This window comes from Allofournierella massiliensis, from assembly GCF_004345265.1.
Taxonomy (GTDB): Bacteria; Bacillota; Clostridia; order Oscillospirales; family Ruminococcaceae; genus Allofournierella; species Allofournierella massiliensis.
Window position 1 is genome coordinate 56743 of record NZ_SLUM01000002.1, and the last position, 57671, is coordinate 114413.

Here is a 57671-nt window from a genome sequence, read left to right on the forward strand (position 1 = left end):
GTACTGATACGCCAATTCATATTTTTCAAAAGTCGTTTGATGACTGGCTGGAGAAGTTGCAGTTGTAGCGTAGGGCGTTAAATATTCAAAGAGCCGCCGTAGGCTCAAAGCTACGACGGCCTTCTCATATCGGTTACTTTCCAAACAAATCACTATGAGTCCCTGTACGGGTCAAAGTCAATACCAGAACATCGTCCTCAACTCGCTAGACCAAGAGCCAATCAGGCAAAATGTGACATTCTCGATGGCCGACCCAGTTGCCGGTAAGTGCGTGATCTTTATTCTTTTCTGGTAGAGATTGTCCTGCAGCCAAAAGAGCAACGATCTGTTCCAGCAATTCGATTTTCAAGCCACGCTTGATTGCCAGCTTGTAGTCCTTTCGGAATTGCGTGGTGAACTTGACCATATATTTTGTCTGGCTCATTTTTTCAAATCCGCAAACAACTCATCCATATCGGTGTATCCCTTTACAGACGGATCCTTTGCGATCCTTTCCGCCTCCAGCATGGCTGCAATCGTTTCCTTGTTGGGCTGATTTAAACTAATCTCAAAAGGAATCCCGCCCTCTCGAAGAGACTGCCGGACAAAGATGTTGAATGCGGTGGACAGGTTCATGCCGAGTTCAGCAAACAGCGCATCAGCCTGTGCTTTCAGTTCGGAATCCATACGAATACTAATATTGGTGGTAGAACCGGCCATAGAATCATCTCCTTCCTATTGGCACTTTTATTATATGCCATTTGCACGAAGAAAGCAATGCAATGCACGAAAATCTACAAACATTCCATACTGTTGCAGGAGATGCAGAAAAAGCCCTCACATCACACCTTGCGGCAAGGCAAGCAGACATTGCATCAGCACAAACAGCAGACCAAAACACAGCGTCTCCTGCGCAAAAGGTCAAAAGCAAGGACCGGAAAATGGCGCGGTGACAGAAACTCTGAATAAGCAGCTCTTCCTCAATCTCCCGTATGTGCTGAACAACTCAGAAAACACACCTGAACTTTCTATGAACAGCAAGGGAACGCAACGAAGTCAGGCGTTTGTGCTTCACTCAATCTTCTGCACTCCTCGACATATCTCACCTGCTGAAAGCACCGATAGGCGCATAAGATAAGGGACAGGCAATCTTGATGCCTGTCCCTTTTCTTTACTCGATACCAATATACCGATTTTGCCGGACTTTACGCAAACAGCTTCTTCTTTTCTCGAATTGTATAGACCGATGGATCTGCCAGCAGTGCATACCCATCGGATCTGCATCGAATATCTTCCTGCCACTTTTGACTCACACTCACATTATCCCCCTGGCAGCTGGTATGAGCCATGGGCTCTGTTTCAGCAACGATTAACTGCCACCGGCTGTTAGCTGGCAAAGTCAGTTCGATGGCACATGCCGGCACCTCCGTCTCGCTGAACTCTTCGCCAGCCTGATACCGCAGCGGATGTGGATCATGATACAGCGTACGGCTGACATGCTTCTGGAGACACATGTGATAGATTTCGCCGGGTGTGGCACCAATGGCCCCCGACCGCCGCATCTCCGACTTCTTCGCATGGCCCATCTGCTGATACGCCTGTTTGGTATCCATGCCGCTCTCACAATATATCCAGGTACAGAAATTACGACGCAATGCATGACATGTAAGCATACTCAGCAAATAATTATCCTGGCACACCTCATCAAAACGATAAGGTCGGCTCTTCTTCAAGGCCTCCAAAATCCGCGGATCACGCAGAAGCTCAGGAATTTGCTCCGTAATATTGTTCATCGTACCGGACACCGTTTTTGCGTCCGTACAGTACTCCCCCGCCTGCACACTTCCACACATGAGCATCAAGGGAACGTTGCCATAATCCCTTTCCAGCTCCTGCTGACGCTGCATCAGGATTTCTCCCAGTTCAACCGACAGCGGCACCACTCGATAGGACGACGTCGTTTTGGGAATTTCTGTTCGTGTGTTCGAACTGACGCCGAGCTGACCTGTAACACGCAAGTAATACATGGCGCCCTGCGAACCCTCCAGCCTGGCAATCGAACAAAACAGCAAACCTCCATATTCACTGATCCGCAGCCCCGTGTCCGCCAATATACCGACCTGTCCCGACAGGATAGTCTCATCGCACACCTGCTTCAGTAAATTTCGCGGAATACTGCGGGCACTGTCAATATAAGACAGCAGCAGATCCTGCCGGGAAGGCTTACCCGCATAGCGCGTGGGCACGAGCGGTATATTATAGCCTTCCGTCGTCTTCAAATCCCAGATCAGCAGATACAAGAGATTCAAGCGTTTTGCGCCCGATGGGGGAGCTTCTGTACCCGCCACCCAGTCAGATTTTTTGCGCGCAGTCCCCGCTGCGTTGCGGCAGATACGCTCCTGCAATGCACGATAAATTTCCGGCGTAAGAGATTCTGCCGTCGTTCCGCGCAATTCAGTGACCAAAATATCATACTGACGCCGATAGTCATCGATTGTACGTTCGGCCCACTGCTGTTGATGAATCGAGAAGAACATCTCTTTATAGGACTCCGCCGCATCTCCCAGGTCATGGGTAGGCTCATAACGATTGCCGGCCGCCAACAATCCGGCCTGATACATCGCCTGAATCAACTCATTGGCAATGGCCGGAAAATGGTGCTCCTCAATGTCTGCCGGGTTTACTCCGTAAACAGGTTTATCCACCGGGCAATCGCTCTCACTGGCAAAAAGCTGGCGCTTGGTAATCACTTCACCGGTTTCGGGGTTGATGGGGCTTATCAAGGCGCGGCACGGCGCCTTGGATGCTTTGCGACCCCTGGGGTAGGCCGTCCGTACACGGAAGCTGACCCCGCCATAATCAACTGTTTTTGTCATTTGATTTCCCTCCATTCCGCCTTTACGGCATAATCCGATATGATTTTCACCGTCTGTGGTCCTCCTGTGTCATTCTTAACCGCAAAGATATAGCGATTTGCTTTGCCGACCGCATCTTCAAAAGATGGACACCGCCGCAACCGCAGATAACGCGCCACAGCATACTCATCACTGAGGATATCCAGATAGGCTTCTTCATCTGTTTCACTTCGAGCGAGCCCGAACATGGCATGCAGCATCGGCAGGTCAGCACCACAGGTCTGGGCAAGGTACTGTGCATCCCGATAGAGCAGCTTGACACCAGCAACCTCTGCCTGCAGGTATACTGCTCCATTCTTCCGGGTACGCGGAATCGGACTTTCGGAAATTCCCGCCTTCGCCAAAAAATCACCGATCATCTCATCCAGGTCTGCGGGGCCTACAATCGCACCATCCGGCGCCGGATCAGACAACCTCATCTGAGCAATCTGATGATTGCTATAACCTTGATTCCGCAGGTAATCGATGTACTCCAGCAAAATGGTGGCCGCCCACGGATAGAGGACCACCTTGCGCAGCCGCCTCAGCGGAAAGTCATTATTTGTGGGTCCGATCTGAGAATACCGTTTATGCAATCTGCGCATAACGCTGGTGATTGTGATGACATAGCAGCTTTCGCCTCCTTCCAGAATCAGCTGCACGATGTCGCCAAAACGCTGGGCGCTGATTTCACAGGTTTCCATGCCGCAATAGATCATCGCCAGCACAAACATCAGATACTCGCGCCGCTCCACATTCTCAACTGCAAACAGTGCCGCCCTCTGATCATCGTCCAGATGTGCACTGCGTACGCTGTTTACCAATGCGCTATTTTTGCCTTTGATCTTGGCAATCATATCCGCCAACTGAATGCCAGTCGCGCAATCACCGTATCCGCTGCTCTCGATTGCAGCAAACAGCCCTTTATAGGCCCGTTTTGCATATCCGCGGTAGGATGCACTGGCCTTCTTCCGGGACAGAAGGTGGTTGACTTTGCAAATGAGCTGCGTCTGTGTGGTGCTATCCATATCACGCAAACGCATCTCCCCGATCACCGGCAGTACAAACGTACGGAGCGCCGACATCATATGATTCCGGGCATCCGCCGTTTCGCCCAAAAACAATGCGTCTCCCGCATAATGTACATACTGCTCAATTGTCACATTGCCATACTCGATGTTGGCCTTCCAATAATGTGCAAACAGCAGCGCCGCCATGCGTTCGATCCGCGGCAGCAATTCCTTCTTCGCCCGCCTGGTTGCCTCCTGTGCAGTTTTGCCGCGGCAGCGCATCTCGTACTTGGCGTCGGGGTTTTCTTTTGCTTTCCGTTCGATTGCAGCAATGTCTGCCGCAATCATCTCTGCCAGGGCCGGCTGTTCCGCCGCGCGCTCTTTAAGCGCTGCCACAATCGTCGCATTTGTGTACGGGGCTCCCGTCTTCGGGTCGATCAACTGATAGATCGCATCCTGCTGCCCCTTCTGGTCGCGTGCTGGGCGGACATAAAACCGCTTTGTCCCACCCATGCAATCCGTGTCATTTTTTGATTTGGACATCCTCTCATCCCTTCTTTCGTTTTGTCTGTTGTGTGTAATTTAAGGTAGTAGTGATTAACGTCCCTCTTCAAGGACTATGCAGACCGCACCTGCATCCGCCTGTATTCCGCAAAAACAAACAGCCATCCTGTATGCTCCTTTCCGGCATTGCACCGGTCGGATCACAGAATGACTGTTTATCTCACAATATTTATATTAATAGCGCCAAAAGATCCCACTTCGAGTGGGCAATTACGATTCGCCAAATTAGCACTCAGGTTGTGCTTTCTATGTCCCTATATTAACACACAGCATTTATTTTTGCAACACTTTTTTATCAAATTTTTTTATTTATTTTGCATTAAAAAAGTTCTTAGGTTTAAATTAAAAAACACAGAAATTTTCATTTTACAACATTCTTAGCTTCAAACAAAAAAAGAAACAATTCATTTAATAAACCTTCAAATCAATACATCACAAAGAGAAAACCGCATGCTTCGATCTATAAAATTTTATAACAGAAAATTGTGAGTTATTTCTCACATTGAACAAAAAGCCATCCCGCAACAGTCCGGCAATGCCGGCGCAATCACAGAATGGCTTTTTATCAGAAATAATCTTGTAAGCTCCAGAGGACGCACTTGGAGTGGGTAGTTTCGTTGCTCAAAATTCGCGTTGGATTCCTGTTTCCCTTTATGATATGAATTGCATCTGCAGATATCAATCAATCTTCTGAAAATTTTCAGAAGATGTCATGTGCGGCTGCATCAATCCGCTTGCGGAGAATTTCCTGAACCTCCTGCATCAGCAGCAGTCCGGTGGAAAACCCGTATTGAAATGCATCGCTGCTTTCTGTATCGCAGACAATCAGTGTCTGTTCCAGCATCTGGTCCACCAGCGCCATATCCTCCTCGCTCAGATTGTTCCGCAGGTCTTTCAGGAGCTGTTCAATCTCCTTACCCGCCTGTTTGTGCCGACCGTTTCCTTCCATGTTGTTTTCACAGGGAAGCAACTCTCCCCGGTAGATTGCATCCAATACCATGCGGATTCCCTCCTTTATCACAGAAGCTGCTTTTCTTTGTGGGTAGCAAGAGAGAAGTTGTAGGGCGCACTGGGCCGTCCGTCCGGGAAGTTGGGCGCGGGCAGGGTATTCAGAATGCGCACCATCTCCTGCAGTCTGTCAGAATAGCCGTTTGTCAGCAGGATTCCCCGGGTGGGCTGAATTCCCTCCAGAACCAGACCGTCCCAGTACATCCGCAGCTGGTACAGATCCTTCGGTTCCGCCTTTCGAGTCTTCAGCTCATAGATATCGCATTTTCCATTTTCTCCTTTGTCCACCACATCCACGCGGGTACCGGTGGGCCAAACACAAATTTCGCTGGTTACCTCATCCTCCGGGTTTGCTGCCTTGAGAATTTTCATCCACTTCTTTTTCAGTTCATCCTCGCTGAATGTGGCGGCGTTTTTCTGCGGCGGGAACTCTGCCAGCGCTTCAAAGACCTTGTCCCAGTCCGGGTCGTTGCGGTCGATACCGGTCTTGTTATTCAGGGTGGCAAGAACACCACGGGGCAGCTCCGGCAGGATCAGCTCGCCCACAAAATCGTTGTAGCTGTTGTGCCGGGAAATGGGCGTGCCGTCTTCTTTGTGCCAGATTTCCCCCAGCTGAGCGGTGGCAATCACCCGCTTGCCCAACCGGATATCGATGCCCTGCGTGGGCTGGGTTCCCTGATAGTAATACCGGGCCTTGCCGCCCAGTACCAGATGATCCCGCTTGGATTTATCGAGGGTACCGTGGACGTAAATCACCGGTACAATCTGGCCATCCAGTTCCACTTCCAGCTTTTCGGTGCGGGCCATCATCATGGGAACCTGGATAGGCGGAACCAGCATGCTGCTCTGGCCTACCGTTACCGCGATCTTGGCGCTGGGCTCCAGCGTGACCGGATCCAGTTCCAGATAGCCCCGGTACGCAACGCCCAGATGCTCGATCAGCCACAGCCGCAGAGTTGCCAGATCGCTGAGCTTCCGGTTGCCCTGCCGCTGCAGAGTGCGGGCAATGGCCATCGGCACCCGCACATAGATGACCGTGGAGGGATCGAGCCACTGAAGATTCAGGCCTTCGGGCAGCTGAAGATGGGTTTCCTCGGTTACAGTCATCTTCAGGTCAAAGGGGCCGCTTACTTTGTAATAAGGGCCGGGCTGGCTGCGGGTGTAGATGCACCAGTCACCGGTGCCGCCGGACAGACAGGCCAGTGCATTGTTGAGACCATATCCGTGCTCATTCAGGCGGCTGTTGGTCAGCGGAGCACTGCCCAGCTGAAGCGCATTGGTGAGTGCGGCAAGATCCATGCCACAGCCCCAGTCGGCCACTGCCAGATGAATATAGTTCTTGTCCGCATCAGGTGCCAGCGCCACACAGATCCGGGCCTTTTCGCCCGCCAGTGCGGCGGCAAGAGCATCATCGCACCCCTCGAGGATACCCTGATGGAAGAGCATTCCCTGACGGGCCAGCCCGACAAAAGCCTTGCGGGTGATGTTGATGGCGATTTCGTGGCTTTCGTTGGTGCAAGCGGTGATGTTGTTCATGTTCTGGTTGTTCATATTGAATCCTCTCTTTCTTATTTATAAGGAATGTGGTTGGTTTACTGCCCTTTCCCGGCTTGTTTTGTTGCGGCCGGCATGTTATGATGAGAGGGCAGATTGGATTGTTTTAACGTACGGTTCATTTTGCGTTTGCCGTGTCTGAGTTGCCGCTCAGATACGGCTTTTTTCGTGTGGGGAAAGCAATCTTTATCACGGCCAGCAGGCAGGGACAATGACCGAACTGCCTGCTTCGGTGATCCGGGATGTTGTCCGCTTCGTAGATGAAGTGGGCGCGGATGTGTTTCATATTGATACCTCCTATCCAAGATATATAGGGTGTAGTGGTTTCCCTGTGCTTATATTATAATATACTGTCGTCAGTATAGCAAGTAGCAGCTCGCCAAAAATACTGACGATAGTATAGGTCATGTATTGTGCATATTGACAGTAGAGCCGAAAACAGCTTTCCTATATAATTAAAATACTTATAATGTTAAAGAAACGGGGGTGCCTATAATGCCATATACTGATGCCCAAAAAAGAGCGACGGCCAAATATAATGCTAAGGCATATGATCGTATTGAAATCAAAGTAAAAAAAGGACAGAAAGAAATCATTCAGAAGCGGGCGGAGCAGCTGAATAAGAGTGTGAATGGCTATATTACAGATTTGATTGAAGAGGATCTGGCCGGCAGCGATTTGGCGGAATATGCAGAAGCCAATTCTGAATCAATTTAAATCCGACCTACAGGAAGATGGCGGTCCCTCCCTGAGCACAAATCGACATGTTCAACTATAGGAAAGATGATGCTTGGGAAATCCAATGCCTCAAGAGACCACCGCACCAGCCATAAACCAAGCCTGCTTACATAACTTTGTGAAATGAAGAACCTTACATAAAGCAGAGGAACCTACCCAGAGCCTTGATTGGTACCGGGTAGGTTCCTCTTTATAATTTATTAAATCAACTGCCGTATCTATCCATTGTCCTCTCGGCTCAGCTTCTTCAGACGATTATCTTCCACCAGGATTTGCAGATGCTCCCGGGACGCAAGATCATACAGATTTTTCAAGTCTCTGTGCGTATCACCTGTCATCAGAGCTCTCAGGGACGACAGTGTCCACTTCCAGCGTGAAGTCAGACGGGGAACCTAACGTTCTGTATGATCCATCCGATCAGCATCCAAAACAGACCGCACACCGAAGCCCACTGGGTGCCGATCCACATTCAGGATCATGGCGCTCTATTCCACTTCCACAAATTTTGCTGTATTGGCGTTCAATAAGTAGAAAGACCAGAGTGAATTTACGGAGAACAACGCTTTATATACTCCTGTTTTAGATTTGCTTTTGCAACTGCTTCTGGAAGAACTGCGTGTTGTATAGCTTCCGTGCAACAGGTACATTCAGCCGGCTCTTCTTGTAGCCCAACACAATCTGACAATTGTTGGCCATATCCCCGATCAACAGTTGACCAGAAACGAATCGGGCCATCGGAGAATTTAAAAACAACAAAGGTTCTGCCATCTCGACAGGGGTAGCCAAACGACCGGCTGTGCCATTTTCTTTTAGCAGCGCCTCTATGCCTTCTTTTGTTCCAGTGCAATCCCAATCAACCGATCGGTCTGATCTGCCATAAACAGTGGGACATTCAGCACATCATCATCCAACTTCAAATTACTCAGTGAAAATCGGACACGGAGCTTAACCTGGTCTGGAAATAGTTCTTTGAATTTCTTGAGACTTCTGCTGGTGGTATTGGCTTCGGACTTGACCTCCACAGGAAAAATATCGTTTTCACGCTGAATCAGGAAATCCACCTCATAAGGAGGATTTGTCTGCGTCCAGTACCGAGGAGTCACTTCAAACTGTGTAATCAAAGTCTGAAGCACAAAATTTTCAGTTAATGCGCCCTTGAACTCGGTAAATAACCGATTACCCTCACCAAAGGCAGTCGGTGCCAGTTGCGCCAGTCGGCGGAGCAGCCCCACATCCACCAGATAAATCTTGAAAGCAGCGAGGTCATCATAAGCAGACACAGGCAAACCCGGAGCCGTACTGCGGTAGACCTTATGCACCAGTCTGGCATCCACCAGCCACTGCAAGGCATCCTCGTATTCACGGGCCCGTGCCCCTTCTTTGACTACCTTGTAGATAAACTTTTTGTTTTCCCTCGCCAACTGGGACGGTATGGACTTCCAGATCATTGAAATCTTGGGAAACTCGCTGATGTTAGGGTGCTTGGCAAAGTCACGTTCATAAGCACCAATAATCCCAGACAGAGCTTCCTGCATGGCTTCCACATCCCTTGCTTCTGTCCACATCTTGACGGGTTCTGGCATACCACCGGTCACATAGTACATTTTCAGCTTTTCATACAAAGGATTAAAGAAGGCATCGGGAATTGGCTCAATGGTGTTTACTGTCTCCAGATAATTTGCAAAGTTCGCATCTCCATTGGCCAATAGAAATTCTGTAAAGGTCATGGGATCAATCTGCATAAAATTGACCTTGCCTACCGGGAAAGAAGATGGCTTTGCTAAGGCAATACCCAGGAGAGAACCAGCGCAGGCAATATGATACTGCGGCGCATTCTCACAGAAATACTTCATGGAATTGATGACCTTAGGGCAATCCTGTACTTCGTCAAAAATAATAAGGGTCTTCTCTGGCCGAATCTTCTGACCACTTGCCAGCATCAAATTCTGCAAAATTCGGTCTACATCTTTCGTGGTTTCAAAAAACTGCTTGTACTCTTCGTTTTCATCAAAGTTGAAATAAGCAGTATTTTCGTAGTAGCGTTTGCCGAATTCTTTCAGAATCCAGGTCTTGCCGACCTGGCGCACACCTTTTAAAATTAAAGGTTTGCGATAGGGAGAATTCTTCCACTTCAGCAGTTTCTTCAGAATCAATCGTTCCATATATACGCCCCATCACACTTTTATGATATATTTAGTGCCTATTAATCACACTTTTATTATATGTCAAAACGTCAAAAAATACAAGCTGAATCACAAAATTATATGTATTTTAAGGCGATACAATCACACTATTATTAAAAATCCCAATTGAATTTTCTGGAAAAGCAGAAGGCCTGGATTTTATATCACAAGTAGCATCCAGGCCTTTGGGGAGTAACTATGGAGCTATACAGGAGCCGATCAATCTGACTACCGTAGATGCAGATTACCGGTATAATCTGGCCGCCCACTTCCAGCACTTGGCATAGTATCCGTCGGTGGCAAATTCCGGTGGGTGGAGAAAAGGCTCTGCTCACTGAAGGAGCCGTTCAGCTCGGCTTCGGCAATGCTCTCATCAAAGTCATTCTGATACAGGGAGACATTTCGCCAGCACAACTGGGAATCCGCCTGTTTTACCCAAAAGATATCGTTGAGAGAAGGCGCATGGCTGACCTGCAGAAAGCCGTCCAATGTGCAGCAGCCATATTTCTCCAGAAGCTGCTCGATGTGCTTTCGGTGCTTGGGGGCACGCCGCCCTTCCAAAAAGCTCAGAAGAGATTTATCGCCAATAGGGCGCAAGGACGAGAGCTAGATTCCTTCCAAAGCCACCACATCGCAGAATTTATCCTCTTGGGTAGAGAACTCCAGAAACGGTGTGTCTTGGTTCAGCAAAATCCAGTCCATCTTGGCCCCCTCCTTCCTGTTTTTCATCATACCTTAGAACCGGTGCTATTCTTGCCTTTCTCTGTCTGTAAAAGAGAGCACTCCCCCTTTTCTGCTCCCGCTGGTGTTGAAACTATTGATTTATTGGTGTCCAACAAGTATTCTCTTCGAGAAGAAGTACGGAAAGCCTATTCTTTTTGGAAATGCAGTCCTTAATATCCCTGAATGTCAAATCTGCTCTATTCATAGGCCTTCTCATATAATCATCGGCCATCTCCCGATGCGCATTTATTGTGGCATCTTTCCAACACCCAACGTATCGAAGGGGGCATATATTCCGTTAGTCTGTACCGCTACTTTTTTTCCTTCAAAATATCAATAAGTTCTAAGGTGCGCTCGTAGGATTTGGCGGCCTCTGGCACCCCCACCAAAGCATTACGGATTTTTTCCAAAGCCTCAATATTGCCCAAACGATCTTCCTCTGTCTCGTTGCTTTCGCAGCTGATCAGCGATCCAAATATAAAATTCCGCATGATTTCTGTCTCGGAGTTGTCATCTCGAAACAAATCTATAATCTGATCTTTATAGCTTGTGGTTTTCTAGTTAAAAAAGGGCGCCAAGTCTTTACGACTTGACGCCTGAAGTACCGAATTCAGCGTATCTGCGCACGCATCATATTGATTTCTTGAATAAAAAGAGATGTGGCCGGGGAAAAGAGCTGGTTTTTCTTCCATGCCAACACGCTTCGTGTTGTTTTCTCCGGATAAATGGGGATAAATTTGAGGTTCCGACCGCCGTGTACAGCAATCGCTCCGTCCAGGCAGAACGCACACCCCAAGCCCTCTTCCACCAGCAATACAGCATTGGAAAGGAGTGTATAGCTCAACGGGATATGAAGATCCTTTTCTTCTTTTCCGATCCAGTTGATGATATCCTCCCGCACCTTTTCGCGCAGAGGCAGAATAAGCGAACAGTCCGCAATGTCCTCCGGTGTAATCACTTCATGACCGGCCAAAGGATGATCGTCCCGCAAAAGAATCCCCCAGGTCTCCTTTTGTGCCAAACGAAGATACTCGTATTTATGAACATCAATGGGTTCCAACAGCAGACCAATGTCTGCAAGCCCTTTATCCAGCCGATCCTTCACACTGTCTGCCATTTCGTTATACAAGTGAAATTGCACAAGGGGATATTTTTCAGAAAAATTCCGAATCAATCTGGCCATCATACGGCTGCCGATCGCCTCCGAAGCGCCAATATTGATGATTCCGCTCACAATATCGCTTTTTTCAGCAAAACGCTGTTCCAGAAGATCGGCCAGTTCCACAATCTCCTCTGCACGCTGCCGGAAAAACAGACCGTCATCCGTAAGGGTCAGCCCTTTTTTCCCGCGTAAAACCAGCGTGGTACCAAGTTCTTTTTCCAGATCCATCAACTGACGGCTGAGCGTAGGCTGCGTTACATGGAGAACATCTGCAGCGCGGGTAATATTCCCTTCTGCCGCTGTTGTTAAAAAGTAACGCAGTGAGCGAAGCTCCATCGCAAATCACCTCGCAGGTCTATTTGAGCTTCAGTCTATACATTCATTCCAAATTCGCAACATTCTGCTTTTCCGATACATTATTCAAATGTTTGTTCACAATTGAACGACATCTCCAGCCACAAACAGCCGACTGTTCCGTTCACCATCATCCGATAATTTATAATTTTCTGATATGCTCACATCCCTGCGCAATCATCCACCTGACATGATCGTCTTTTAAAATGTAGTAAATTGTTTTTCCTTTTCTGCGCCTGTGAACCATACCATTCATTCGTAAAATATGGAGGTGATGAGAAACCGCAGATTCCGACATATTCAATCTGCCTGCAATTTCACTGACACATGCTTCCGAGGAACCGATCTGAAATAAAATTTTCATGCGGGAAGGGTCGCCCAACGCCTTAAACAGCTGTATGAAATCTTCCAGTTCCCGCCCTTGCGGCTCCCTGGGCCAAGACCGATTCATAAAGTCCCCTCCATTTCTTGTGCGCCTTCCAAATCCTTAAATCTTTTTCACAAACAGCGCTCGAATGGCATTGAGAACGGCGATAATCATTACGCCCACATCGGCAAATACCGCGAGCCACATGTTGGCCAGGCCCAGGGCAACCAGGACAAGACAGATCAGCTTGATGCCAATGGCAAAAACGATGTTCTGGTAGACAATGCCCAGACACTTGCGGCTGATCCGAATCGCTTTGGAGATCTGCATGGGGTCATCATCCATTAGGACCACATCGGCAGCCTCAATGGCGGCGTCAGAACCCATGGCTCCCATGGCAATACCGATGTCTGCCCGGCGGAGTACCGGAGCGTCATTGATGCCATCTCCTACGAAAGCCAGCTTTTCCTTTTCCGATTTGATCTGAATTAGCTCTTCTACTTTCTCTACCTTATCAGCAGGCAGCAACTCGCTGTAGACCTCATCCAAGCCAAGAGCGGATGCTACACTGTCAGCCACCTTTTTTGCATCACCTGTGAGCATTACAGTCTTGCGAACTCCAGCCGACTTTAATGCCTGAATGGCTTCCTTGGAGTGAGGCTTCACGATGTCGGAAATAACAATGTGTCCGGCATATTTTCCGTCAATCGCCATGTGAATGATGGTGCCTACGCTGTGGCACGGAATAGATTGAACGCCCAGACGATTCATGAGCTTGTCATTACCAGCTGCCACCTGATGACCGTCCACCGTAGCGATGACACCGTTGCCGCTGAGTTCCTGGATGTCAGTCACCCGGTTACGGTCGATTTCCATACCGTAGGCTTTTTGCAAACTCTTGCTGATGGGGTGGCTAGAGGCACTTTCCGCCAGAGCAGCATATTCCACCAGCTTGCGCTCATCCATCTCGTTGTGATGAATCGCATTCACCTCAAATACACCCTGAGTCAGTGTGCCGGTCTTGTCAAAGACTACAATCTTAGCCTGTGACAGAGTCTCAAGGTAGTTGGAACCTTTGACCAGCACACCTGCCTTACTGGCTCCGCCAATCCCTGCAAAGAAGGACAGAGGGATAGAGATGACCAGTGCACAGGGACAGCTGGCAACAAGAAATGTCAGTGCCCGGTATACCCAGGTTTCCCAGCCAGCAGGAATACCCAAGGCGAACATCCGCACCAGTGGCGGCAACACAGCCAGCGCCAGCGCTGCATAGCAAACAGCCGGGGTGTAAATTTTCGCAAAACGGGAGATAAAATCTTCCGACTTCGATTTTCGAGAAGAGGCATTTTCCACCAGGTCCAAGATTTTTGAAACCGTAGACTCACCAAATTCTTTGGTCGTCTGGATATGAAGCAGTCCGGTCATGTTAATGCATCCAGAGATAATCTCATCACCGGTCTTCACCTCACGGGGCAAACTTTCGCCGGTGAGGGCGGCAGTGTTCAGAGTGGATTCACCCTGAACCACGGTACCGTCAATGGGAACTTTCTCGCCAGGCTGAACCACGATGATCGTACCGATTCCCACCTCATCCGGATCTACCTGTTCGAGCTTGCCATCCCGTTCAATATTGGCGTAGTCTGGACGGATGTCCATGAGTTCGCTAATGTTACGGCGAGATTTGCCAACAGCATAGGACTGGAACCATTCGCCTACCTGATAGAACAGCATCACTGCAATGGACTCCAGATAATCACCGTTTTCGTAGACAGCCAGAGCCAAAGCGCCAATGGTGGCAACTGCCATCAAGAAGTTCTCGTCAAAGACCTGGCCATTACAGATACCTCTATATGCTTTTCTCAGAATATCATAACCAATAATGAGATAGTCTACCAAATATAGCGCCAATCGTACCCAGCGCCCGGCTACACCCAACTGGTCAAAAACGTTGGACCCCAACGTTTGTAACGCCAGCAGTAATACCGTGGCAGTCAGGATTCTTCCCAACATGATTTTCTGTTTCTTTGTCATGCCGCTGCTGGGCCGCCGGCCAATCAAGAGAAGGATAATTGATAATACGGCTACCACGATCAGCAAGCCGCTTTCAATCATTTCTTGCATACCACTCGTTCCTTTCTATAATTTGCTTATTTGTTAAAAAAGTGCCCCTTTCGCCCGTAGCGTCTGGGGCACCTGTGTGAAATAGACCTTACAGGAAGATCTCGCAGTCAGGCTCCACCTTTTTGCAAGCCTTCTGCACAGCAGCCATCACGCTGGCCGGCTCCTGACCTTCCGCAAATTCCACAATCATCTTCTGGGTCATGAAGTTCACAGTAGCGTTCTGCACACCGCTGGTCTTGCGGGCGGCATCTTCCATCAGGTTGGCACAGTTGGCGCAGTCTACTTCGATCTTATAAGTTTTTTTCATTTTGGAAAACTCCTCTCTTAATTTGCTCCTGTTACCCGAACAATTAAACCATCGTTTAATTGTGTTTTCATCATACTTGGATAAGCCGGCCTCGTCAATGCTTTGAATGCACATCCTGCCGTTTGGGCAAAAGGTTCTTCTACTTGGGAAAATGCGACTTTATAAACACATTTCAACGTATTAACAAGGCAACAACATCACCGCGCAAAAAAGGTTCTGACACGGAAGCGCTTCCATGTCAGAACCTTTTTCTGTTTCACAAATTATTTTTTGTGGTTACGTCGCCCGGTATTTTCCGAGCCGCGCACTTCCTCATGGTAAAAGTAATCCACAATTACGGGGTGCCAGGCTCTGCTCGTTCGTAGGGCAGCTCGTTGTCCACAAAGGGACAGTTGTATTCTTTTGCCAGCCACTCCGCTTGATCCTCCAAACCACGAAAATAGCTTCTGTCGCCCTTGTTGTAGATAACGTCGTACAACGGAACTAATTCAGGATATTTTTTACGAATATAGTCTAAGATGTCTTTTTTGAATCCGCCACGCAGATTCAGATTTTCCAGCCATACCAGGTCGCACTGCTTTCTGACCCGGTGGAAGATTGCCTCAAAATCTGTGATGCCTGGAAAGACAGGGGCAATAAAGCATACTGTGCGAATGCCCGCATCATAGAGCCGCTTCATGGCATCCAGCCGTCGCTTGATGCTGACGGCATTGTCCATATCATTTTTAAAGCCTTCATCCAATGTATTAATCGACCAGGAAACCGTGACCTTTCCCAGTTCTTTCAGAAGGTCGATGTCACGGATTACCAAGTCTGACTTGGTACAGATGAGAATTTCTGCCTCGCTGCCTCGGAGCTGCTCAAGAAGCTTTCGGGTGTTCTGGAACTGAGCCTCCTGGGGCAGATAGCCATCGGTCACAGAACCGATAACTACGCGCTGCCCTTTGTACTTTTGTGGATTTTTGATTACTGACCAATGCTTCACATCCAGGAATGTGCCCCATGGTTCGGTGTGCCCGGTAAATCGCTTCATAAACGAGGCGTAGCAGTATTTACAGCCATGGGTACAGCCCACATAAGGATTGACGGAATAGCCGCCCACCGGCAGGGTGGATTTTGTCATAATATTTTTGGTTTCGACACCCTGAATCAGAATGCTACTATCGTTCATTTCTGCCATGTTTTCTGTTCCTCCAACACCCGGTAAAAGGCCGGGGGAAATTCCTGTACCATCTGTGTCTCTCCCATGATAGGAAGCAGATCTTCTTTCATGAATACCGGGATACCACGCGCATGGGCCTGATGTGTCAGATTCCACACCCATTCCGGTTTCGATACGGATTTGCCCTTCCTATGTCCGGTCTCAGTTCCAATGACGATCCACTCAATTCCGGTAAAATCCACCACGCCAATATCATCAAACATAGGTTCAAAGGTCACATGATAGTGTCCGCCATGGATATGCTCCTGCAAAGTCTGGATACGTTTTTTCTCTTTGCTGGAGGTAACAGTCACACCAAACCAAGCATTTCCCAGGGCAGTGGAAAATACAATCGTTTCCGGTTGCTTGGTCAAAAACAGATATTGGTGCTGCGGATTTTCAGTCATCTTGGCAAATATCTGTTCCCGCCAATCCGGCTCCCAGCGGGAAAAATCGCTCATCCCGGTGAGCAGGAAATTCTGTGGGCGCTTTTTCTCCATCAGCCGTAGCTTATTGGGGAAAAATACCGGCTTTTCAAAGTCGTCAATCATGTGAAACCGTCGGACATTGTTTCTGGCATAGCAGTAGCTGCAACCAATCGTACATCCGATCACCAGATTCATATTCTGAATGCAGTCTTTAATACAGACAGCCACCGCTGACGCCTCCTTACCGTTTTAGAATTCAGCCTTCTGCCGCAGGTGCGACTTTCCCGAACCCATTCCAGGCATACAGGCCTTTTCTGTCCTCATCACCCAGGAACTTGTCTACCTGGCAGATGTGCAGGATATGGTCGCCAACATCTACAGACTGCTGTAAGGTTGCTACGATAGCCAGTCGGGTGTCCACGGGAATCCGGATGTCGCTACCGTCCACCGCCTTCATTTCAATGTGGTTTTCGACAACCTTGTTGGTGGTCGCACCGGTGGAACTGCCACAGGCCATCACTGTGTCAGCCAAGCTTTTGCCGGGAACCGTGACGATAACTTTTCCAGTCTCACGCACGCGCTTACCGGTGTGGGATTGTTTTCCGGCGGCAAAGCCGATCATCGGCGGATTGAAGGAGAGATAGGAAACGAAGCAAATGGGGGCCAGATTGGTGGTCCCATTTTCATTCAGCGAGCAAATCAGGGTCAGAGGATTGGGCGAGGTATAGGCCGTTGCCTCCATAATGTTCAGTTCTTTCATAAGAATCGGACCTTTCTGATAAATTTCATGCATTGACCCTACGGCCAACTTATGATACATTTATTATACCTAATAGCAATATTTGTTCAAGTACGCAAATTATTTGTACCTGGTATCAAAAAATATACTGCAAAAGACGAGGAACGATCCAATTATGACTTATGAAGAATTCAAAGAAAAGGTTGGCAGTATCATTCTAACCGGCAAGGGCAACTGCCCGGTTACACCGGTGGTTCAAATGCTGCAGGGCAAATGGAAACTCCAAATTCTCTATGAACTATGCATCAAGTGTCCCATGCGGTTTGGCGAACTGAAAAAAGTTCTCAAGCCCATCACCAACACAGCTCTGACCAACGCCCTGAAGGAACTGGAAGCGGATGAATTGGTTCAGCGTATCCAATACAATGAAATGCCCCTGCGCGTGGAGTACTCCCTCACCGAGAAAGGGCAAGATCTGCTGCCTGTTTTTTATGCCATCTCCCAGTGGGGTATGAAGTATATACCATAATTCTGAATATAATAGTGCCTTTTTAGAAGATAGAAGCCGGGAAGTATTGGTGTTAGCCCAACTCCCCGGCTTTATTTTTTTCATTTACTAACGTGGTTCGATTGTCAAGGGTATTACGAACAATATTTTATAGCTTTGCCAAGTAAGGGAGTAAAATGTGTTTTAAAACGACAAAGTTTCACCGTCAGCAGGGATCTTCACTTTAGAAAGAAGATTCTGTGATTCCAACTTTTCACGTAAAGAGGTGCGAGAAAGAGAAGCATGTGCCACATTATCCATATGACTGATAATAATATCTGCTTCTGGAGCGTGTGCGATTACTTCCGCCACATCTGCGGCATCCATGATCAGTCTGCCAAAATCAACAAGTTCCGCAGCGCAGGCATTTAATATGATAACGCCAGGCTGAAAGCGTCTCAAGCTTTTCTCTACCTGTTCATACCAAATGGTGTCCCCAGCGAGATAAAGAGTTTTTTCCTCTCCTTCCATCATAAAGCCCATAGCTGAACCACAGGGAATCGTCACGCCATGTCGTGCCGGTACATTTGTCACGGTTACTTCTCCAATAGAGAGACCAGACTGCGGTAAAATTCTTACATCCTTAAATCCCGACCGAACAAAAATCTGCGCGTCTTCATCATTTTGTACCAGTACAGGTGTTTCCTTGTTTAATACATTCCCAACTGTTCCGTCCATCTCCATATCAATATGATCCGGATGGATATGAGTAACAATATAATAGTCCACATCAGAAAGAATTTCATCAACAGTTGTGGGCAGCGGACAGATGGGCATGGAAATAAATGTTTTCTGCGAATCTGGCGTTTTAAATGGAATAGATTCCGGAAGTCCGGCAAAACAACCAAAACCGTCCTTGGGAGCGAGCCACGGATCAACTAAAAACACCTTCCCACCATAGTGAATCTTAATGGTTGCATTTCGTATCTGTTGAATGAGCATAATGTATTCTCCTGCTTGATTTTAAATATTAAAAACTAACTATAATAATTTCTACCATCTGCAAATAGGCATCGTCGATTATGATCCCCTTAAACTTTATGCTGCTCTCTTTCCAATCTTTTGAGATCGCATTTGACAACAGTGGACCGCAATCAACTTCTTCTTGGACAAGCTTTTCATTCGTCCCAGTGTATTCTCTACTCCACCTCTAAGAGAAAAATAACCGGCCGGATGCCATCCGGACAAGCGAATACGCCAATCGTATCATTATTTAGCCAAGTACCAGAAGGCTGGACCAACTCTCCCATGGATAGCTGATGTACCATGGGAGCAATCACCTGCCAGGCAACTCCACACATCTCTTCTGGCGGATGGACACCGTCGCTGTATAGCACTTGACCTTTTTGATGAAAAGGACACATTCCTGAATTAGGAATCGCATACCGTTCTGCCAATTCCTGATCGTACTCCGTCCGCAACACGGTGATTTTAACCTTTTTATTCACTATCAACCCTCCTTTCAAATTGTTTGGTGTCGTGCGTTTTTGTGCGTCTATCAGTATCAGATGTCAAAGCCTGTACGTTCTGTTCGAGAAAATAATGCCATCACTTATGGCCATTTTGAACTTACTCTGGAACTCTCACACCTCGCATGCCGCCCGGAGAGCAGGCAGCAGCTCATCCAGCCGTCCGTCCAGTCCGAAGGACTTCTCCTGGATATTGTCCGCAATGTAGATCTCTCCCAGATTGATAGTCACATAAGTCGCGTTTGGCTCGCCAGCCACCAGGCGCATCATTGGGGCCTTAATTAGCTGATTGCGCCAACCAATGCCCAGCTCCAGAACCATCAGCTTTTCCCCGTGATAGGTATTCAGAAAGTTCTGGAACCGTACCTGGGCAGCAACATCTGAAATCATTCTCTGACCCGCCCCCATGTGGATGTCCATGGGACCCCCGCACTTGGGACAGCGCGGCACCAACTCTGTAGGCACATGGCCGCCCTGTTCCACATCTGATAATTTTTCGGCCAACTCCAGACTGGGATAGCGGGTGTCGTGGCAAGGGCGAGCACACTGCATAGTAATCCAGTTGCCCTCAATCTCATAGATTTTCGACGGATCGAAGCCACACAGTTCAAAGTGGCCTTCTCCGTTTGACGTGACGACAAAGTAATCTTTCTCTCCCACAATGGCCTTCAAATCCTTCATCACCGGCGTGGGCCGGTATTGTCCACAATAATGATGGATGAGCCGGCCCCAGAAAGCCCATTTTTCCTCCTCTCTGGGCCATCCAGCCATCATTCCCTGCAAAATGCACCCTATGCCGTATTTCCGTTTGAAATCCCCAAACAGTCTTTCAAAGGCTGCATTGTCCGCAAACAAGTTCAGTCCTTCCGTGATGGACAGGCCGTTACTGGCCCCGATCAGGATAGCGTCCGCATCTTTAAATTTTTCTGCGATTGGTTTCCAATCAATCATGCTCTTTCTCCCCTATTTTACTTTTGTTGCGCTGGATCGCTTCGGACGAAGAGCAGCCAGCGTTTCCGCCAAATCTCCTTGCAGATACAGACTGCGTCCCCTCAGATGCTCTGGCACATGCGATGCCTCTCGATTGAGACAAGCATAGAAGACGTTTTCGTTTTTGGCCGTAAGCTCCCAGAAGGGCAGTTTGATAATACTGGGTGTCATCTCACCCACCCCAAGTTCCAACAGCAGAAGTTTCTGGTCGGACTTTTCCATGATCCAGTGCCGCAGGAATCTATGGTAGCGGTTCAGATTGTCCTGCCAGAAGGGTCCCTCCAGGAAGGTATCGTCTCGCACCCAAGGAACCAGCACTCGCCCGCAATCCGGGCAACGTGGAACAGCCTCTTCCGGCAGGCGAACCCCTATCAAGCGATCGGTCAGTTCCTTCACCAGCTCGCGGTTTTCCCAAATGTCGTCCCGGCAGGGCTGACTGCACTGACAGTAGCTGAAGTCTCCCTGAAAAGCGCAAATTTGTTGCTGAGGAAATACCCGAAAAAACTGCTGATCCACATTAGTGGTCAGCACAAAGACGGGTTTATCCGCAACAAGTGCTTGCAGGTCCAGATAGGGCTGCCCTGTAGGGGCTTCCCACATGAAGCGCATATATTGGCTGTAATACCCCCACTGTTCCCCATAGCTGGAAAAGCAGTGGTAGAAACCAGCCAGTGGCGAGGTAAACGCATACTGTTCTCGAAAGGGAGCCAATGTCTCCGAAAGCTCCGGTGACCAGTGATAGTGGTTGTATCCGGCCGCGCTTGACAGGCCGGAGCCACCACCGATCACGATGGCATCTGCTTGATCGATGCGCTCGGCAAGTTCCCGAAGCGCTGCCTGGTTTCCACCGCTCATTGATTGTTATCTCCGCTTTCCATGGTGTCCCGTGCATCCCGTAGCACTTGGGCAATGTCGGCCACAATGGCCATGCCCCTGTCCTCCAACTGCTTGGGCAGGAAGTTGTACTTGTCGTTGATGGCAATATATCGAGCATGAGGAAAGCTGAGAGTCAGATTCCAGAAGGGCTCCTGGATGAACATGGGAGTCAGTCGGCCAACGCCCAGCTCCAGGAACAGAATCTTACTGTCTTTGTGTTCCAGCACATAGCGAGAAATTTTTTCGTACTGTTCTTCGTATTTCGCTCCTTGGAGAAAATTTCCATATCCTCGCACCCAAGGGAATGCCTCACCGCCGCAGTGGGGGCATCGGGGAATGAGCTCCGTGGGAATCTTCGTGCCATCCCCCATAGCGTCCATCATCTCAGCCACCGGCTTTACCGCATCCCATGTGTCATCTGTGCAGCAGGCGGCGCACTGGAAGAACCGGTGATCGCCCTGAATTTCCGCAACCTTGTTCTCCGGGTAGAGCTTGACAAACTGGGTATCCTGGTTGGTGGTAAGGACGAAGAAGTCCTTGCCTTTCAGCAAAACGTCTAAATCCAGATAGGGATCACGCAAAGGGGCAGTCTGGGTAGTGTGAAGGAAGGTGGCAAGATACCCCCAATACTCTTCCCGGGTCTCCCAGGGGTGCATCATCCCTGCAAAAGCGCCTTTGAAGTGATACTTTTCAGCAAAAGGTCGGAAATATTTCCGGTAGGAGTCGTTGTCCTCATAGTAAAAATCTCCGCCACCAGCAGCGGACAAACCGGAGGCTCCGCCCACTACCACACAGTCGGCTTCCTTTACCTCCTGTACCAATCGATCAATCTGTTCGCCATACGGCAGCGGCTTTTTGTCAGTCAGCTGATAAGGCGTACTGCCGGAAGCATAGACAGGATAGTACCTGGAGTAATTCATCTGGGTCTGCGTAACCAACTCTTCATAGAAGCTCATTTTCATCATTCCTTTTTGCTGGGTGTTATTTTTATTTTTACTTCCAACTTATCTTAGCATCCGCTTGCGCCGCTGTCAATATGTTGTTATAATAAAAATAACATCAATTTCAAAAAGGAGATCCGGCTATGAAATACCCCACCCGCCTTAGCGATGCTGTTCATATCCTGGCCTTTATCGCTCTGTACCCAGACTGCGACCTGACCAGCAATAAGCTGGCCGAGAGCGTTCAGACGAACCCTGCCTATGTGCGCCAGCTCATGTCTGCCTTGCGAAAGGGAGGGTTACTGGTCAGCGTGAAGGGACATCCTCGCCCTTCTCTTGCCCGTGAGCCGGAAAAAATCACACTGCTGGATGCCTATCGGGCAGTAGAGGGCAACAAGCCCCTGCTCCATCAGGACATCCACACCAACCCCGCTTGTGGCGTGGGCGTAAACATCCAACTGGCACTGCGTGATTTTTACCTTGACATCCAGAACACAGCGGAAAAACGAATGCAGGAAATTACACTGAAAGATGTGCTGGAACAATATCGCATGAAGTTAGAAGGGATTCACACATGAAAATCGGATTGGTTGTGGAAGGCGGCGGGATGAAATGCGCCTATAATGCAGCAATCCTGGACGCTTTTCTGGATCACAACATCACATTTGCTTACTGCATCGGTGCGTCTGGCGGATCCGGAAATCTGGCCAGCTATCTGGCCGGACAACGGGGCCGAAATTTGCGCTTTTTTACGGAGCATATTCACAGCCCCAGCTATTTTGGACTAAGGAGCTTCTTGAAAACTGGCGACTTGTTTGGGCTTCAATACATTTATGGGACCCTGACCAATTCCATGGGGAAGGACCCCTTGGATTTTCCCGCCCTGAAAAACAACCCGGCAGAGTATGAGGTAGTGGTAACAAACGCCTTAACAGGAAAGGCAGAATATTTCGGGAAAGAAGCGATGGCGCAGGACGACTATCGACTCATTATGGCATCCAGCGCCATTCCCGCCGCCTGCCGCCCGGTGGAATTAAACGACATTCCCTACTTTGACGGTGGTCTTTCGGATGCCATCCCGGTATCGCGGGCGTTGGAAAAAGGCTGCGACCGTCTGGTGGTCATTCTGTCTAAAATGAGAGATTACGTCCGTAAGCCGCAGGGGATGCGGCTCTTCTACACCATGCGCTGCCACCGATACCCGCAGATCATATCCCTGATCGATCACCGGCATACCGCCTACAACCAAAATTTGCAGGAGGTCTTTGCTCTGGAACGTGAGGGCAAAGCTTTTGTTTTTGCTCCCAGCCATCCCATCCATGCAGGGACCTATTCCATGAATGAACAGGCGGAACGGGATCTGTACGCCCTTGGCATGGAAGATTTCAACAAGCAGAAGGATGCTCTTGCCGCGTTTATGACTACATATTTGTGAACGCTGGCACAGAAAGCGGCAGCGATGATGTCTGGTCTCTTAGATTGCATCCGCAACGCCGGGCTTGCAGCATTTCGGAAGCAACATTTCTTTTTCCTCCGGCCTATGGTAAGATAGACTTCAAGGAGGAGTGCCAAATGGTTCAGAACCACTTACCCCACGACCACGGACAGACCATCGAGCAGGAACTGGAATATATGCCCAGTGCAGAAAACTTTCAGACCGCAGCTGATATGTTCAAGCAGCTGGGAGATGGCAGCCGTATCCGCATTTTCTGGTTGCTGTGTCACTGTGAGGAATGCGTCGTCAATCTTTCCGCCATGGTGGACATGAGCAGTCCAGCGGTTTCGCATCATCTCAAACAGTTAAAATCCGCAGGTCTGATTGTCAGCCGCCGGGACGGAAAAGAGGTCTACTACAAAGCTGCCGATACCGTACAGGCCCGAAATTTCCACCGTATAATTGAATGGGTTGTAAAGATCGCCTGTCCGTCGCAGGAAGAACAACAGAAAGGGACCTCATGAAAAAGGAAGAATCCACAGCTATCGCTCAAAAACTCCAAACGATTCCAAACGGCACTCTTGTTGTGAAGCGGTGCGGGGCTGGTGAAACAGGCACCACACTCTTTGGCGAACAGTTTCGGGCGGTTACCACTGGAAAAGGATATGTGGAAGCATATGAACCTTTTCCCGGAATAGCAGTATCCTTCAATCTTTTTCTTGCTTCCGAGGCCAGGTTTCGGCACCATGCTTCAGATTCTGTTTTGGAAATATACTATTGCCACAGTGGTCGAGTCGGTTGGAATATGCAAAGCGGTATTGCCGTCTATTTAGGGATTGGGGATGTGACTGCGCACAGTATGACCTGCTGCGCGGATTCGGCTATGATGTTTCCCCTGGGATATTCGGAAGGAATTTCCATTTCCGTGGATCTGAAACAGCTCTCTTCCATTTGCCCCGAAGTTTTAAAGGATACTGGTGCAGAAGCTGATCGGTTACGGGAGCGATTTTGCTCCGGAAAGCCCTCCGCAATTCCATCCTGTTCCGATTTGGAGCATATTTTCGCCCCGCTCTTTTCTGCTCCCATATCTGTTCGGAGTTCCCTCTTGAAATTGAAGGTACTGGAAATTTTGATTTATTTGAGCAACATGAAACCGGAGCAGAAAGAACTAACGCAATACTTCTCCCGGCAAACCGAATTGATAAAGGAAATACATCAACAGTTGACGGAGCACTTGGATCAACGATTTACAATTGCAGAACTTTCCAAACAGTATTTGATCAATACCTCCACCCTGAAGGAGATATTCAAGGCTGTCTACGGCCAGCCGATAGCCACCTATATGAAGGAATTCCGGGTGCGTCAGGCCATGAAATTATTACGGGAAACAGATGCCACTATCGCGGATATTGCTGCCCGGGTAGGTTATCAAACCCAGGGAAAGTTTTCAAGCGCTTTTCATGCCATAGCCAAAATGTCACCCAGAGAATACAGAAAAGTCCAGGGTATCGCTTCATCTGATTCATTCAGCAAAACACTGTAAAAAAAAATTCTGGCAGGCTACTGCCAGAAAAGACTATCATAAACATAAAAAGCAGAACATTGCTAATGTCGCAATGTTCTGCTTTTTATGTTCCCTTTTTCTTGACATTGGCTGCCCTAATGGTCTCGATTCCAGCTGTTTCCATCCGAAGGATAGCAAGCCGTGAAACAAACCATTCGTCGTTTTTAATCCAGTTGAGAGAACTGTTCACCTCATAGGAGCCGGCAAGCATATAACGAAAAAAACGCTCTGCCTCAGTTTGAGAGATACAGCAGTACTCCATAAGCTCTGGAATGACACTGGGCTTCATCATACGGAAAAGCTTATTTTTGATGTACTCCGAGAGGGTCCGGTCCTGAAAAAGAATCCGATATTTGGGCATGTCGGCAATCCGCTGACAGGTTGGCAGGTCGCTGTTATGCTCTCGGAGGGCCTCTACTGTATCGAACTGAAGTAAATAGTGCAGCCGTTGAGGCAGAGACATGGACAGGGTGGTCGATGAATACTCTGCCACCTCAAATGCCTCATCAATAAGTTCATCCAGCACCTGATTCAGCGTGTCATAATGACTATAAAATGTAGTCCGCGTAATTTGGGCTGCTTCACATACCTTGCTGATGCTCAACTTTTCAAAGTTTCTCTCTTTCATCAGCTCCAGCAGGGCATCCTTGATTGCACTCTTCGTATAAGTGACCCGGCGATCTTCCCGTCCGGCACGCATTTTCGCCATCTTCTCACCCCCGTTTATTATCCCACAAAACTATACACACTGTCAAGGAAAGTACAGTCCTGTCATTTTTGTCCAGCCTCTATACTATTTTTAAAATTCTGTTTAATATAGTACAGTTTTATCCAATTTGTTCTTATCATCGAGAGTAAAATTTATATAATTTTTCTTAGAGAAAGTCCTCAATCTTCCATATGGGACTGTCGTAAAACTGGTTAAGGAGGCATTTACATGATTACTTTTGAAATGGAAGATGTCATCAGTGTTCTGCAAAACTGCGCCCCTTACCTCATCGCTCTGGGCATTGCCCTGCTGGTGGGGATTGGCGTACTTATTGCAGTCCGTAGGCGGCCGCGACCGCAGAAGTTCTTGATCCGAGCTCAAGCCGGACTGGCTATGGTGCTGGCTCTTGTCTTGGCCGTCAACGGTGTCATGCTGGGCGGTGTATCTGCACTGCTGGACCTGTCCCTGGCTGAGCAGGCGAAAATCAGTGAAGGAACCATGGACACTGCAGAACAAACTGCCCTTCAGATTGCGGAGGAAGGGTTTGTTTTGCTGCAAAATGATGACAATACCCTGCCCCTAACTGATGTAACCAACCTAAACCTGTTTGGCTGGGCCAGTGCTGTCCCTATCTATGGTGGTACCGGCTCCGGTGGTATCAATGCTCTGTACGACATCGTCAGCATTCAGCAGGGACTGGAGCAGGACGGTTTTTCTGTGAACCAGGAACTGTTGGATTTCTACACTGCCTACTCTGCCCAGCGTCCCGACATGACCATAACCACTCAATCCTGGACGTTGTACGAGCCCCCAGTGGATACTTATTCCCAGGACATGATGGACAACGCCAAAGAATTTTCTGATGTAGCCGTCATCACCCTGGGTCGTCTGGCTGGGGAGGGGCACAACGATATGCCCATGGCTATGGGTGAGGCTGGATACGACAACAATTCCGATCAATATGACGATTTCCAGCCCGATGACCACTACCTTCAGCTCTCCCAGACCGAAAAGGATTTGGTGGAGATGGTATGCGATAACTTCGACACTGTAATTCTCCTGGTCAACAGCGGAAATCCCATGGAGCTGGGCTTTGTGGATGACTATGAACAGATCAAGTCGGTACTCTGGTGCCCTGGCCCCGGCAATGTGGGCTTTACCGCACTGGGCGAAATCCTGCGTGGTACGGTAAATCCCTCCGGCAAAAGTACGGACACCTTCGCCTATCATCTGAAAAACGCCCCCTGGTGGAATAACTACGAGGACTACCACTACTCCAACCTGGAACACCTGGCGGTGGAAGGTATGAACAACGGTGTGTCTCAGACCTATTACCCCTCCTTCACCAACTATGTAGAGGGCATCTATGTGGGCTACAAATTCTATGAAACTGCTGCCGCGGAGGGGCTCATCAACTACGACGCTGAGGTTCAGTACCCCTTTGGCCACGGCCTAAGCTACACCACTTTCACCCAGAACATGAGTGAGCTGTCGCTCAGCGACACCACTTTCTCTTTCGATGTCACCGTCACCAACACCGGTTCTGTGGCCGGTAAGGACGTGGTAGAGATTTTCTATAACCCGCCCTATTTAAACGGCGGAGTGGAGAAGTCCGTAGCCAACCTGCTGGACTTTGAAAAGACCGATCTTCTCCAGCCTGGTCAGAGCCAGACCCTCTCCTTTACCTTTGACCTGGAGGACATGGCCTCCTACGACTACCAGAATGCTAAGGCCTATATCCTGGACGCGGGGGACTATGTGATCTCCATCAACAGCGATTCCCATACCATCCTGGACCAACGTATTCTTACCTTAGAGGATAAAGTGGTCTATGACGGGGAGGAAGGGCGTGCCAGTGATGACCTCACTGCCACTAACCAATTTGATGACTGCGCCGGGGATGTGGAGTATCTTTCCCGCGCCGACCACTTTGCAAACTATGACCAGGCTACCGCCGCCCCCACCTCTACGGTGATGCCTCAGGAACTGGTGGAGCAGTACCATTTGAACAGCAACTTCGATCCCAACACCTATGTGGACCCGGATGCGGTCATGCCCACCACCGGAGCAGATAACGGCCTAACCCTGGCGGACATGCGGGGACTGGACTACGATGATCCCCAGTGGGACCTGTTGCTGGATCAGCTTACCGTAGATGAGATGGCCAATATGATTGCTCTGTGTGGCTACCAGACCCCTGCTATGGAGTCGGTGGGCAAGCTCCAAACGCTGGACATGGACGGTCCTGCCGCCATCAATAATAACTTCACTGGCTACGGCTCCCTGGGATTTCCCATTGAAATTGTAATTGCTAACACTTGGAGCAAGGACCTGGCCACCCAGTGGGGTGAAGCCATGGGACAGATGTGCGTGGAAATGGGCATTCAGGGCTGGTACGCTCCCGCCATGAACACCCACCGCAGCCCCTTCGGCGGACGAAACTACGAGTACTTCTCTGAGGACGGTGTGCTGGCTGGACGTATTGCCGCCAGTGCGGTAACTGGCGCCATGAACAAGGGGGTCTACTCCTACATGAAGCACTTTGCCGCCTATGATTTCAATGGCAAGATGGTCTGCGTCTGGACCAATGAGCAGGCTCTGCGGGAAATTTATCTGAAACCCTTTGAAATCTGTGTCAAGGAAGGAAACGCCAATGCGGTTATGGTCTCCTGGAGCTTCCTTGGCATCAAGTGGACCGGAGAAAACAGCAGCCTGATGAATACGGTCCTCCGGGACGAGTGGGGCTTCCGAGGCATGGCTATCACCGACTTCTTCCGCAACAACGGCCACGGCTTTATGAATGCCGATGCCGCTCTGGCCAATGGGGTGGATGGCATGCTGGCCACGGTGGAGGGCGGTCCCAACTTTGTCTCCGACCGCACCAATCCTTCCTCGGTCACCGATATGCGCCGAGCCTGCAAAAACGTACTGTACACTGTAGTGCAAAGCTACCTCTATGATGACACCTATCAGCGCCAGCAAGTTATTGATTGGCGGATTTATCTTTACATCGCCGATGCGGCGGCAACTATTGTCCTCATCGGTCTGGAAGTTATAGTGCTGCGGAGCTATCGTAGGCGCAAAGCAAACGCCGCTCCCGGGGCGCACGATTAATCAAAACACATCCGGCCGCTGGAACAGACCTTTCCAGCGGCCGGATTTTCATTAGAAGGTGATGCTATTTGAAACTGACGCAAATTCGCAATGCCACCGTCCTGTTGGAATATGCCGGAGTTCACTTCCTTATTGACCCCATGCTTTCTCCCAAAGGCACCCTGCCCCCTTGTCATAGCCGGGTACGTCCTGAGGCCCGTAATCCCCTATGTGAACTGCCCTGTCCGGTTGAGGTACTCTTGGAGGCAGACGCAGTCATTGTCACCCACCTCCATCCCGGACATTTTGACCAAGCGGCAGCTCAGTTACTTTCCAAAACAAAACCGATCTTTGTGCAGAATTCCCGGGATGGAGAGGTACTCCGGTATTATGGTTTTCAACAGGTCACAGTTTTGAATGCTGATACGATTTTCTCCAACATTACTCTAACCAAAATTCCCGGACGATATGGAAATTGGGATGAGGAAATGCTGGACCACGCGGGCAGTGTGTGTGGGGTGATTTTCCAAGCATCCGATGAGCCTTGCCTATACGCCACAGGGGACACCGTCTGGTATCCTGGTGTGGAGCAGGCCGTCCGAACATTTCATCCCCAAGTGGTTTTGGCCAACGCCGGAGGAAATATGGGGTGGCAATATCAGAGCAATATGGGAACAGAAGATGTATTGGCTCTGCACCGGGCAGTTCCTTCTGCCCTCATCGTAGCCACCCACATGGAAGACCTGAATCACTGGACCCTGTCCCGTCAGCAACTGCGAGACTTCGCCCAAAAAAAAGGGTTTCTTTCTAAACTTCGTACACCCGCAAATGGTGAAAGTATTTGCATTTTCAAATCTAAGATACGTAATTCACCCTGAAATCTTGGAAAAAGAGAAATACGAACTTAACCTTTTCAAGAAATTGGGTAAAACACTCACCAATTATAGCAGCTTGGCCATTGCTTTTTGCCCAAGATCCAACTCGCCACGGGCTTAGTCGGCGTTTTTTGAATCCCCAGCGGAACGAGACTGGTTGTTCTCCACTGTTGAACGCGGGGTGTGCAGAACACACCTTCCAACAGCATTGCAAGATACATACAAGCAACGCCAACCGCATTTGGCATTGCTTTTTCGTTTCTTCTATTGTAACCTTTTTCGCCCTTCATCGTAAACGATCATCTAAAAACCTGCATCGACGGTACACACATTCTTTAGCTGTTTACTGCCGCTCTAGCTATTTGATGGTTTTGCTCGCTTTCTTACCTGTCTGATATTTTTCTGTTTAACGCTCGTGCTCAATCGGAATTTCAGCAGAAGATTTTGAGATTACACAAATCACATACCTCCTGGTGCATTTTTACAATTAATAAACCCCAGACTTCCGCAGGGTCGGAAATCTGGGGTTTAAAAGAGGAAACGATCGCACTTTGTGTGCGAATTATCTCAACGCCAATGCTATCGGCAAGAGATCAGATTATCAATTTATTTTTAACACATTTAGCTCAATGCGCACCCATAACTTAACCATCGCACAAATTTGCCTTCTTAAAGTGCAGTATGCCGTTATAATCAAACTAGAAGTTTACTTCATGCGATTCCGGTAACGGCGAATGGTAATCCATTCGCAGACTGCCAGCACCAGGATCACTCCGGCCAGGCACAGATAGAACACGGTCTCCCAGGAGAGTCCGGCCACATCGCCGTCGGTCATGTAGGCGTTGCTATTGGCCACCGCATACAGGATACCATGGGCGGAATCCCGCATAGCCAGTACCGAGGTGGCGCTGGTCTGGTCGTGGACCGAGGTCTCCTCCACCAGATCCGGATTCAAGATGGCATTGGTGCCGTTGCGGATGGCCTGGTCGCCGTTAATGTAGTTGTAGCCGTCCAGCGCAGCGTCGGTGAGCACCATGCCGTTGAAGCCCCATTCCTCCCGCAGAACGGTCTTCATCAGAGCGGAGGAGCCGCCCACCCACTGGGGCCCCAGATAGTTGAAGGCCGCCATAGCAGCGGTGGCGTGGCCTTCCTTCACCGGCAGCTCAAAGGCCTTCAGGTAAATTTCTCGGATAGCCTGCTCGTTGGCCCACACGCACAGCTGGTTGTTCCGGTTCAGCTCCTGATCGTTCAGAGCGAAATGCTTGAGGAAGCAGTACACGCCCTTTTTCTGGGCGGCGGCCACCGACTGGGCAGCCATCTCACCGCTGAGCACCGCGTCCTCGGAATAGTATTCGAAGTTGCGGCCAGAGAAAGCAGAACGATGGATATTCATAGCGGGGCCGTACCAGCCGTTTACGCCCACCTCACTGGCCTCCTGACCGATCATCTCGCCCAGGCGGCGGGCCAGCTCCTTGTTCCAGGTGCAGGCCAGGGTGGTAGGCGCCGGGTAGGAGTAGCCCTTCATGCTGGGCTTGAAGAAGGAGTGCAGGCCGGAGGGGCCGTCGATCTCGTTGGTGGCAATCTTGCCGATGGAAGGAATTTCGATGGTGGAGAAGCCGGCCTTGGCGATCAGAGTAGACATTTCCTCCACAGTCAGCTCGTCCAGCAGCTGATCCCACAGGGGATCGTCATAATCCTTGCCCGCCAGGTCTTCCAGCATCACGCCATTGTCGGCGCCGGTGGTGGGCATCACGTCGTCGGGGTTGTTGTAGTCCTCGGGGTTATAGTTGTCGTTGTTCAGGAAGACCGCCTTCACCTCGTCCGGCATACTGTAGCTGGTGGGAGCTGCAGTAGCCTGGGCATAGTTTGCAAAATGATTGGCGCGGCTCAGATAGGTCACGTCGCCGCGAACGTCGTCAAACACATTGGTGGCGGCAATCCCGTCGGTGGAGCGGGCGTTCCCCTCGCCGTAAACCAGTGTTTCGGCCCTGTCATAGGTGCGGGAATCCAGCACAGTGTGGGAGTCGCTGCGAATGCTGATCACGTAACTTCCGGCCTCCAGCACATAGGCCCGGTTCACCTGATCGTCGTAGGAGGCCATATCCTCCTCATTGAAGGTAAAGGTAATGGTTTCGGAGGCACCAGGCTCCAGCAGACTGGTTTTGGCGAAGTCCAGCAGGTTGACCTCGGCCTTCTCAATGCCGCCGTTGGTATAGGGCGGGGTAAAGTAAAGCTCCACCACATCCTTACCGGCCACATCGCCGGTGTTGGTTACGGTTACATCCACCGTGATGGTTCCGTCGCCGTTTTCCTTCAGATCGCCCATGGTCTGGGTAAAGGTGGTGTAGCTCAGGCCATAGCCGAAGGGATACTGCACCGTGGTCTCGTAATCGATCAGGCCCTCCACCGCAGCGGTCTCGTAGAACTTATAGCCCACATAGATCCCCTCGGTGTAGTTCACGAAGGAAACCAGGTTGTACAGGTCGGTGTCCTTATCGGCAAATTCCTGGGTATTGTCGTACAAAAAGCTGCCGATGTTGTTGAAGTTGTAGCTCTGGGTCAGGTCATAGACAAAGGTGTCCGCCAGACGACCGGAGGGATTTACCTCGCCGCTGAGCACCCGACCCAGCGAACCGAAGCCGTCCTGCCCGGGGCCGGCCACAGTGAGCACGCCGTTGATGTTCTCGTACTCGTCCACCCAGCCCATCTCGAAGGCGTTGGCGCCGTTGTACAGCACAATCACGTTTTCAAAGTTGGCGGTGACCATCTCCACCAGACTGCGCTCGGTGGCGCTCAGCTCCAGATAAGTCTGGCCGGCCACAAAGTCACCCTCATGGGCCATTCCCGGCTCGTCGGTGATGTATTTTACCGTACTCATGTCGGTGGGCAGGTCGTCGCCCTCGCCGCCGATGCGGGCGATCACGATAAGAGCGGTGTCGGAAAAGCTGCGGGCATTCTCCAGCATTGCATCTGGGTAGCTGTCCACCGCAGGCTCCGGCAGAGTCCAGTTGGTGTTGCCATCCAGACTGCCAGTCTCTCGCACTGTGTTGTAGCTGGTGTAAAAGTCGCTCAGCTCGTCGTTCAGCTCAAAACCGGCGTTCTTCAGGCCCGCCAGCAGCGAAATAGCGGTGGAGCTGTCCACACCGCCGGAGCCGGTGCCGCCGTAGCAGGGATTAGTGGAAGCCCAGCCAAACACATTCAGCTTTTTCTGCGCAAGGGGCAGTGCGCCGTTCTGGTTTTTCAGCAGCACAACGCCCTCATCACCGATGTCGCTGCTCAGCTGCGCACCGGCAGCGACGGTCTCGTCGCTCAGCACCTTGGCCGGCTGCATGACCAGGCTCAGAGATGAATACATGGGTCCCATGCAGATACCGGTGACCCCCAGCGCAAAAGCCAGGATCACCGCAATCACTGATTCACTGCGGATCAGCTTGCGGCTCGGTTCGGGCTTTTGTTTGGTCACGAACAGCAGCACGCACGCGATCACCAGCAAAAACAGAAACGGAATCAGGTACGGCAGGCATTTTGACCCATAGTTGATAATGTCCTCCATGCGGAGCATATCCAATGCCATGATGTTTCCTCCTCAATATGATTTCACGGGCAGGCGGCGGTCTGCTTCGGCGGGTTTTACGGCCGCTGACCAGCCAAAGATAACGCCCGGCACCTGCTGAATCTGGGTGCATTGTAACACAGCGCCGCCCGGGAGAGGGTGAATTTTCGTATCCTGTCGAACCGGACCCGTATCCTGTAAAAAACACTCCCGGTGAGGGATACGGCCCAATGACCGCTCCCCCGCCGGGAGTGTTGTTATTAAACTGCAGATTCCGCGGCGCCCTCCTGCCGGGGTGGCTGGACCGGCAGCACAACGCACAACACAAACACATGGTCCTCCACCTGCACCGACAGCGAGCCGCCGTATTTTTCGGCGGTCTGCCGCATGCTTTTCATTCCGAAGCCATGGACCGCGCGGTCCTGCTTGGTGGTCACCGGCAGGCCATCACGGAACAGGGGTGGCGTTTCGCAGTAATTTTCCACCCGCAGGACGGACAGCCCATCCCGCCGGAACAGCGTCACCCCAATCACCCGCTTGGCCGGGTCCTGCAGCTGCTGCACAGATTCAATGGCATTGTCCAGCGCATTGCCCACCAACGCATACAGATCCACCGGGTTCATACCGGCCAGTCCCCGTCCATCGGCCATGCAGGTCCACTGGATGTTCCGGTGCTCACACACCAGGCTTTTTTCGGTGAGCACCGTGTTCAGAACCTCATTGCCGGTCTGTACCACCGCGTCGTAAATCAGTGCCGCCTGCTCGATCTCCCGCAGGGATTCCTCCCGCTGAGGCTCGCTGCAATGGCGCAGTGCAGCCAGCTGGTGCTTCAGATCATGACATTTGCGGTTGATTACCTCAATGGTAGCCCGGGAAAGCTGATACTGCTCCTTCTCCTTTTCCCACAATGCCTGCTGCACCTTCAGCTCGGCTTGCAGCTGCACCTCCCGGCTCTGGCTCACCTGCACCCACAGCACATAAGCGCTGCACAGCATGGCGTACACCTGACACACCAGAAAGGCTACGCCGCTCCCGCCCGAAAGCTTTGCCACCAGGCTCAGGAACAGCGCCACCGGAAGCACCAGCACCGTGATCCCACCGGCCCGGAACAGGCTGGCCCGGTAGCTGCCGCCCCGGCCCAGAGGCCGGGCACACAGCCGATAGATGAGAAAATAGGGTGGCACGTAGGCCAGCAGATAATAGCCCAGGGTCGCGGGGTCCAGCAGCCGCCAGATGTCGTGACCGGCCCCGGTGCCCAGGCAAAGCAGGATATAAAGCGAGGAGGAAAAATGCTGCATGGCATAGGCACAGATGGTACCGTAGACCGCATCCTCCACCGAAACGTCGCAGCTCAGCCAGATGGGCAGAACCACCACGATCAGCTGGGCCAGATAGGCTACACCCGCCTCGGCCACACCTGTGGAGGAAACACCTCCCACCGTCATGCTCACCACCAATGCCGCAAGCGCCCCCGCCCCAAAACGCAGCCAGGGGCGATGCCGTTTTTTCAGTGGCAGGGCAAACAGCAGACAGGCGGCCACCATTTCCAGGATATAATTGCACTGCTGCAAACGATCTAACAGTCCACTCATTCTCCCCCACCCCCGTAATAGGCCGAAAGGGCCTGCATGAAGGCCTTGCGTCGGGGTCGGCTGATCTTTAGTTCAGTCTCGCCCACCACCACCTGCTCCTGATTTACCGCCCTCACATGCATCAGATTCACAAGGTAGCAGTTGTTGCAGCGGGCAAAACCCTGAGGTTCCAGCTCCTGCTCCAGCTTTTTCATGCTTCCGGTAGCGGAGAATTCCCCTTCGCCAGTGTAGTAATACAAGCTGTGATCTCGCACTTCCACATATAAAATAGAACGTACCGGAATGCGGCGGAGCTCCCCCTTACTGCTCAGCACCACGCTGTTACCCTGCCGCTCGGCCAGAATTCGGCGCACCTTTTTCATCTTCATTTCAAAGGAATAATAGCTCACCGGTTTGAGCACATAATCCAATGCATCCACCTCATAGCCCCGAATAGCGTACTGGGCCATATTGGTGATAAAAATAAGGATTACGGTCCGGTCCAGCATACGCAGCTCCCTTGCGGTCTCCAGCCCGTCCAGGCCCGACATCTCCACATCCATGAGAACCAGATCGTAATTCGGTTGATATCCTTCCAAGAACTCTGCTCCGCTGCCAAACACCGTCGCGATACAGCATTCCCCGCAGGTCTCAGAAAACCGGTCAATCATCTCCTGAAGATGTCGGCGGTCACCCAAATCATCCTCTACAATTGCTATTCGAAGCATGTCGACCTCCTTTTTATCGCTCATCTTATTATAGCTGTCTCACACCACATTGACAACGACACTTCGTTGTCAATAATGTCATAAAAGCAATAAAATCATCAGGCACCACCCTCACATTCATTTACCTTGTGAATAAACATTTTTCAATCGGCGTGTTGAGGAGAAGGTCGTTCCCATGGAATTGGCATACTCCCCTGTGTATGCTATACTTTAAACAGTCTGAAAGTGTGGAAGTGGCATCCATGAATCGTACGGAATTGAAACGGTTTATTTTCGAAAATTATAATACGGAATCGGATTTTCCCTGGATGAAGCATCCCAATTATGAAGTATTTCGCCATAGCAACAATCAAAAGTGGTTTGCCCTGATTATGGATATCCCCAAAGGCAAACTCGGATTGCCGGGTTCCGATCTTTTGGATGTAGTTAATCTCAAGTGCGACACAATCCTGATCGGCTCTTTGAGGTGCGAACCAGGCTTTTTCCCAGCATATCACATGAACAAGGACAGTTGGATTACGGTTGCTCTGGATGGCAGCGTTTCAGATGACAAAATCAAAATGCTACTCGATGCAAGTTATGATGCAACCGCACCAAAGGCAAGGCCCAAGAAACACTAAAGAACATTTGCGCTCAGCAACAAATAAACGGCGCAGGCATCACTGATGCGGTGATACCTGCGCCGTTTATTTCAGGTTGCAGATTCGATGGTCATTCATCCTTGAATTTCAGATCTTCCCTGTTCATGGGCCCTCCCATATTATAGATGCACATTTATTCTGTCTTTCCCAAAGCCCAACATATCCCAAGGAAGCATATATTTCCGTCAGTCCGCACCGCTATTTTTTTCTTCCTTCAAAATATCAATAAGTTCCAGGACCTGCTCATAGGATTTGGCTGCCTCCGGCACACCCACCAAAGCATTCCTGATTTTTTCCAAAGCCCCAATATTGCCCAAACGATCTTCTTCCGTCTCGTTGTTTTCGCAGCTGATCAGCGATCCCAATATAAAATTCCGCATGGTTTCCGTCTCGGCGTTGTCATCTCGAAACAAATTTATAATTTGATCTTTATTGTCGGTCATTTCCTTCCCCCTTCTCTGTACTCGTCATTTAATCATTCTGGACTCCGGTTTTTATCCAGTAAGTTCTCCGACTCTGCCCTGATTCTTTGCCAAGTCAGAAGTTCTGCTGATGTAAAATTGCTCTGAATCATGACAGAAAAATCTTGCTTTTGAACTTTCCAGAACAGTACATCTACCATGCTGGAAATGAAATAAAGTTACTGTTGTCCTGCACAGCATCACAGCTTCGCTGTTTGCAGTTATACGCATTCAACTTGGCCGCCATGGTATCAATTATATCTTTCCACCAGCAGTCCCTCATGCCGAATATAATTCAAGAGAATACGTCCAGGCAGTTCTACAACTCCATATCTGGGTGTTGCGTAATTGATAGCACACCTGCTTCGGGCCTGTATTCCCAGACATTCGAACCCAATACGCTGGATCAAGCACTGACAGGCAGGGTTAAAGAGCATTGAAAAGCAGCGGTTTTTCTCTGCCCTTTTCCTCCATTTCTTATAATCCCAAATACGGAAACATCTCGAAGACGACCCCTACATAGAAACATCTTCCATGACAAGTTGTTCGCTTTCTGCATGACCGCAAAGTGCCAGAAATTCACCGGCAATATCCGAATTTGTGAACCGGAGTACATCCGTATCTTTTCTGCCAAACGCAAGAAAATCCACTCCTCCATACCACACAACGCTTTCATCAACGACGGCATACCGCTGATTGAGCGCCTTGTGCGTATGAACCACAATGTCCGCCAGTTCCAGCATCTTGATCGTTTCACGCACGCTTTCCTGATTTGAGAGTTCTCTGTCATCTAACGTTCTGGTATGGATTACAATTTCGACACCGGAAGCGACCGCCTTCTGCAAAGAGGGAAGCAATTTCACGATTCTTTCTTTTTGCAGATAAGGACTGACGATAACCACGCTGCGGATGGCATCATCCAAGTCCTGCTCAAAAGGAAGCATAGATGAGTGTCCATCATAAATCACACTGACAGACTGATCCGCTGCACCGAATTTGACCTGATATCCAAGTTCCGCATAACCTTTCAGGCGTTTATGATACATCCGCTCCAGAGTCGGAACATGGATATCCACATAATCGTAGATACGAACTTCCTGCTTTCCTTCATAATTTCTGTGGAGACGTCCGGCATACTGTGCCAATGTACCTTTCCACGATATGGGCATAGCCAGGAGCAGGGTGTCCAGCCGCGGGGCGTCAAAGCCTTCTCCAATATATTTTCCGGTAGCAACGACTACCACGTCCTCACCGTCAGGCACATTCTGCAATGCCGTCAGCTTTTCACGCTTATCCTTTTGCTTGTCACTGCCAATGAGCAGGAAAACATGTTTTACCTTGCCTGACAGATGACCGGCAAGCAGTACAGCGTGGTCTTTCCGTTCCGTCAGAAGAATTGGGGTGCGCCCCTCCTGAATCAACTTTAACGTGTCTGACACCAACAGTGCATTCCGGTTGTGATTTTCAATCACACCGGCGTACATATCCTGAATCCCGTTGGCATTCGGCAGTCTTAGACGTGTGAATCTGGGAATGACCATATGGGAGAATCTTCGCTTTTCCGCCTGACTTTTGGCATCCACCAAATACCGGACGGGGCCGCACTGCATAAAGATGATGGGATGATGACCGTCCTTGCGGACAGGGGTGGCAGACAATCCGTAAACATATTTGGCTTCCACTGCTTTCAGCACGGTTTCGAAGGTGAATGCGGCCACATGATGGCACTCATCCACAATGACCATTCCGTACTCTGTCACAAAAGACTTTACGGACTTTTCTCCTCCCTCAAGCAGAGACTGCATGGTGGCAATATCGACGATCCCACTGCGGGTATTCTTTCCGCTGCCAATTTGGCCAATGAGGTGCTGTTTTTTCTTCCTGCCCCGCTTTTTGGGCGGTTCCGGCAGAACTTCATGGATATTCAGAAATTGTTCCAGCGAGGATTTCCACTGTTCCAACAATGCACTGGACTGCACTAATACCAGGGTATTGACTTTGCGCTGTCCAATCAAATAGGCGCCAATTACGGTTTTCCCAAACGCAGTCGTTGCAGACAGAACACCCATGTCTGCATCCAGCAACGCTCTGGCGGCAGGTTCCTGTTCTGGGCGCAGCACTCCATTAAATTCCACATCAATGGAATGTCCCAGTGATCTGTGATCTTCCAGAACAACAGGGACTTCATATTGATTCAATGACCCCAGAAGTTCATCTATACAACCACGGGGAAGAGCGATGTATTCCTCGTCCTCATAGCCGCAGTCCAGAACACGAGGAATGCCATAAACGGAAATACGCATGGCTTGTTTGGAGCGAAATTCCGGATTTGGAAACGCCGCAAGCCGTTTGAGCGTATTCAACGCTCCTTGAGAGAAGCCCTTTTTCTCAATGTAAATCAAATTAGAACGATGCAGGTTTACCTGCAACGGAAAATCTCTGCGCGTCAGTTTTGTCTGGGTTCGCTTGCGTTTCCAGGGCACTTGCTTCTCCTCAGCATCCGCCAATTCTCCCATGTCCCCATGATAACACAGTTTCCTTAAAACTTCTTCCAACTGTTCCGGCGTGATTTTCGGCAAGGAGGACAGAAATGCCCACTGATCAGGATAAGGCTCAAAGCGGTCATCCACAAACAGAGAATTTCCGTCTTTCTGCGCCTGTCCTTGAAATGGCAAGGCAATCAAATTCCCGAAACCGCCCTTCGGAACAAGATCCTGAGACGGGAACAAACGATCATAGGATGAAAAGGATAGTTCATGCCGGCACGACATTGTCCGAGTCAGCAAACCGCTCCCCAAGCGCCTGGCATCGGCGGCGGAAACAGGCTCCGAAAAGAAAAACCAGACATGGGCGCCATTTCCGGAACGAGAGCGTTCCACTGCCGGTACAAGTCCCGCATCATTGCAGGATTTACAAAATGCAGTCACATCAAGTTTCCAGTTTTCTTCATCAAAATCCGCAGCCAACAGCCAGGTTTTGTTGTCCTCCAGCATTGGATAGATCGCCGCCACATCTCTGCACAAAGCATCACGGCCCATCAAATGCGCCTTGACTACATCGGCCGTGAGCGGCCGAAACTCGCGATTGGGACATTCTGCGCACCTGTATTTCTTCTTATCACACAGGCCATGCACCCATTCGTTTTTACAGACAGGGGTGTAACCGGTTTTTCCGGTGGTCGTGCTGTGATACCGGCGTGCATATACATCTTCCCGCCCTTTGAAAACAGAGAGGAAATACTGAATTTTTTCTCGTGAGGAGCTATGTGCGTGAACTGGGGCAGACTGTACATCCGTTCGCGCACAGCTGCGCCACAACGGCTCGGAGCAAACCGCCCTTTTGCCGTTTTCATCTTCACAGAGAAGCAGCGCCTGCTCTCCATCCAGAGACGGGACAATTTCAAGAAGTGTATACTCCCGTCCACTGATAATCGCTTTTCGATTCATACACAGCCCCTTTCTACACCAGCAGTTACTTCCGTCTATACTTTGTTTTCCTGCCGTTTCCGATCTGATAAATGAGCCCCTCCGCCACCATTCGTTTCAGAATCCGGTTGGCTGTAGCCTGGCTTACCTCCAGCAGCTGATCCACATCACTGCGCACGATATGACCATGTGAACCAATGAAATCCAGAATCTGTTGCTCTTCGCTTTTGAGCGTACCAACCAGTGTCACTGTATGATTTGCGCTGGCGTTCCTGTTTGGCAGCGTGATTTTGAATGCGTTGCTCGACACCTCGATTTTGGGCTTCAACTCCTTCTCCGTGTAGGCGTTTATGATTTTAGGCATACCTGTGCCGTATGCCTCAATCAGCTGCAGACGATAAAATACGGCTGCCAGTTTGGGATTTCGGCAAACAGAGAGTCCCAGCATAATGTCGTCAAGTGCAATGCCAGTTGGCAGCCCACCCACAGAGACAAATTCAATTCTGTCCGCATATACACTGACAAGGGTGCTTGCACGGAAAGAATAGTCTCTGTGAACCAGTGAGTTTAACATCGCTTCCCTCAGTGCATCTTCCGGATAATCCCGTGTATCGATTCGGTATAGCCCATCAAACGTTGCCTTTGTCTGGTTACGCAGATCGAGATAGCTGTATAGCTCCTCCATTTGCTGAAACAGCGAACCGTCAAATTCTCTTCTATCCTGAAAACTTCCTTTATCTTCCCCCGAGAAAGTCGCCGCCTTGATGGTGCCGGGACACTGATCGGACAGGAGGAGTGCTACATTGGAGTAAATACCATCTGCAGAAATCATCCCAAGGGTCTGCATTTTTGCAGCATCAAATGGGATATTCTGCTTTTCAAATTGCTTCTTTGCCGCGTCAAAGCTGAGGTTTTGTTCCAGTGAACGCATGGATTCGAAGCTGTCGCCATCAGTTTCTTTAATCATTCTTCGGATCGCAGTATCTGTAGCTGGGTCAGAAGAAGTACCGTTCCTGACATAGACCCCACTGGGTTTCAATCCCTTACTGCCCAGATAATAGGGCCGGTCGGTTCCTTTTTGAATGGTCACGGCAATGATATCTTTGTCGCCGACATGCTGGGTCTCATAGCCCACAAACATTGTCACATCAGGCTTAATAGAATCTCGAATCATATTGTTTAGCTGCAACATGACTTGGTCGGTGTTTTTGATCCCCAAGACAGTTCCGTCATTACTGACGCCAATATATAGCGTGCCACCTTTTGTGTTGGCAAAGGCAACGACTTCTTTGCAGATATCTCCCACAACCTCTGCTTTTAGTTCAACAACTTCACTCTCAACAAATACCATACATCGTGCCTCCTTTTCTTAGTTTTCATTATATTCATACTTGTCATTCTTGTCAAAATATATTCATCTGCCAAGAGCATCGTTCCGTGTTGTCAAAACCCACAGTCCAGAGGATTATTGGGTTTATACGGCGCAGTTTCTGCTCCTCTGTTCTGAGGTGATTGGCCTATCATCGCCCCCTAAAACCGGGCGGAACGTCTTTATAATACACCGAATCCAATCCCATACAAATCCCAAAAAGGCGAAAGGATTCCTTGCACCAAGCAGGGCGAAAAGTGGGAACTGCCGGAGCAGCGAAAAGGTTCAAAGAAGGCGGTAGAAAAATCAGCAAACAATTTTTTAATTCAGCTATGAACCTTATCCAACACATACATCCGCTCTGCCACTTTCTTCTAAACCAGCCCCTTTTCCTCGCGCAGCCGTGCCACAAAGGCCCCGAATTTTTCCTTATCAATTGCAAACACTCCGCTCACCTCGAGAAAATCATACCAGTGATCCGGCTGAGTGGCAACCGAACAACAGTAGAGTCCCCTTTTTTCGCCCGCCTGACAGAAGATTCCCTCCCCATTTCCGGAAAATGCGGAGCAGTTTTCCCTTCTATTGACACCCTGTCTGAATTCCTGTATCGTTTTTATAAAGATAGTTCCAAAATTCCGCGCATTTCGTCATCCGGAAGGTACAAAATGCAGTCAGGCAGGAAGGGATGTTTGCTCATGAAATGCTATGATGAACAGCTGCGTCAATTACAGGCCCAGTGCACCCGCAAGAAAAAACTGGAAGCTTCCATGGATGAACTGCGCATCCAGCGCAAAGCCTATGCCGACCGTGCGGATGAGCTTCGAAAGGTCCTCTCCAAAGAACAGGCAGATGTGGAACGGCTGGAGGAACGCAGTCTGGCTGCTTTCTTTTATCAGATGGTTGGCAAAATGGACGAAAAGCTGACCAAAGAGCAGCAGGAAGCCTACGCCGCTCAGGTAAAATACGATGCCGCTGCCAGGGAGCTGGAAGGCATTGAGCGGGATTTGAAACAATGCGAAGACGAGCGGAATTCGCTCTGGGGCTGTGAGGCTCGCTACGATTCCCTTTTGCAGGAAAAAACACTTGCCGTAAAAGCAGCCGGCGGGCCCACTGCGGAAAAGATTCTACAGCTGGAAGAACGGAACGGCTATCTGGACAGCCAAAAGCGGGAATTGCAGGAAGCTCTGATCGCTGGTAATGCCGCACTGTCCTGTGCGGATCAAATTCTGTCCGAACTGAACAGTGCAGAAGGCTGGGGAACCTGGGATCTGGTCGGCGGCGGACTGCTCTCGGATCTGGCAAAGCACAGCCATCTGGACCAGGCACAGGCTTCTGTGGAAACCCTGCAGTCGCAGCTGCGTCGCTTCAAAACCGAGCTGGCCGATGTGACGATTAATGCTGACATTCAGGTCAGCATTGATGGTTTCCTGCGCGTGGCCGATTACTTCTTTGATGGGATCTTTGCCGACTGGGCCGTACTGGATCAGATTCGCCAGTCCCAGCAGCAGGTGCAGCTCATCCGGAATCAGATTGAAATTGTTCTGAACCATTTACACACATTGATAAACCAGACGGACGCAGAGCTGTCCCGCATTTCTCGGGAAATAGAGCAGCTGGTCGCGGGTATCTCCATGTAAGATTCGTGAGTCGCACCTTTGCCGAGTGAAACTTTCTTCACCGCTCCACTTCGGATCCCGTTCGAGATAAATCCAAAACGGTCTGCATACCAGTGCTCCATGGGCTTTCCGGTACAGTTCTTCCCTGTTCCGCACCGGAAAGCTCCAACCAGGATTATCCGGTTCCAGAATCACAGGAAGGTCGGTTTTCAGTTCTTCCACATAAATAAGAGGGATCCGCTGACAAACAGCAGATCCCTCTTGTTCAATTAACGCATAATTACTTCATTCCCGCATATTCGTTACCGGCAAATTCAATTCCACTTTTGCTCCCTGCGAGGTATTTGAAAGATGAAGAGAACCACCATGCTGTTTTGCAGTCTGTGCGGCGCCAAACAGGCCCATCCCCAGATGCCCCTCCTGAGGGCGGCTGGCATCACTGGTGAAAAAGGGCTGGCCGCCCTTGGCGAGGGCCGCAGCTGAAAACCCGGGGCCAGTATCCTCCACCGAAAGTTTCACCTGTTTCTCTTCCAGTAGTATATTCAGAACCACTTTGCCACCCGCCGGGGTATAACGCACCGCATTATCCAGAAGATTCGTCACTGCCCGATCCAAAGCAGCAGGATATACCCAAAGAGAAATAGGCGGAACCGAAGAACAGATGAATTCGACCTGTTTGGCTCCGCAAAGGCTTTGCCCTGTTCGCTTCCAGCCTTCTGCCAGGTGTTCCAGAGAGACCTGTTCTTTCTGTTGTTCCATCAATCCTTCCGGGCTGGTCATGGCTCGAAGTTGTACCAGATACTCCTGCACTCGAACCGCACTGCGAAGGATAGTCTCTACCATTTCCTTCTGGAAACCGATTTGTCAAGGGGAGATTACCCTGGAGTTATACATTTTTCTTTTTTGAGCTTCTGAGCCGTCGCCTTTCACCGCGGCCCTAAAATTTTGCATAAACACGACACAAGATCAGCAGCGTGTAAGCAATCAGAAAAAACTAAACCGCCTGTCCCTATGGCCGAGATAAGGGTCACTAGGACAAGCGGTTTTCTTTGCCTTAAATGATGACTGGTAAGATGTACATATTCCATGACGTTAGTCAGAACGGAAATAAGCCTGGTGGTGTACCATAACATCGTCTAGAATGCCTGAATCATCAAAACCAAGCTTCCAAGAGGCCGGGTCAAGAGGGTCATCAATTTCGTATTTCAAGCTATATCCACCATAGGTTGCCTCAAAGCTATCGTTCGGTTGGCCATACAGTTTTAAGACATCTTCTCTGGTAGACCATCCCAGCATCAACCCACCGGGAAGGCGTAGTTCTGTACCGGAAAAGTCGTAGTTGCCATATATTACATGAATACCTCCCACCGTGCTCTCGGCGACGGGGATCGTGCTTTCGGTGGTGTTGAAGACACAGACGCTGATATCCTGCTCGTGGTCATTGGTCAACGAGACCCATTCCCATTCATAGGACGCATACGGGCCTTCCGCGCCAGCCAGAGAAAGCCCGGCATCCTCCTCGGAAATCACCCACCCATCGTCAAGGAAAGCCGCAAGGGGAACTGGTAATGTATAAACCGTATCATTGATCTGGATTGAAAAACTTTCCCAATCATTCGGGAGTTCAGGGGATGGTGGGTACAATTCTGCCCCTGACGCGTCGAGTTCTGTCATAAATTCGAGCGACATCAAGGTGGAGGTGTGCGGCAGGTAGGTGACTTTCGCAAACAGATTGTAGTCGTTCCCGCCCCACAGCGCGCGCCCTTCCTCGTACCTCTTTTCACTGATTTCAAAGGAATGCCGCTCGCCGGTCATATCTACGCCGCGCAGATAATAGTCGTCCGAACCATAGTCCCCGATCCCTCGCGAATATTCAAATTCCAGCCGCTCCAAATAGGCGGCTTCCGGGCGCTTGAGATAGGGAATGTCCAAAACGAGCGGCCGGACAAGGAAGAAAGCGGCGGCGACGCATAGCAGAATGCCTGCGGTTCTGCCGACCTTTTGCAGGAACGTTGCGTCCGGCCGAATCAGCAGTACGAATAAGACAAGGGCGATGATCACCGCTACCAGCCCTAAACCGCCATGGACAATGACGGCTTGCATAAACCCCGTGATTCCGATGGCAAAGGCATCGGCGCTTGTAAACCATTCCATCACCGCGAGGATGGTGATCGGCAGAAAAAAGATGACGGCAAGGAACAAAATAAACCATTTTAACTCCGCCTTGTTTTTTTCGCCGCCGGGTGTTCTTTCGTCTGTTCGGTTCTCATTTATATTGTTCATTTTCTCTCTTGCTTTTATGAAAATCAGTGTTTCAAACGCTCCAGTACCTCGCAAATCGCGAGCATCCCCTGTTTTTGATCTTTGATTTTGGCGGTGATGCTGTTGTTGACCAGCGACAATTTTATTTTGGTTTTCCCGCTTTTCGCTTTGATGATCCGCTGGGAAGGCAGTAAACCTTTTTGTACTTTCAGTTCGTCAAACTGGTCAAACGGAATGCAGATTTTACCGTAAATATGCGAGATATCAAAAGTTTCCAACACTGCGATAACCAATGTTTTTTCTGTCACGCCAACATAACAATATACATTACTCAAAGCTCCCAGTGCCAACATTTCAGCCGTCCCAGACATCAAGGTCCCCCATGCTTTTCCCTGGTACGTTTCCCCGTCCGGGCAAATACTGGCTAACATTTCATTCATATCTTTCTCATTCATGAACAAAGTCATATAGTTCACCTCGTTGTTTTGTTCATGGGTCAGTGGATCCGATTCCATCTTAGTTATAGCACTTATCTTATTTTACGATGTGAAATCAGGGTAAAATACCCGTAAATATTAGGCGAGAAAGGCACAAGGTTACCCAATAATTTGGCTACGACGAGATTCTGGAAGATGTGATGCTCGCTGAGGAGTGGGAAGGAAGTCCATGAAAATGTCAGAAAGGCTTGTTCCTGATAATGATAGCATTTAATGAAATCTTTTGAATCAGTTCCGGGATCATGCCATAATTTTACGCAATCTTAGCCTGCTCATGATAGATGTCAAACACGAATCACGATATAATTATACTGAATTGTTGTATCTAATGGATGAGGCGTTTTTTATGGGGGCTTTCTTTGACTGGCTGCTGTCAAATTCGAACGGAATCATTACAGTGATCGTCATCCTGGCGGTTGCGATTCCGTCTTTAACCGTAGTCCGCAGGCTGACGAAAGGGCATGTCAGCAAAAATTCCTGCACCGTACAGACCGTGGGATTTATCCGCTCCACCCGGCAGACCGGCCTGTATGTCAACGAAAACCCGCAGCTGCTTTTTGAACTGGACGCCCTGGCGGAGGACGGAACGGTGTTCCAGACCAGCGTGCGGAAAATCATCCCCATAACGGCGATGGCCGGTATGGTTCCCGGCAGGGCGATCCCCATCCGCTATAACCCGGACGACAGAATCCGGGCAGTGTGGGACTACCATCCGGATGAATCGCTGGCGCAGGAACGCGCCGCCCGCTATCTGTGCCAAAAGCACCCGGGCGATCTTTCCTATGAACAGCGGATGGAGCTGTTAAAAAACGGCGTGATGAAAAAGGCGTTGCTGAAAAGCTTCCGGCTGACCGGGAAAGAAGAGGCCGGGGACTATGAGGCAGAAGCGGCCATCCAGCTTGCCGGCGAGGAGCAGAGCGGCCATACATTCGAGCGAACGCTGTATGTACCCAATACGGCTTTGGAATACCTGATTCCCGGGCGGTATGTGGACGTGCGCGTCATCCCGGGCAGGGAAAATCTCTTTGTTTTTGTACTGGATACCTCCGTGGCATCCGGCATCAGTTAAGAGGAATACGGCGTCCGTTTGATACAGAGAAAGGGGTTGACCGTTTCGTGGAAAACGTATGGAGTCTTTTTTTCAACTGGATGGCTGAAAATCCGATTCGGGCCACCGTGATCATATCTGCGGTGGTCATTGCGCTGTGTATCCTGCTGGGATTTGTGCTCCCGGCCAGATCCGAAAGGCGGAAAAGGGAGAAGGAGCAGCGCTGGAGGGATGCCCGCACAGTGAAGGCCTTGGGTTTTATCCGTTCCGCAAAGCATACGGGACGATGCGTCAATGACAATCCCGAGTTTCGCTTCGTGGTGGACGCACTGGCCGAGGACGGGACTTTTTTTGATACCACCGTGACGGAAATCATCCCGAGGGCGCAGCTTCCCATGTGCTCCGTCGAAGCGCCGCTCTCCATCCGGTATGACCCGGCAGACCGCTCCCATGCCATCGGGGATGATAATCCGGATGCCGATGTGCTGAATGAGCGCATCGCCCGCTACCAGTGCCGAAAACATCCGGGCGAGCTGACCTATGAACAGCGCATGGAGCTTAGCAGAAACAGCGTGGTCAAAAAAGCGCTGCTGGAAAACCTGCGGCTGACCGGGAAAGAGGAAGCCGGGGACTGGGAAGCGGAAGCGACGGTTCGGATCACGGACAATGCGGCGGGAGACACGGTCATGAACCGCACCCTTTATCTAAACGACAAGATGCTTAAGCATATGGTTCCAGGCAAATATATCGACATCAGCGTTGTGCCGGGCAGGAAGGACTTTTTCGGTATCGTAACGGATATCGCTACGAAGGTTGTCCCTGAGAAAAGCGGGTCTTGAACGTCAAGCGGGCGCTCTTTCCTGTCCGGGATAACGTCAAAAAAGAAAGGATTGCGTTTTGAAAACGATCATTCATGATCTTAATAAAGCAGACTTCTCTGCTTTTGAACTTCCAGATGAAAATGTCGTGGTTTTCACTGCGGACGGCCAGTATGCTCCGTGCAGTGGCTGCTTTGCATGCTGGCTGAAAAATACCGGATTCTGTGTGATGGACGACTCCTTGAAACATGCGGGCGCATTGATCGGGCAAAGCGACCCGCTGATCATTATCAGCCGTTTGTGCTACGGCGGCTACAGCCCCGGCGTCAAGGCTGTTTTGGACCGCGCTATTGGAGTATCCCTCCCCTTCTTTACCTGGCGGGGCGGCCAAACCCATCATATAGGGCGCTACCCGCAGCGAAAACTGCTGCGGGTTCTCTTTTACGGAGATTCTACGGAATCGGAACGGCAGACTGCCACAGAGCTTGCCGAGCGTAACCGGCTCAACCTTGGATACAAAACAGCGGAAACGCTGTTTTTCCAAAATCCTGCACAGATCAGGGGAGCAATATCATGAAGCTGCTGATCTTCAATGCAAGCCCCAAAAAGAGAGGCGGCGCTTCTCAATTTTTCTCCGGTATCCTCCGGCTGTTTCTTCCCGGCCTTGTCAAAAAAACGGTTCCTCTGCGGAGCCGGAAAGACTTTGACCATGCGCTTTCCCAGTTGGGCAGCGCGGACGCCGTGTGTATCTCTTTCCCGCTTTATGTGGATGGATTGCCCTCTCATTTAGCAGAGTTCCTATCGCTGGCAGAAGAATATTGTAAAGCCCGTTCTCTTCGGTTCCGCCTGTACGCCATTGCCAACAACGGCTTTATAGAGGGACAGCAAAACCGTACTGCACTGCGGATACTGGAATCCTGGTGCCTGCATTCCGGCGCTATCTGGAGCGGCGGGATCGGGATTGGCGGAGGCGTCATGCTGCGGGTGCTGGGAATCGTCTATCCTGTTTTGATCGCGCTATCTATCGTACAGATCGCCGTTTCGTTTCTTACGGCAGGAAGCGTACCGCCGGACATGCTTTATACCCTCGCCATTCAGGCGGGAAGCTGGCTGTTTTTCAATTTCGGTGTATTGTTTTGCCTGGCCCGGTTGTCTGAGGCCGTTTACAAGCGCAAAACCGTAAAGAGCCGCTACACCCGTGTGCTGCTTCCATCCTTCCTGTTTGTTCCGATTGCCGATCTGTTTATGATTCTATCCTCTCTGTCTTGCGGCCGGTTCCTGTTCGCACTTTTAAAACAGGACGATTGTTCTCGTAATAAGGGGTAAGGTGATTGCATGAAGTCTGTCATTTTATACGGAAGCAGGTACGGAAGCGCCCGCCGGTATGCGCAGGAGCTGTCAAAGCAAACAGATATCCCTGCTGTCAGCTATCAAGAAGCACCGCCGCTTTCCAAACTGGAAACGATCGTGTATATCGGCGCGCTGTATGCCGGAGGCGTTCTGGGATTGACAAAGACGCTGCGAAGGCAGTCATTCGGAGAGCATCAAAGGCTGGTGATCGTTACGGTCGGGCTGGCTGATCCGGATATACCGCAAAATCGGGAGAATATCCGGAACTCCCTGCAAAAACAGATTCCCGCCCAGCTATATGGCAGAGCAGCGGTTTTCCATCTGCGAGGCGCCATTGATTATCAGGCGCTATCTCTGGGACACCGAACCATGATGGCGCTACTGCACCGATCTCTGCAAAAGAAACCGGCGGAAGAATGGAGCGAAGAAGACAAGGCGTTAATGGAAACCTACGGCAAGCAGGCAGATTTTGTCGATTTCGCTTCCCTGCGGCCGATTATCAATGAGATGCAGAGGGAAAGCAGGTAAGAAAAATTATTTGAATGCATAGCTTAGCCAGTTTGGCTTTCTCTGCTGCGAGGGATTCTATGTAGGTGCCACGAGCGCATTATTTTACGCTCTCTTATCAATCGGGTGCTTTCACGCGTATCGGAAAGGAAATGGTTTATGGCTGAAAAGCGAACTGTCCGCTTTGTAAAATGGCTGATTAAGGTTGTGATATCCTACGCAGTGTTTATCGGGACCGGCTGGCTTCTCGGGCGGATCCCCGCTCAAAAAATTGGCCTTTCCGAGGATATGTTTTTCGATCTGCGGATGTTTTTCATGCTGTTCGGCCCCATTTATCTCTCTCTGATCGTAAAAATTGTTTTGACAATTCTGGCCGCAATAAAGCATAAAGAAAAAGATACCGCCGAACAAAACAGGGGCGTTCTGCTTGCCGTCACTGCCATATTGATGCTTGCAAATCTGTCCAATGCCCAGACCGCAGCGGATCTGAGCAGCGGACTCATCGAAAGCAAAGGGCTGAAAAGCCTGAACAGGAGCAAACGGTACAATCTGAAAGGCAAGCGGTTTTTAAATATTTTCCTTCCCATCGCCTTTTATATGCTGATCCTGGAGATATTGACGCTGCTGGTCTGCATCGTCACCTTCGCACCGTTATCCAACGCGGCAAGCAACGCTTTTATTTTTACCATCGCCCTGACCGCTTTGCTCCTGCTGTTGATTCCACTCATTCTCACTTTTATCTCCGGGTTTAAGGGACAAGGCGGAACATGAAAGAAAGCGGGACAAGGAGCGGCAGGCCGCAGTTGTGTCCGGCAGCCTGGTCCTAGAAACCGATCTCATTCGCCGCAAACAGTATCTGCGGCTGCCGAAGCTGCTTGTGCTGGCGGTTTGCCCGGGCGCGTTCCTGCTTTCTTTTCTCGTGCTGTATTTCACCAAGAACCATCAGGACCAGTTGGCGGTCTTGATGCTGCGTCAGCCGTTTATGGCTCTGGCGGCCGCCTCGATCTTCGCTGTGATCCCGCTTCTGATGTACTGGGCAAACTGCTCAGGGACGTCTTTGGTTCAGCGCGTATATCTCTCGGAAAACCGGCTGTGCTATACCGGTCATAGCGGCAGCATGGACGAGCGGGTGGAATTTGCCTTTGTGCTGCTCCGGCTGAAAGAGTATTCTGTGGGAAGACGATCCATCTGTATCCGGGGAATATTTACCCGGAAGACAAAGGACGCCTACGGTACGCATCAGAAAAATGCCTTTTCCAAGACGCTCTGGATTCCCCGCACCTTTCCAGTGGAGCAGGAACGGATCCTGCTGGATTTTTTAAGAAAATCGTAGCCGTAAAATAATTTGCGCTCACACACTCCAAAAAAGATAACAAGGAGGCTTCAGAATGTATAAGACGATTGTTGTAAAATACTCTCCTAAAGCAAAGGAAATGGCGGCAAGAATCGAAGATGTAGCCAATCAAATGGAACAGGAAGGATTTGAACTGGTTTCTTGTTCTATTACACCTTCTTCCAAGGGGATTCTGGTTTTTAGACAGATAAAGACTCCCCAACCGACCGAAGTTTGTGAGCACGAAAAAGGATAAAATAAAAATTCCACCCAATTTACGCTGCTTATCTGTGAATAAGCTTATCCTGCTACACACAGCAAAAACATAAAATCCCTTTTCAGGTTGTGCTGAGCAGTCAGTTTTGCAACCTGAAAGGGATTTTGCCATTTTGTCTATTACTGCTGCGCAGCTTCAAGTAGCGCCTTTTTAAGCTGCCGCTCGATCCTCAGGAGGTCCGCTTCCGCACTCTGGCGGGCAGCGCGGCCCTCCTGCCGGTGCAGTCCCAGAGCGATCTTGATCTGGCTTTCCCACAGTGGAACGGTGCTGAGAGCCGCCATTTGGATTTTATCTGCCGGCATTTTATCGTTGCTCTGGATCAACCGGATCTGCGGCGCAGTCTGGATGGCGACGTTTTTGCTCAGCTTTAGGTCGTGAATTTTCTTTTCAAAGCGGTTCACGGCGTCTACAAAACCTCATACCACCTGGGCGCTCATAGGATCGTCCTCGTCCGACGCCTCGGCATGAAGCTTCGGCAGGTTGGAAGCTTTATCCAGTATATCATCGCCTCCGGATGAAGGACAGCAGGACTGCAAGAATCCCAACAAGAAGGATGCCGGCCGAGAGACCCATGAGGATACCGGAGGTGAAATCCTGGGACGGAGATCCGCCCGCCGCCCTGGAAACAATCCCCAAAACAATACCGAGCAGGATCAGCAGTACGCCGATACATCGTTTCCGGCTGCTCCTGAGCTTTTGCCTTATCCGTGCGATGGCCTCCTGAAAAGAACGATTTCCCTTCATATCGCTAACAACCTGTGCTATACTTGGTGCAAAGCCATTACCATTTTGCTCTTTCATCGCTTTTCCTTTCCGCTGGGTTGTTGGCACTTTCCAGTGTACAGGATTTAAAAGAGCATCGGTAGTAGCTTTATCTTTTCCGACTAGGTGTGGCTGCGAACTCCCGACACTTGAAGGTTAGTTTCGCCCGACCCGAATAATGGTAAACACATCCGCTAAGACTTCTCCCTCAGAGCTGAGAATGAAGCAATCGTGTTTATCCTTTGAGACATCAACACCAACAGAAACGACCATACCAGGCCGGCCAGATAGCCGGCCGGTGTATCCTTGGGAAGACGAATGCTGATATTGCCCGTTCGGATCTCGATGCTTTCTTCGCAAACCACCGGCGCGGCCTTTTCCAGAGCCGTCTCTGTGCTCCGATGGGAAGATTGTTCCGGCAGTTCCACCTGCACCGGCACGATCTCCTGCGGCGCCAAAAGTTCTCCGGCCAATTCATCCCGAAGCCGTTTTTGCCACCGCATGAAGGTGGAATAGCCAATGCCGTTCTCTGCGCACCACTCCCGCTTGCTTTTTCCGCTGTGCGTACACTCCTGCACAAGCTGCAGGCACCGCTGCTTTTTCAGATTTACATATTCCTTGCCCATTTTATTGCTCCTTTGTGAGACTTTTGAGACTTCTGAGATTTTTGCGACTTCTTAGACTTTTGAGACCTCTTTTCTCATTTGTCCCATTTCCTCCTATTGTCCCACATCCTTTCAGCCTTCGGTAGCCGGGGGATTATGGAGCGGTTACGTTTTCTCCACCCAAGGCTAAAAATTGGCATAAAAAATACCCCGTCAGATTTCTCTGACGAGGTAAGATAGGTTCAGACTATTGAATCATGCCCAGCAAGGACTTTGTGCTCTCCATGATGTCCTCGTAGCTGATTGTGGCAGCGTATGGATATTTATTCTGGTAGGACTTCCACAACGCATGCAGTTGCTCATCGTTCTCAACGGCTGCAATAATCTGCGGTGCGTCCGTTCTCAAATTTTCTGTACTCCGCTTTTTGCAAGTGGCATCAAACGCTCTTCCTAAAACTTCTGCATTGATTTCCTGTTCATAGATAGCAAGCAGCGTTCTGATATCGTAGAAATCCCTCATGCGTGTGTTCAGGAGACCTCTTGCAAGAACCGTCTGAAGCTTTTCCGCAAGGATGGTTTCGAGGTTGTATGACCATAGACTGATTGACCGGTCATCCAGCAGCAACTTATATTGATACTCAACTGCCCTAGGCGTAATCACGTCGCCAGTCGAAATATCAATTTTCATTGGAGTAATGAGCTTCCCCATTACGGCGTTCATAGTGAACCGAATACCCGGATACTCCATTTCGTCCATAATGTTGGAAACTTCTTTGATCTCGAATGTCACACCGTCTCCGAGGTCAATATTCTTGATTTCATTTACAATTCGAAGTGCATCCTCCACAGAAAGATTTTGATTCTTGAGACTGGTATCAATGTCCATCGTAGATCGGAGTGCTACGCCGACCATCGCAGTCACAAGCATTCCACCCTTGATGATGAAATTGTCCTTGTACTGCGAAACCGCAACTCGTTCCAAGAATCGTTCCATCATGTAGATTCGCATCAGTGTTCTTGCATCGGCTTTGTTCTTTTGGGCGACACTTTTAATTCGCCCCTTTACCTGATCTGGTGTAAGCTGCATTTTACAATAGTACTCCCATATATCTTCGGATCACATTATCAACACGAAACAACTTCGCATATTTCATCAATCGGTTCAGATCTTTATCTTTTCTCGACACATACGCTTTAAGAACCGAATTGAACTCCTGTGCCTCAATGGAATTACGGCTTCGCATCAAATCGCAGATTGTTCTTTCCAAATCGTACATCGGGATTTCATTACCACAATTGTCTTTGACCATGATTTTTCCGACATCCAAAAGTTCCTTCTTCACCGTGTAAGCTTTACAACTTCCATCGGCTGTCAATCTGTGCGAATTGTAGCCACTATAAATGGTAAACGTATGCACAAGTGGCTCTCTGTCCGTCAGATCATAATAGTAAAATGCTTCGTCATGCGAAAAAACAGCATTGGGGCATCTCTGATGCAGCACATACAATTCGTCCGGCCAGTTTTCACTCGCGGAATAGATTCCACGGCCGACCTGCTCTAATCCATTTTCACGAACATATTTATAGAATTTGAATTTTGATACTCCAGATTTTCCTGCAATGCGCGGCGTCAAGTAGTCATGGCTTTGAATCAGTCTTGTCATCTCATTCATAGAACCACCAACCTTTCGTGCTTATATTGTAAGTGAAATAAGCACGAAAGTCAAGTAAAATTCAACGACCGTGCTTATTTCGTTTTTAATATATGCACGGTCGTTGAGTGCGATGCTGTTAAAATTTGTCAAAGTCAGCCTGCGAAGCCAGTTCTCGATAGGGATACTCGTCGTTCTGCCGCTCTGTGAACATGTCGTTGACCAACCCGATGGTCAGCAAGTCGAGGTCGGCGATGCTGATACCGAGCTGCACACAGCGCAGCATGAAGAGCGGGGTGGTCATTACCCGCTCACTTTTGCGAGGTTTTTTCTTGCCTCTACCTCCGTCTGCACGTTCAGGCCCCACAGTTCGATCAACTGGGGCAAAATCTGGTAGATGGAGAAGGTTGCAAAAATCGCCACCCCAGCCCCATCTGCACGCAGTTTTAGCACCACCTTGCCGGAGTTTTAGCCCCACTTTCACGCACTGAAGCCCCAAAGCCTTATAATTGGTTTAGCACAGCCAAGCTGTGACTAAATCAATTGGAGGTTTCGTAATGACAAATTATCGGGAGATCTTGCGGTTAAGCAGTCTTCAGTACAGCCAGCGAACCATTGAATCAATGGCACACTGTTCCAGACATACGGTGCGAGATGTACTGCAGGCAGCAAAGAAACAAGGCATATCCTGGCCCCTCTCCGACGATGTCGCCAATGCCGATCTGGAACAGCTTCTCTTTCCGAACAGGCACAAAGCATCCAGTCAATATGCTGAGCCCGACTATCCGTACATCCACCGCGAACTGGCACGGTCGGGCGTGACCCTGACGCTGCTATGGGAAGAATACTGCGCGAAGTGTCAGGAGGCGGGCCAAAGGCCGTACATGAGTACTCAGTTTGGCGAACGGTACCGCCGCAGTGCCTATCTGGAAGAAGAGAAGCCCTATATGCTGCCGCTGCCGGTCAGTGCGTTTGAACCGGCCGTCTGGTCGGTTTCCAAGGTCGCCAACGACTATCTTGTTACGGATGGCAGGAACAAGTATTCTGTTCCCTATAACTTGATTGGCGAGCGCGTGGACATCCGCGTGACTAAAACAACGGTAGAGGTATTCTACCACGGCAGCCGTGTAGCCAGCCACCGCCGGCTGCAGACCCGGCAGCGTGATCCGCTGGTGAAGCGCGAGCATATGCCGCCGGAGCACCAGAAATATCTCACCTACAACGCTGACGAGTTCAGCCGCTGGGCGATGTCGGTCGGTCCTATGACCGAGAAGGTAGCCGAACACTTCCTGAAGTCCGGTAAAGCCGCCGAGCAGGGCTACAAGGCCTGCGCTGGTCTGACCAAACTGGAACAGCGGTACGGCAAACAGCGGCTGGAGGTAGCCTGCGGCAAAACTCTGGCGTACAGCACCACGCCCTCGCTGCGCACCATTGCCAGCATTCTGAAAAATGACCTGGACAAGCCGGACAAGGCCGAGAGCCAACTGTCGCAGTCCAAAGCCAATAGCTACGGCATTACCCGCGGCGCGGCCTACTTCCGGAAGGGAGGCGACCGCTGATGCTGAACCAGGCAACGATGGATATGCTCACGGCAATGAAGATGACCGCTATGGCAGCGGAGTTCGCCAACCAGTTGAAAGACCCCACGTTCAATGAACTGGGCTTCGAGGAGCGCCTGGGCTTGCTGGTAAATGCGGAATGGAACCGCCGACAGAGCAACAAACTGAACCGGTTTATCCGCAACGCGCGCTTCGCCGTGCCGTCTGCCACTGTAGAAGGCATTGAATACCACGAGGACCGAAAGCTGGACAAGGCACAGATGCTGCGGTTTGCCACCTGCCAGTACATTGACGAAGGCCACCACATTATCCTCAAGGGAGCCTCTGGCAACGGCAAGACTTACATCGCCTGTGCCCTGGGCAATGCGGCCTGCCGCCGTTTCAAGAAGGTGCAGTACATCCGTATGCCGGAACTACTGGATGAACTGAGCATTGCCCGCAGCGGCGGTACGCTGAAAAAGGTGCTTGAAGCCTACAAGAAGAAAGATTTGCTGATCCTGGACGAGTGGCTGATTCGTCCGCTGTCCCCGCAAGAATCCTATGATATGCTGGAGATCGTGGAGGCGCGGTGCCACAAGTCTACGATCTTTTGCACGCAGTACGAATCTGAGGGTTGGTACACCAGGATCGATCCCAACCCGGAATCTGACAGCCCCGTTTCAGAAGCCATTATGGACCGCATTATCCACAACGCTTATGAGGTTCTGGTGGATGGCCGAGTCTCGATGCGGGAACGCAAGGGCTTGAAGGCCACTCGGGAAGGCGATGGCCAGGATGTGTGACCGCCCATATCTTTGCGATGAGGAAAAATGTATGGTTTTAGAACTGGAACGGGCCTGCTACTACGAGATGGAGCGTGAGTCGATGGAATACTTTTACGCAGCTGAGAAAGAACTCCAACGACAGCGCGAGCGGATTCGACAGTTGGAGAACATCTTGACAGAGAACGGCATTCCTGTTCCTGAAGAAAGTTGACCTGAGCTCTGCTGGCTGGCTTAGCTGGCAGAGCTTTTGCATGTGCCACAGGGGGTGTCGTTTTAGAGCGATGAGGTGTCGCTGGTTCTCCGGAAGGGTGTCACTAAAACTCCGGCGATGCAGGTGGGGCTTTAGTGCGTGAAAGTGGTGCTCAAATCGCGTGCAGATGGGGCTGGGGTGGCGATTTTTGCACTCATACGGCACGGAGTAGTTCATGCGCTCCACACTGATGTGGTAGTTATACTGGACGGTTGCCACTTTCCAGACTGCCAGCTCGAAAGGAGCTGCCGGCAGCGGCTGCAGAAAGAGCTGCTCCTCGGCAAAACAGGATGCCCGGCTGCCTTCTCGTTTCTGAAATGGCTTGTGGTTGAAGGTTTCCAGCTTCTCACGGATTGCTTGATTCAGTTCCACAAGGGACAGAAACTGGCGGTTGCGCAGAGCAGCCAGGATCCAGGTAGAGACCACGCCGACGGAGCCCTCCACAAAGGCCTTGTCCTTGGGACTGCGGGGCCGGGCGGGGAGAATGGCGGTGCCGTAGTGCTCCGCCATCTCCTGGTAGGACTTGTTGAGCACAGTCTCTGTACGGGAGTTCTTGACAATACCGGTCTTGAGGTTGTCCGGCGTGAGGATGCGGGTGACGCCGCCGAAATACCGGTAGGCGTTGACATGGCCGGTAATCCAGGATTCCTGCTTCATGCCCAGGAAAGCCTCTGTGTAGGCGTAGCCGCTGTATGGCAGCACCGCCACAAACAGGTAGGTCTCCAGCCGTTCCCCGGAGTCTGTGTCCACCAGAGCCACTGTCTGGCCCGCCCAGTCTACCTGCATGGTCTC

At 50.2% G+C, this 57671-nt stretch carries 55 protein-coding genes and 3 pseudogenes (1 of these 58 running past the window's edge); 21 read left to right on the forward strand and 37 right to left on the reverse strand.

The features are described from left to right. Positions 1-133: 133 nt before the first annotated feature. The 7 genes and pseudogenes from EDD77_RS01415 to EDD77_RS17965 form a co-directional block, all read right to left on the reverse strand. Positions 134-424 (reverse strand): annotated as a pseudogene (locus EDD77_RS01415) (type II toxin-antitoxin system YafQ family toxin). After that, positions 421-699 (reverse strand): type II toxin-antitoxin system RelB/DinJ family antitoxin, encoded by a 279-nt coding sequence (locus EDD77_RS01420; RefSeq protein WP_058966146.1) that lies wholly within the window; start codon positions 697-699, stop codon positions 421-423. The pseudogene EDD77_RS01415 and the gene EDD77_RS01420 overlap by 4 nt, the downstream one beginning before the upstream one ends. A 485-nt stretch (positions 700-1184) precedes the next feature. After that, positions 1185-2855, reverse strand: a complete 1671-nt coding sequence (locus tag EDD77_RS01430) for a site-specific integrase (protein WP_058966148.1) — start codon at positions 2853-2855, stop codon at positions 1185-1187. Then, positions 2852-4426, reverse strand: a complete 1575-nt coding sequence (locus EDD77_RS01435) for a hypothetical protein (RefSeq protein WP_058966150.1) — start codon at positions 4424-4426, stop codon at positions 2852-2854. Before EDD77_RS01435 ends, EDD77_RS01430 begins: the two co-directional genes overlap by 4 nt. A gap of 721 nt (positions 4427-5147) precedes the next feature. Further along, positions 5148-5447, reverse strand: coding sequence for a DUF6809 family protein (locus EDD77_RS01440; protein ID WP_058966152.1), 300 nt, complete (start codon positions 5445-5447; stop codon positions 5148-5150). Positions 5448-5464: 17 nt separating this feature from the next. Continuing rightward, the gene (locus EDD77_RS01445; protein ID WP_058966154.1) at positions 5465-7006 is read right to left on the reverse strand and encodes a PDDEXK family nuclease; all 1542 of its coding nucleotides are present in this window, start codon (positions 7004-7006) and stop codon (positions 5465-5467) included. Between the two features lie 121 nt (positions 7007-7127). Then, the gene (locus tag EDD77_RS17965) at positions 7128-7295 is read right to left on the reverse strand and encodes a hypothetical protein (protein WP_156417386.1); all 168 of its coding nucleotides are present in this window, start codon (positions 7293-7295) and stop codon (positions 7128-7130) included. A 209-nt stretch (positions 7296-7504) separates the two neighbouring features. Between EDD77_RS17965 and EDD77_RS01450 the strand changes: the two genes are divergently transcribed. Continuing rightward, positions 7505-7726 carry a hypothetical protein gene (locus EDD77_RS01450; protein ID WP_058966156.1) on the forward strand — a complete coding sequence of 74 codons (222 nt, stop codon included), beginning with the start codon at positions 7505-7507 and terminating at the stop codon, positions 7724-7726. Between the two features lie 842 nt (positions 7727-8568). Here the strand turns inward: EDD77_RS01450 and EDD77_RS01455 are convergent. Further along, positions 8569-9909 carry an ATP-binding protein gene (locus EDD77_RS01455; protein WP_058966160.1) on the reverse strand — a complete coding sequence of 447 codons (1341 nt, stop codon included), beginning with the start codon at positions 9907-9909 and terminating at the stop codon, positions 8569-8571. Positions 9910-10239: 330 nt separating this feature from the next. Between EDD77_RS01455 and EDD77_RS01460 the strand changes: the two genes are divergently transcribed. Continuing rightward, positions 10240-10827, forward strand: a complete 588-nt coding sequence (locus tag EDD77_RS01460; protein WP_132587287.1) for a hypothetical protein — start codon at positions 10240-10242, stop codon at positions 10825-10827. 436 nt (positions 10828-11263) lie between these two features. Here EDD77_RS01460 and EDD77_RS01465 read toward each other — a convergent pair whose 3' ends face one another. The 7 genes and pseudogenes from EDD77_RS01465 to EDD77_RS01495 form a co-directional block, all read right to left on the reverse strand. Continuing rightward, on the reverse strand, positions 11264-12151 hold the full coding sequence (locus EDD77_RS01465; RefSeq protein WP_058966166.1) for a LysR family transcriptional regulator: 888 nt from the start codon (positions 12149-12151) through the stop codon (positions 11264-11266). Positions 12152-12311: 160 nt separating this feature from the next. Further along, the gene (locus EDD77_RS01470) at positions 12312-12620 is read right to left on the reverse strand and encodes an ArsR/SmtB family transcription factor (protein WP_058966168.1); all 309 of its coding nucleotides are present in this window, start codon (positions 12618-12620) and stop codon (positions 12312-12314) included. A 36-nt stretch (positions 12621-12656) separates the two neighbouring features. Then, entirely contained in the window at positions 12657-14657 is a 2001-nt protein-coding gene (locus EDD77_RS01475) for a heavy metal translocating P-type ATPase (protein ID WP_082669662.1), read from the reverse strand. Positions 14658-14745: 88 nt separating this feature from the next. After that, positions 14746-14964 (reverse strand): cation transporter, encoded by a 219-nt coding sequence (locus EDD77_RS01480; RefSeq protein ID WP_058966170.1) that lies wholly within the window; start codon positions 14962-14964, stop codon positions 14746-14748. 263 nt (positions 14965-15227) lie between these two features. Beyond that, positions 15228-16144: pseudogene (locus EDD77_RS01485) on the reverse strand (radical SAM mobile pair protein B). Continuing rightward, the gene (locus EDD77_RS01490) at positions 16132-16821 is read right to left on the reverse strand and encodes a radical SAM mobile pair protein A (protein ID WP_058966172.1); all 690 of its coding nucleotides are present in this window, start codon (positions 16819-16821) and stop codon (positions 16132-16134) included. The pseudogene EDD77_RS01485 and the gene EDD77_RS01490 overlap by 13 nt, the downstream one beginning before the upstream one ends. 28 nt (positions 16822-16849) lie before the next feature. Further along, the gene (locus EDD77_RS01495; protein ID WP_058966174.1) at positions 16850-17353 is read right to left on the reverse strand and encodes a flavin reductase family protein; all 504 of its coding nucleotides are present in this window, start codon (positions 17351-17353) and stop codon (positions 16850-16852) included. Positions 17354-17507: 154 nt separating this feature from the next. Between EDD77_RS01495 and EDD77_RS01500 the strand changes: the two genes are divergently transcribed. Then, entirely contained in the window at positions 17508-17861 is a 354-nt protein-coding gene (locus EDD77_RS01500) for a winged helix-turn-helix transcriptional regulator (protein WP_058966176.1), read from the forward strand. A 162-nt stretch (positions 17862-18023) separates the two neighbouring features. On the opposite strand, the gene EDD77_RS01505 is transcribed toward EDD77_RS01500, so the two are convergent. The 5 genes from EDD77_RS01505 to EDD77_RS01525 all read right to left on the reverse strand — a co-directional run bounded on the left by EDD77_RS01505 (position 18024) and on the right by EDD77_RS01525 (position 22170). Beyond that, positions 18024-18821 (reverse strand): MBL fold metallo-hydrolase, encoded by a 798-nt coding sequence (locus tag EDD77_RS01505; RefSeq protein ID WP_058966178.1) that lies wholly within the window; start codon positions 18819-18821, stop codon positions 18024-18026. 197 nt (positions 18822-19018) lie between these two features. Next, complete coding sequence (locus EDD77_RS01510; protein ID WP_058966180.1) at positions 19019-19327, reverse strand: TIGR04076 family protein; 309 nt, start codon at positions 19325-19327, stop codon at positions 19019-19021. A 135-nt stretch (positions 19328-19462) separates the two neighbouring features. After that, positions 19463-20299 (reverse strand): SIR2 family NAD-dependent protein deacylase, encoded by an 837-nt coding sequence (locus EDD77_RS01515; RefSeq protein WP_058966182.1) that lies wholly within the window; start codon positions 20297-20299, stop codon positions 19463-19465. 12 nt (positions 20300-20311) lie between these two features. Next, on the reverse strand, positions 20312-21193 hold the full coding sequence (locus EDD77_RS01520) for an SIR2 family NAD-dependent protein deacylase (RefSeq protein ID WP_058966185.1): 882 nt from the start codon (positions 21191-21193) through the stop codon (positions 20312-20314). Beyond that, complete coding sequence (locus tag EDD77_RS01525) at positions 21190-22170, reverse strand: SIR2 family NAD-dependent protein deacylase (RefSeq protein ID WP_197410509.1); 981 nt, start codon at positions 22168-22170, stop codon at positions 21190-21192. The genes EDD77_RS01520 and EDD77_RS01525 overlap by 4 nt, the downstream gene beginning before the upstream one ends. A gap of 128 nt (positions 22171-22298) precedes the next feature. Here EDD77_RS01525 and EDD77_RS01530 point away from each other — a divergent pair, with 128 nt between their 5' ends. From EDD77_RS01530 to EDD77_RS01545, 4 genes are all read left to right on the forward strand, one after another. After that, complete coding sequence (locus EDD77_RS01530; protein WP_058966189.1) at positions 22299-22733, forward strand: Rrf2 family transcriptional regulator; 435 nt, start codon at positions 22299-22301, stop codon at positions 22731-22733. Next, positions 22730-23590 carry a patatin-like phospholipase family protein gene (locus EDD77_RS01535; protein WP_058966191.1) on the forward strand — a complete coding sequence of 287 codons (861 nt, stop codon included), beginning with the start codon at positions 22730-22732 and terminating at the stop codon, positions 23588-23590. Before EDD77_RS01530 ends, EDD77_RS01535 begins: the two co-directional genes overlap by 4 nt. Positions 23591-23727: 137 nt before the next feature. Beyond that, a complete protein-coding gene (locus EDD77_RS01540; protein ID WP_058966193.1) occupies positions 23728-24114 on the forward strand; it encodes an ArsR/SmtB family transcription factor in 387 nt (128 codons plus the stop codon). Further along, positions 24111-25133, forward strand: a complete 1023-nt coding sequence (locus tag EDD77_RS01545) for a helix-turn-helix domain-containing protein (protein ID WP_058966194.1) — start codon at positions 24111-24113, stop codon at positions 25131-25133. The genes EDD77_RS01540 and EDD77_RS01545 overlap by 4 nt, the downstream gene beginning before the upstream one ends. 85 nt (positions 25134-25218) lie before the next feature. Here the strand turns inward: EDD77_RS01545 and EDD77_RS01550 are convergent, their stop codons facing one another. Then, positions 25219-25863, reverse strand: a complete 645-nt coding sequence (locus EDD77_RS01550; RefSeq protein WP_058966196.1) for a TetR/AcrR family transcriptional regulator — start codon at positions 25861-25863, stop codon at positions 25219-25221. Between the two features lie 228 nt (positions 25864-26091). On the opposite strand from EDD77_RS01550, the gene EDD77_RS01555 reads away from it, so the two are divergent. Further along, positions 26092-28977 carry a glycoside hydrolase family 3 protein gene (locus EDD77_RS01555; protein ID WP_058966198.1) on the forward strand — a complete coding sequence of 962 codons (2886 nt, stop codon included), beginning with the start codon at positions 26092-26094 and terminating at the stop codon, positions 28975-28977. A 68-nt stretch (positions 28978-29045) separates the two neighbouring features. Continuing rightward, positions 29046-29834: an MBL fold metallo-hydrolase gene (locus tag EDD77_RS01560; RefSeq protein WP_058966200.1), complete on the forward strand. Its 789-nt coding sequence runs from the start codon at positions 29046-29048 to the stop codon at positions 29832-29834. A gap of 703 nt (positions 29835-30537) precedes the next feature. Here the strand turns inward: EDD77_RS01560 and EDD77_RS01565 are convergent. The 3 genes from EDD77_RS01565 to EDD77_RS01575 form a co-directional block, all read right to left on the reverse strand. Then, positions 30538-33405, reverse strand: a complete 2868-nt coding sequence (locus tag EDD77_RS01565; RefSeq protein WP_242868461.1) for a glycoside hydrolase family 3 C-terminal domain-containing protein — start codon at positions 33403-33405, stop codon at positions 30538-30540. 239 nt (positions 33406-33644) lie between these two features. After that, on the reverse strand, positions 33645-34976 hold the full coding sequence (locus EDD77_RS01570; protein ID WP_082669664.1) for an ATP-binding protein: 1332 nt from the start codon (positions 34974-34976) through the stop codon (positions 33645-33647). Continuing rightward, the gene (locus EDD77_RS01575) at positions 34973-35683 is read right to left on the reverse strand and encodes a LytR/AlgR family response regulator transcription factor (protein ID WP_077138607.1); all 711 of its coding nucleotides are present in this window, start codon (positions 35681-35683) and stop codon (positions 34973-34975) included. The genes EDD77_RS01570 and EDD77_RS01575 overlap by 4 nt, the downstream gene beginning before the upstream one ends. A gap of 242 nt (positions 35684-35925) precedes the next feature. On the opposite strand from EDD77_RS01575, the gene EDD77_RS01580 reads away from it, so the two are divergent. Then, a complete protein-coding gene (locus tag EDD77_RS01580) occupies positions 35926-36303 on the forward strand; it encodes an MmcQ/YjbR family DNA-binding protein (RefSeq protein WP_058967210.1) in 378 nt (125 codons plus the stop codon). A 206-nt stretch (positions 36304-36509) separates the two neighbouring features. Here EDD77_RS01580 and EDD77_RS01585 read toward each other — a convergent pair whose 3' ends face one another. From EDD77_RS01585 to EDD77_RS01595, 3 genes are all read right to left on the reverse strand, one after another. Continuing rightward, positions 36510-36767 (reverse strand): hypothetical protein, encoded by a 258-nt coding sequence (locus EDD77_RS01585; protein WP_058966206.1) that lies wholly within the window; start codon positions 36765-36767, stop codon positions 36510-36512. 533 nt (positions 36768-37300) lie between these two features. Continuing rightward, complete coding sequence (locus EDD77_RS01590; protein WP_058966208.1) at positions 37301-40231, reverse strand: TOTE conflict system archaeo-eukaryotic primase domain-containing protein; 2931 nt, start codon at positions 40229-40231, stop codon at positions 37301-37303. Between the two features lie 25 nt (positions 40232-40256). After that, positions 40257-41561, reverse strand: coding sequence for an RNA-binding domain-containing protein (locus EDD77_RS01595; RefSeq protein ID WP_058966210.1), 1305 nt, complete (start codon positions 41559-41561; stop codon positions 40257-40259). Between the two features lie 713 nt (positions 41562-42274). Between EDD77_RS01595 and EDD77_RS01600 the strand changes: the two genes are divergently transcribed. Beyond that, positions 42275-43216, forward strand: a complete 942-nt coding sequence (locus EDD77_RS01600; protein WP_058966212.1) for a hypothetical protein — start codon at positions 42275-42277, stop codon at positions 43214-43216. 264 nt (positions 43217-43480) lie between these two features. Here the strand turns inward: EDD77_RS01600 and EDD77_RS01605 are convergent, their stop codons facing one another. The 3 genes from EDD77_RS01605 to EDD77_RS01615 form a co-directional block, all read right to left on the reverse strand. Next, positions 43481-43954 carry a sensor histidine kinase gene (locus tag EDD77_RS01605; RefSeq protein ID WP_172733301.1) on the reverse strand — a complete coding sequence of 158 codons (474 nt, stop codon included), beginning with the start codon at positions 43952-43954 and terminating at the stop codon, positions 43481-43483. 333 nt (positions 43955-44287) lie between these two features. Next, a complete protein-coding gene (locus tag EDD77_RS01610) occupies positions 44288-45532 on the reverse strand; it encodes a hypothetical protein (protein ID WP_172733302.1) in 1245 nt (414 codons plus the stop codon). After that, complete coding sequence (locus tag EDD77_RS01615; protein ID WP_058966218.1) at positions 45502-45924, reverse strand: hypothetical protein; 423 nt, start codon at positions 45922-45924, stop codon at positions 45502-45504. Before EDD77_RS01615 ends, EDD77_RS01610 begins: the two co-directional genes overlap by 31 nt. A 376-nt stretch (positions 45925-46300) precedes the next feature. Between EDD77_RS01615 and EDD77_RS01620 the strand changes: the two genes are divergently transcribed. The 8 genes from EDD77_RS01620 (at position 46301) to EDD77_RS01655 (ending at position 51266) form a co-directional block, all read left to right on the forward strand. Continuing rightward, positions 46301-47023: a hypothetical protein gene (locus EDD77_RS01620; RefSeq protein WP_058966220.1), complete on the forward strand. Its 723-nt coding sequence runs from the start codon at positions 46301-46303 to the stop codon at positions 47021-47023. Positions 47024-47070: 47 nt separating this feature from the next. Further along, on the forward strand, positions 47071-47841 hold the full coding sequence (locus EDD77_RS01625; protein WP_058966222.1) for a hypothetical protein: 771 nt from the start codon (positions 47071-47073) through the stop codon (positions 47839-47841). A gap of 58 nt (positions 47842-47899) precedes the next feature. Continuing rightward, entirely contained in the window at positions 47900-48397 is a 498-nt protein-coding gene (locus tag EDD77_RS01630) for a flavodoxin family protein (RefSeq protein WP_058966224.1), read from the forward strand. Next, on the forward strand, positions 48394-49146 hold the full coding sequence (locus EDD77_RS01635) for a hypothetical protein (protein ID WP_058966226.1): 753 nt from the start codon (positions 48394-48396) through the stop codon (positions 49144-49146). The genes EDD77_RS01630 and EDD77_RS01635 overlap by 4 nt, the downstream gene beginning before the upstream one ends. A 9-nt stretch (positions 49147-49155) precedes the next feature. Further along, the gene (locus tag EDD77_RS01640; protein WP_058966228.1) at positions 49156-49698 is read left to right on the forward strand and encodes a flavodoxin domain-containing protein; all 543 of its coding nucleotides are present in this window, start codon (positions 49156-49158) and stop codon (positions 49696-49698) included. Between the two features lie 138 nt (positions 49699-49836). Beyond that, positions 49837-50448 (forward strand): hypothetical protein, encoded by a 612-nt coding sequence (locus EDD77_RS01645; protein WP_058966230.1) that lies wholly within the window; start codon positions 49837-49839, stop codon positions 50446-50448. A gap of 34 nt (positions 50449-50482) precedes the next feature. Beyond that, complete coding sequence (locus EDD77_RS01650) at positions 50483-51010, forward strand: hypothetical protein (protein WP_058966232.1); 528 nt, start codon at positions 50483-50485, stop codon at positions 51008-51010. 55 nt (positions 51011-51065) lie between these two features. Further along, entirely contained in the window at positions 51066-51266 is a 201-nt protein-coding gene (locus EDD77_RS01655; RefSeq protein WP_058966235.1) for a hypothetical protein, read from the forward strand. Positions 51267-51406: 140 nt separating this feature from the next. Here the strand turns inward: EDD77_RS01655 and EDD77_RS01660 are convergent, their stop codons facing one another. The 6 genes and pseudogenes from EDD77_RS01660 to EDD77_RS17970 form a co-directional block, all read right to left on the reverse strand. Further along, entirely contained in the window at positions 51407-51688 is a 282-nt protein-coding gene (locus tag EDD77_RS01660) for a toxic anion resistance protein (protein ID WP_058966236.1), read from the reverse strand. A 100-nt stretch (positions 51689-51788) separates the two neighbouring features. Further along, a complete protein-coding gene (locus EDD77_RS01665) occupies positions 51789-52088 on the reverse strand; it encodes an Ac45/VOA1 transmembrane domain-containing protein (protein WP_058966238.1) in 300 nt (99 codons plus the stop codon). A gap of 377 nt (positions 52089-52465) precedes the next feature. Next, positions 52466-52675, reverse strand: a pseudogene (gene tnpA, locus EDD77_RS18785) (IS66 family insertion sequence element accessory protein TnpA); the annotation flags it as partial. Positions 52676-52901: 226 nt separating this feature from the next. Then, complete coding sequence (locus EDD77_RS01675; protein WP_058966242.1) at positions 52902-53741, reverse strand: nucleotidyl transferase AbiEii/AbiGii toxin family protein; 840 nt, start codon at positions 53739-53741, stop codon at positions 52902-52904. Between the two features lies 1 nt (position 53742). Next, entirely contained in the window at positions 53743-54327 is a 585-nt protein-coding gene (locus EDD77_RS01680) for a type IV toxin-antitoxin system AbiEi family antitoxin domain-containing protein (RefSeq protein ID WP_058966244.1), read from the reverse strand. Between the two features lie 118 nt (positions 54328-54445). Then, positions 54446-54610: a hypothetical protein gene (locus EDD77_RS17970; RefSeq protein WP_164496677.1), complete on the reverse strand. Its 165-nt coding sequence runs from the start codon at positions 54608-54610 to the stop codon at positions 54446-54448. A gap of 580 nt (positions 54611-55190) precedes the next feature. Here EDD77_RS17970 and EDD77_RS01685 point away from each other — a divergent pair. Both EDD77_RS01685 and EDD77_RS01690 read left to right on the forward strand, forming a co-directional pair. Then, on the forward strand, positions 55191-55865 hold the full coding sequence (locus EDD77_RS01685) for a Mu transposase domain-containing protein (protein WP_058966246.1): 675 nt from the start codon (positions 55191-55193) through the stop codon (positions 55863-55865). Then, positions 55865-56647 (forward strand): ATP-binding protein, encoded by a 783-nt coding sequence (locus tag EDD77_RS01690; RefSeq protein ID WP_058966248.1) that lies wholly within the window; start codon positions 55865-55867, stop codon positions 56645-56647. Before EDD77_RS01685 ends, EDD77_RS01690 begins: the two co-directional genes overlap by 1 nt. A gap of 37 nt (positions 56648-56684) precedes the next feature. Here the strand turns inward: EDD77_RS01690 and istA are convergent, their stop codons facing one another. After that, positions 56685-57671, reverse strand: the 3' portion of a protein-coding gene (istA, locus tag EDD77_RS01695; RefSeq protein ID WP_242868464.1) for an IS21 family transposase. The gene runs 405 nt beyond the window's last position; the window shows 987 of its 1392 coding nt (coding positions 406-1392); its start codon lies off the right edge, out of view — the gene reads right to left on this strand; the stop codon is at positions 56685-56687.

What these genes read in the sequence shown, in the direction of transcription:
- EDD77_RS01475 (WP_082669662.1), bottom strand. Translation starts at nt 14,657, where the DNA reads ATGCAAGAAATGATTGAAAGCGGCTTGCTGATCGTGGTAGCCGTATTA.
- EDD77_RS01550 (WP_058966196.1), bottom strand. Translation starts at nt 25,863, where the DNA reads ATGGCGAAAATGCGTGCCGGACGGGAAGATCGCCGGGTCACTTATACG.
- EDD77_RS01585 (WP_058966206.1), bottom strand. Translation starts at nt 36,767, where the DNA reads ATGACCGACAATAAAGATCAAATTATAAATTTGTTTCGAGATGACAAC.
- EDD77_RS01580 (WP_058967210.1), top strand. Translation starts at nt 35,926, where the DNA reads ATGAATCGTACGGAATTGAAACGGTTTATTTTCGAAAATTATAATACG.
- EDD77_RS01665 (WP_058966238.1), bottom strand. Translation starts at nt 52,088, where the DNA reads ATGAAAGAGCAAAATGGTAATGGCTTTGCACCAAGTATAGCACAGGTT.
- EDD77_RS01555 (WP_058966198.1), top strand. Translation starts at nt 26,092, where the DNA reads ATGATTACTTTTGAAATGGAAGATGTCATCAGTGTTCTGCAAAACTGC.
- EDD77_RS01520 (WP_058966185.1), bottom strand. Translation starts at nt 21,193, where the DNA reads ATGAGCGGTGGAAACCAGGCAGCGCTTCGGGAACTTGCCGAGCGCATC.
- EDD77_RS01500 (WP_058966176.1), top strand. Translation starts at nt 17,508, where the DNA reads ATGACTTATGAAGAATTCAAAGAAAAGGTTGGCAGTATCATTCTAACC.
- EDD77_RS17965 (WP_156417386.1), bottom strand. Translation starts at nt 7,295, where the DNA reads ATGAAACACATCCGCGCCCACTTCATCTACGAAGCGGACAACATCCCG.
- EDD77_RS01645 (WP_058966230.1), top strand. Translation starts at nt 49,837, where the DNA reads ATGGCTGAAAAGCGAACTGTCCGCTTTGTAAAATGGCTGATTAAGGTT.
- EDD77_RS01570 (WP_082669664.1), bottom strand. Translation starts at nt 34,976, where the DNA reads ATGAGTGGACTGTTAGATCGTTTGCAGCAGTGCAATTATATCCTGGAA.
- EDD77_RS01450 (WP_058966156.1), top strand. Translation starts at nt 7,505, where the DNA reads ATGCCATATACTGATGCCCAAAAAAGAGCGACGGCCAAATATAATGCT.
- EDD77_RS01530 (WP_058966189.1), top strand. Translation starts at nt 22,299, where the DNA reads ATGAAATACCCCACCCGCCTTAGCGATGCTGTTCATATCCTGGCCTTT.
- EDD77_RS01495 (WP_058966174.1), bottom strand. Translation starts at nt 17,353, where the DNA reads ATGAAAGAACTGAACATTATGGAGGCAACGGCCTATACCTCGCCCAAT.
- EDD77_RS01595 (WP_058966210.1), bottom strand. Translation starts at nt 41,561, where the DNA reads ATGGTATTTGTTGAGAGTGAAGTTGTTGAACTAAAAGCAGAGGTTGTG.
- EDD77_RS01440 (WP_058966152.1), bottom strand. Translation starts at nt 5,447, where the DNA reads ATGGTATTGGATGCAATCTACCGGGGAGAGTTGCTTCCCTGTGAAAAC.
- EDD77_RS01590 (WP_058966208.1), bottom strand. Translation starts at nt 40,231, where the DNA reads ATGAATCGAAAAGCGATTATCAGTGGACGGGAGTATACACTTCTTGAA.
- EDD77_RS01515 (WP_058966182.1), bottom strand. Translation starts at nt 20,299, where the DNA reads ATGATTGATTGGAAACCAATCGCAGAAAAATTTAAAGATGCGGACGCT.
- EDD77_RS01615 (WP_058966218.1), bottom strand. Translation starts at nt 45,924, where the DNA reads ATGACTTTGTTCATGAATGAGAAAGATATGAATGAAATGTTAGCCAGT.
- EDD77_RS01600 (WP_058966212.1), top strand. Translation starts at nt 42,275, where the DNA reads ATGAAATGCTATGATGAACAGCTGCGTCAATTACAGGCCCAGTGCACC.
- EDD77_RS01525 (WP_197410509.1), bottom strand. Translation starts at nt 22,170, where the DNA reads ATGAGCTTCTATGAAGAGTTGGTTACGCAGACCCAGATGAATTACTCC.
- EDD77_RS01640 (WP_058966228.1), top strand. Translation starts at nt 49,156, where the DNA reads ATGAAGTCTGTCATTTTATACGGAAGCAGGTACGGAAGCGCCCGCCGG.
- EDD77_RS01420 (WP_058966146.1), bottom strand. Translation starts at nt 699, where the DNA reads ATGGCCGGTTCTACCACCAATATTAGTATTCGTATGGATTCCGAACTG.
- EDD77_RS01620 (WP_058966220.1), top strand. Translation starts at nt 46,301, where the DNA reads ATGGGGGCTTTCTTTGACTGGCTGCTGTCAAATTCGAACGGAATCATT.
- EDD77_RS01685 (WP_058966246.1), top strand. Translation starts at nt 55,191, where the DNA reads ATGAGTACTCAGTTTGGCGAACGGTACCGCCGCAGTGCCTATCTGGAA.
- EDD77_RS01635 (WP_058966226.1), top strand. Translation starts at nt 48,394, where the DNA reads ATGAAGCTGCTGATCTTCAATGCAAGCCCCAAAAAGAGAGGCGGCGCT.
- EDD77_RS01480 (WP_058966170.1), bottom strand. Translation starts at nt 14,964, where the DNA reads ATGAAAAAAACTTATAAGATCGAAGTAGACTGCGCCAACTGTGCCAAC.
- EDD77_RS01575 (WP_077138607.1), bottom strand. Translation starts at nt 35,683, where the DNA reads ATGCTTCGAATAGCAATTGTAGAGGATGATTTGGGTGACCGCCGACAT.
- EDD77_RS01435 (WP_058966150.1), bottom strand. Translation starts at nt 4,426, where the DNA reads ATGTCCAAATCAAAAAATGACACGGATTGCATGGGTGGGACAAAGCGG.
- EDD77_RS01605 (WP_172733301.1), bottom strand. Translation starts at nt 43,954, where the DNA reads ATGGAACAACAGAAAGAACAGGTCTCTCTGGAACACCTGGCAGAAGGC.
- EDD77_RS01455 (WP_058966160.1), bottom strand. Translation starts at nt 9,909, where the DNA reads ATGGAACGATTGATTCTGAAGAAACTGCTGAAGTGGAAGAATTCTCCC.
- EDD77_RS01565 (WP_242868461.1), bottom strand. Translation starts at nt 33,405, where the DNA reads ATGGCATTGGATATGCTCCGCATGGAGGACATTATCAACTATGGGTCA.
- EDD77_RS01680 (WP_058966244.1), bottom strand. Translation starts at nt 54,327, where the DNA reads ATGAATGAGATGACAAGACTGATTCAAAGCCATGACTACTTGACGCCG.
- EDD77_RS01545 (WP_058966194.1), top strand. Translation starts at nt 24,111, where the DNA reads ATGAAAAAGGAAGAATCCACAGCTATCGCTCAAAAACTCCAAACGATT.
- EDD77_RS01655 (WP_058966235.1), top strand. Translation starts at nt 51,066, where the DNA reads ATGTATAAGACGATTGTTGTAAAATACTCTCCTAAAGCAAAGGAAATG.
- EDD77_RS01430 (WP_058966148.1), bottom strand. Translation starts at nt 2,855, where the DNA reads ATGACAAAAACAGTTGATTATGGCGGGGTCAGCTTCCGTGTACGGACG.
- EDD77_RS01505 (WP_058966178.1), bottom strand. Translation starts at nt 18,821, where the DNA reads ATGCTCATTCAACAGATACGAAATGCAACCATTAAGATTCACTATGGT.
- EDD77_RS01675 (WP_058966242.1), bottom strand. Translation starts at nt 53,741, where the DNA reads ATGCAGCTTACACCAGATCAGGTAAAGGGGCGAATTAAAAGTGTCGCC.
- EDD77_RS01690 (WP_058966248.1), top strand. Translation starts at nt 55,865, where the DNA reads ATGCTGAACCAGGCAACGATGGATATGCTCACGGCAATGAAGATGACC.
- EDD77_RS17970 (WP_164496677.1), bottom strand. Translation starts at nt 54,610, where the DNA reads ATGACCACCCCGCTCTTCATGCTGCGCTGTGTGCAGCTCGGTATCAGC.
- EDD77_RS01465 (WP_058966166.1), bottom strand. Translation starts at nt 12,151, where the DNA reads ATGGAGCTTCGCTCACTGCGTTACTTTTTAACAACAGCGGCAGAAGGG.
- EDD77_RS01470 (WP_058966168.1), bottom strand. Translation starts at nt 12,620, where the DNA reads ATGAATCGGTCTTGGCCCAGGGAGCCGCAAGGGCGGGAACTGGAAGAT.
- EDD77_RS01445 (WP_058966154.1), bottom strand. Translation starts at nt 7,006, where the DNA reads ATGAACAACCAGAACATGAACAACATCACCGCTTGCACCAACGAAAGC.
- EDD77_RS01540 (WP_058966193.1), top strand. Translation starts at nt 23,728, where the DNA reads ATGGTTCAGAACCACTTACCCCACGACCACGGACAGACCATCGAGCAG.
- EDD77_RS01535 (WP_058966191.1), top strand. Translation starts at nt 22,730, where the DNA reads ATGAAAATCGGATTGGTTGTGGAAGGCGGCGGGATGAAATGCGCCTAT.